Annotated in this window: 54 protein-coding genes and 1 tRNA gene (1 of these 55 cut by a window edge); 30 read left to right on the forward strand and 25 right to left on the reverse strand. The window is 67.1% G+C overall.

The window, feature by feature from the left end:
- Positions 1-161 precede the first annotated feature (161 nt).
- Positions 162-575, forward strand: a complete 414-nt coding sequence (locus FHD67_RS10690) for a VOC family protein (protein WP_139598691.1) — start codon at positions 162-164, stop codon at positions 573-575.
- 3 nt (positions 576-578) lie between these two features.
- Here FHD67_RS10690 and FHD67_RS10695 read toward each other — a convergent pair whose 3' ends face one another.
- From FHD67_RS10695 to FHD67_RS10705, 3 genes are read right to left on the reverse strand one after another with little or no spacing between them, the layout of a single operon-like run.
- On the reverse strand, positions 579-1,922 hold the full coding sequence (locus FHD67_RS10695) for a sensor histidine kinase (RefSeq protein WP_139598692.1): 1,344 nt from the start codon (positions 1,920-1,922) through the stop codon (positions 579-581).
- Complete coding sequence (locus tag FHD67_RS10700; protein ID WP_045981723.1) at positions 1,919-2,581, reverse strand: response regulator; 663 nt, start codon at positions 2,579-2,581, stop codon at positions 1,919-1,921. The genes FHD67_RS10695 and FHD67_RS10700 overlap by 4 nt, the downstream gene beginning before the upstream one ends.
- Positions 2,581-2,886 carry a PepSY domain-containing protein gene (locus FHD67_RS10705; RefSeq protein ID WP_052715076.1) on the reverse strand — a complete coding sequence of 102 codons (306 nt, stop codon included), beginning with the start codon at positions 2,884-2,886 and terminating at the stop codon, positions 2,581-2,583. Before FHD67_RS10705 ends, FHD67_RS10700 begins: the two co-directional genes overlap by 1 nt.
- A gap of 132 nt (positions 2,887-3,018) precedes the next feature.
- Between FHD67_RS10705 and FHD67_RS10710 the strand changes: the two genes are divergently transcribed.
- Positions 3,019-3,735 carry a calcium-binding protein gene (locus tag FHD67_RS10710; protein ID WP_084693635.1) on the forward strand — a complete coding sequence of 239 codons (717 nt, stop codon included), beginning with the start codon at positions 3,019-3,021 and terminating at the stop codon, positions 3,733-3,735.
- A 30-nt stretch (positions 3,736-3,765) separates the two neighbouring features.
- On the opposite strand, the gene thyX is transcribed toward FHD67_RS10710, so the two are convergent.
- Entirely contained in the window at positions 3,766-4,671 is a 906-nt protein-coding gene (gene thyX, locus FHD67_RS10715) for an FAD-dependent thymidylate synthase (RefSeq protein WP_045999591.1), read from the reverse strand.
- Positions 4,672-4,806: 135 nt separating this feature from the next.
- Here thyX and FHD67_RS10720 point away from each other — a divergent pair, with 135 nt between their 5' ends.
- On the forward strand, positions 4,807-5,235 hold the full coding sequence (locus FHD67_RS10720) for a VOC family protein (RefSeq protein WP_045998986.1): 429 nt from the start codon (positions 4,807-4,809) through the stop codon (positions 5,233-5,235).
- A gap of 45 nt (positions 5,236-5,280) precedes the next feature.
- On the opposite strand, the gene FHD67_RS10725 is transcribed toward FHD67_RS10720, so the two are convergent.
- From FHD67_RS10725 to FHD67_RS10735, 3 genes are all read right to left on the reverse strand, one after another.
- On the reverse strand, positions 5,281-5,736 hold the full coding sequence (locus tag FHD67_RS10725; RefSeq protein ID WP_127899388.1) for a MarR family winged helix-turn-helix transcriptional regulator: 456 nt from the start codon (positions 5,734-5,736) through the stop codon (positions 5,281-5,283).
- Positions 5,737-5,912: 176 nt separating this feature from the next.
- Positions 5,913-6,215, reverse strand: a complete 303-nt coding sequence (locus tag FHD67_RS10730; protein ID WP_246071279.1) for a succinate dehydrogenase assembly factor 2 — start codon at positions 6,213-6,215, stop codon at positions 5,913-5,915.
- Positions 6,208-6,555 carry a helix-turn-helix domain-containing protein gene (locus FHD67_RS10735; protein ID WP_042249702.1) on the reverse strand — a complete coding sequence of 116 codons (348 nt, stop codon included), beginning with the start codon at positions 6,553-6,555 and terminating at the stop codon, positions 6,208-6,210. The genes FHD67_RS10730 and FHD67_RS10735 overlap by 8 nt, the downstream gene beginning before the upstream one ends.
- An 81-nt stretch (positions 6,556-6,636) precedes the next feature.
- On the opposite strand from FHD67_RS10735, the gene FHD67_RS10740 reads away from it, so the two are divergent.
- Both FHD67_RS10740 and FHD67_RS10745 read left to right on the forward strand, forming a co-directional pair.
- Positions 6,637-7,839 (forward strand): pyridoxal phosphate-dependent aminotransferase, encoded by a 1,203-nt coding sequence (locus tag FHD67_RS10740; RefSeq protein ID WP_139598693.1) that lies wholly within the window; start codon positions 6,637-6,639, stop codon positions 7,837-7,839.
- Positions 7,840-7,892: 53 nt separating this feature from the next.
- A complete protein-coding gene (locus FHD67_RS10745; protein WP_139598694.1) occupies positions 7,893-8,270 on the forward strand; it encodes a host attachment family protein in 378 nt (125 codons plus the stop codon).
- Between the two features lie 185 nt (positions 8,271-8,455).
- Here the strand turns inward: FHD67_RS10745 and FHD67_RS10750 are convergent, their stop codons facing one another.
- Entirely contained in the window at positions 8,456-9,238 is a 783-nt protein-coding gene (locus FHD67_RS10750) for a 3-hydroxybutyrate dehydrogenase (RefSeq protein ID WP_139598695.1), read from the reverse strand.
- Between the two features lie 244 nt (positions 9,239-9,482).
- On the opposite strand from FHD67_RS10750, the gene FHD67_RS10755 reads away from it, so the two are divergent.
- A complete protein-coding gene (locus tag FHD67_RS10755; protein ID WP_139598696.1) occupies positions 9,483-11,339 on the forward strand; it encodes an extracellular solute-binding protein in 1,857 nt (618 codons plus the stop codon).
- A gap of 130 nt (positions 11,340-11,469) precedes the next feature.
- The gene (locus tag FHD67_RS10760; protein ID WP_045981713.1) at positions 11,470-11,802 is read left to right on the forward strand and encodes a hypothetical protein; all 333 of its coding nucleotides are present in this window, start codon (positions 11,470-11,472) and stop codon (positions 11,800-11,802) included.
- A 15-nt stretch (positions 11,803-11,817) separates the two neighbouring features.
- Here FHD67_RS10760 and FHD67_RS10765 read toward each other — a convergent pair whose 3' ends face one another.
- Positions 11,818-12,975, reverse strand: coding sequence for a choline transporter (locus tag FHD67_RS10765; protein ID WP_045998981.1), 1,158 nt, complete (start codon positions 12,973-12,975; stop codon positions 11,818-11,820).
- A gap of 285 nt (positions 12,976-13,260) precedes the next feature.
- Here FHD67_RS10765 and FHD67_RS10770 point away from each other — a divergent pair, with 285 nt between their 5' ends.
- Positions 13,261-14,148 carry a cation diffusion facilitator family transporter gene (locus FHD67_RS10770; protein ID WP_045981711.1) on the forward strand — a complete coding sequence of 296 codons (888 nt, stop codon included), beginning with the start codon at positions 13,261-13,263 and terminating at the stop codon, positions 14,146-14,148.
- Between the two features lie 17 nt (positions 14,149-14,165).
- Here the strand turns inward: FHD67_RS10770 and xth are convergent, their stop codons facing one another.
- Positions 14,166-14,951 carry an exodeoxyribonuclease III gene (xth, locus tag FHD67_RS10775; protein WP_045981710.1) on the reverse strand — a complete coding sequence of 262 codons (786 nt, stop codon included), beginning with the start codon at positions 14,949-14,951 and terminating at the stop codon, positions 14,166-14,168.
- On the opposite strand from xth, the gene FHD67_RS21065 reads away from it, so the two are divergent.
- Together FHD67_RS21065 and FHD67_RS10780 are read left to right on the forward strand one after the other, a co-directional pair.
- Complete coding sequence (locus FHD67_RS21065) at positions 14,950-15,084, forward strand: hypothetical protein (RefSeq protein ID WP_281282452.1); 135 nt, start codon at positions 14,950-14,952, stop codon at positions 15,082-15,084. The genes xth and FHD67_RS21065 overlap by 2 nt on opposite strands.
- A gap of 54 nt (positions 15,085-15,138) precedes the next feature.
- Positions 15,139-15,543 carry a hypothetical protein gene (locus FHD67_RS10780; RefSeq protein ID WP_139598697.1) on the forward strand — a complete coding sequence of 135 codons (405 nt, stop codon included), beginning with the start codon at positions 15,139-15,141 and terminating at the stop codon, positions 15,541-15,543.
- On the opposite strand, the gene FHD67_RS10785 is transcribed toward FHD67_RS10780, so the two are convergent.
- Positions 15,540-15,863 carry a HesB/IscA family protein gene (locus tag FHD67_RS10785; protein WP_045981709.1) on the reverse strand — a complete coding sequence of 108 codons (324 nt, stop codon included), beginning with the start codon at positions 15,861-15,863 and terminating at the stop codon, positions 15,540-15,542. The genes FHD67_RS10780 and FHD67_RS10785 overlap by 4 nt on opposite strands.
- A 74-nt stretch (positions 15,864-15,937) precedes the next feature.
- Between FHD67_RS10785 and FHD67_RS10790 the strand changes: the two genes are divergently transcribed.
- Genes FHD67_RS10790 through FHD67_RS10800 form a run of 3 tightly spaced genes read left to right on the forward strand, consistent with a single transcriptional unit; the run spans position 15,938 to position 18,444 of the window.
- The gene (locus FHD67_RS10790) at positions 15,938-17,104 is read left to right on the forward strand and encodes a deoxyguanosinetriphosphate triphosphohydrolase (RefSeq protein WP_045981708.1); all 1,167 of its coding nucleotides are present in this window, start codon (positions 15,938-15,940) and stop codon (positions 17,102-17,104) included.
- Positions 17,105-17,164: 60 nt separating this feature from the next.
- Positions 17,165-17,587, forward strand: coding sequence for an OsmC family protein (locus FHD67_RS10795; RefSeq protein WP_045999588.1), 423 nt, complete (start codon positions 17,165-17,167; stop codon positions 17,585-17,587).
- On the forward strand, positions 17,587-18,444 hold the full coding sequence (locus FHD67_RS10800; protein ID WP_139598698.1) for a transglutaminase-like domain-containing protein: 858 nt from the start codon (positions 17,587-17,589) through the stop codon (positions 18,442-18,444). The genes FHD67_RS10795 and FHD67_RS10800 overlap by 1 nt, the downstream gene beginning before the upstream one ends.
- Here the strand turns inward: FHD67_RS10800 and FHD67_RS10805 are convergent.
- The gene (locus tag FHD67_RS10805; protein ID WP_045998977.1) at positions 18,441-20,036 is read right to left on the reverse strand and encodes a peptide chain release factor 3; all 1,596 of its coding nucleotides are present in this window, start codon (positions 20,034-20,036) and stop codon (positions 18,441-18,443) included. The two genes, FHD67_RS10800 and FHD67_RS10805, sit on opposite strands and share 4 nt — an antisense overlap.
- A 160-nt stretch (positions 20,037-20,196) precedes the next feature.
- Between FHD67_RS10805 and FHD67_RS10810 the strand changes: the two genes are divergently transcribed.
- The gene (locus tag FHD67_RS10810) at positions 20,197-21,588 is read left to right on the forward strand and encodes a hypothetical protein (protein ID WP_139598699.1); all 1,392 of its coding nucleotides are present in this window, start codon (positions 20,197-20,199) and stop codon (positions 21,586-21,588) included.
- A 5-nt stretch (positions 21,589-21,593) separates the two neighbouring features.
- On the opposite strand, the gene FHD67_RS10815 is transcribed toward FHD67_RS10810, so the two are convergent.
- The 5 genes from FHD67_RS10815 to FHD67_RS10835 form a co-directional block, all read right to left on the reverse strand.
- Positions 21,594-23,258 carry a formate--tetrahydrofolate ligase gene (locus tag FHD67_RS10815; RefSeq protein ID WP_139598700.1) on the reverse strand — a complete coding sequence of 555 codons (1,665 nt, stop codon included), beginning with the start codon at positions 23,256-23,258 and terminating at the stop codon, positions 21,594-21,596.
- Between the two features lie 3 nt (positions 23,259-23,261).
- Positions 23,262-23,687: a universal stress protein gene (locus FHD67_RS10820; protein WP_139598701.1), complete on the reverse strand. Its 426-nt coding sequence runs from the start codon at positions 23,685-23,687 to the stop codon at positions 23,262-23,264.
- Positions 23,680-26,484: a TRAP transporter permease gene (locus tag FHD67_RS10825; protein WP_127898720.1), complete on the reverse strand. Its 2,805-nt coding sequence runs from the start codon at positions 26,482-26,484 to the stop codon at positions 23,680-23,682. The genes FHD67_RS10820 and FHD67_RS10825 overlap by 8 nt, the downstream gene beginning before the upstream one ends.
- 83 nt (positions 26,485-26,567) lie before the next feature.
- Positions 26,568-27,533 carry a TAXI family TRAP transporter solute-binding subunit gene (locus FHD67_RS10830; RefSeq protein WP_139598702.1) on the reverse strand — a complete coding sequence of 322 codons (966 nt, stop codon included), beginning with the start codon at positions 27,531-27,533 and terminating at the stop codon, positions 26,568-26,570.
- 138 nt (positions 27,534-27,671) lie between these two features.
- On the reverse strand, positions 27,672-28,262 hold the full coding sequence (locus FHD67_RS10835; protein WP_139598753.1) for a uracil-DNA glycosylase family protein: 591 nt from the start codon (positions 28,260-28,262) through the stop codon (positions 27,672-27,674).
- Between the two features lie 169 nt (positions 28,263-28,431).
- On the opposite strand from FHD67_RS10835, the gene FHD67_RS10840 reads away from it, so the two are divergent.
- From FHD67_RS10840 to FHD67_RS10855, 4 genes are read left to right on the forward strand one after another with little or no spacing between them, the layout of a single operon-like run.
- On the forward strand, positions 28,432-29,085 hold the full coding sequence (locus FHD67_RS10840; protein ID WP_045981699.1) for an ABC transporter ATP-binding protein: 654 nt from the start codon (positions 28,432-28,434) through the stop codon (positions 29,083-29,085).
- Entirely contained in the window at positions 29,069-30,841 is a 1,773-nt protein-coding gene (locus FHD67_RS10845; RefSeq protein WP_176695104.1) for a capsule biosynthesis protein, read from the forward strand. Before FHD67_RS10840 ends, FHD67_RS10845 begins: the two co-directional genes overlap by 17 nt.
- A complete protein-coding gene (gene kdsA / locus FHD67_RS10850; protein ID WP_139598704.1) occupies positions 30,838-31,680 on the forward strand; it encodes a 3-deoxy-8-phosphooctulonate synthase in 843 nt (280 codons plus the stop codon). The genes FHD67_RS10845 and kdsA overlap by 4 nt, the downstream gene beginning before the upstream one ends.
- Positions 31,677-32,984, forward strand: coding sequence for a mechanosensitive ion channel family protein (locus tag FHD67_RS10855; RefSeq protein WP_139598705.1), 1,308 nt, complete (start codon positions 31,677-31,679; stop codon positions 32,982-32,984). Before kdsA ends, FHD67_RS10855 begins: the two co-directional genes overlap by 4 nt.
- On the opposite strand, the gene FHD67_RS10860 is transcribed toward FHD67_RS10855, so the two are convergent.
- Positions 32,981-34,150 (reverse strand): BaiN/RdsA family NAD(P)/FAD-dependent oxidoreductase, encoded by a 1,170-nt coding sequence (locus tag FHD67_RS10860; RefSeq protein WP_045998969.1) that lies wholly within the window; start codon positions 34,148-34,150, stop codon positions 32,981-32,983. The two genes, FHD67_RS10855 and FHD67_RS10860, sit on opposite strands and share 4 nt — an antisense overlap.
- Positions 34,151-34,244: 94 nt before the next feature.
- Here FHD67_RS10860 and FHD67_RS10865 point away from each other — a divergent pair.
- A tRNA-Gln gene (locus FHD67_RS10865) sits at positions 34,245-34,319 on the forward strand.
- Between the two features lie 53 nt (positions 34,320-34,372).
- Here FHD67_RS10865 and FHD67_RS10870 read toward each other — a convergent pair.
- Positions 34,373-35,164 carry an IclR family transcriptional regulator gene (locus FHD67_RS10870; protein ID WP_139598706.1) on the reverse strand — a complete coding sequence of 264 codons (792 nt, stop codon included), beginning with the start codon at positions 35,162-35,164 and terminating at the stop codon, positions 34,373-34,375.
- A 78-nt stretch (positions 35,165-35,242) separates the two neighbouring features.
- Here FHD67_RS10870 and FHD67_RS10875 point away from each other — a divergent pair, with 78 nt between their 5' ends.
- From FHD67_RS10875 to FHD67_RS10910, 8 genes are read left to right on the forward strand one after another with little or no spacing between them, the layout of a single operon-like run.
- Positions 35,243-36,766 carry a M81 family metallopeptidase gene (locus tag FHD67_RS10875; protein ID WP_246071280.1) on the forward strand — a complete coding sequence of 508 codons (1,524 nt, stop codon included), beginning with the start codon at positions 35,243-35,245 and terminating at the stop codon, positions 36,764-36,766.
- A 42-nt stretch (positions 36,767-36,808) separates the two neighbouring features.
- Positions 36,809-38,374: an ABC transporter substrate-binding protein gene (locus FHD67_RS10880; protein WP_139598707.1), complete on the forward strand. Its 1,566-nt coding sequence runs from the start codon at positions 36,809-36,811 to the stop codon at positions 38,372-38,374.
- A 54-nt stretch (positions 38,375-38,428) separates the two neighbouring features.
- Complete coding sequence (locus FHD67_RS10885) at positions 38,429-39,370, forward strand: ABC transporter permease (RefSeq protein WP_045981692.1); 942 nt, start codon at positions 38,429-38,431, stop codon at positions 39,368-39,370.
- Positions 39,370-40,245: an ABC transporter permease gene (locus FHD67_RS10890; protein ID WP_045998965.1), complete on the forward strand. Its 876-nt coding sequence runs from the start codon at positions 39,370-39,372 to the stop codon at positions 40,243-40,245. The genes FHD67_RS10885 and FHD67_RS10890 overlap by 1 nt, the downstream gene beginning before the upstream one ends.
- A complete protein-coding gene (locus FHD67_RS10895) occupies positions 40,245-41,918 on the forward strand; it encodes an ABC transporter ATP-binding protein (RefSeq protein ID WP_139598708.1) in 1,674 nt (557 codons plus the stop codon). Before FHD67_RS10890 ends, FHD67_RS10895 begins: the two co-directional genes overlap by 1 nt.
- On the forward strand, positions 41,902-43,071 hold the full coding sequence (locus FHD67_RS10900) for a M20 aminoacylase family protein (RefSeq protein ID WP_139598709.1): 1,170 nt from the start codon (positions 41,902-41,904) through the stop codon (positions 43,069-43,071). Before FHD67_RS10895 ends, FHD67_RS10900 begins: the two co-directional genes overlap by 17 nt.
- Positions 43,068-44,198, forward strand: a complete 1,131-nt coding sequence (locus tag FHD67_RS10905; protein WP_139598710.1) for a M20/M25/M40 family metallo-hydrolase — start codon at positions 43,068-43,070, stop codon at positions 44,196-44,198. Before FHD67_RS10900 ends, FHD67_RS10905 begins: the two co-directional genes overlap by 4 nt.
- Positions 44,199-44,205: 7 nt before the next feature.
- Positions 44,206-45,612, forward strand: coding sequence for an amidase (locus FHD67_RS10910; protein ID WP_139598711.1), 1,407 nt, complete (start codon positions 44,206-44,208; stop codon positions 45,610-45,612).
- Here the strand turns inward: FHD67_RS10910 and FHD67_RS10915 are convergent.
- On the reverse strand, positions 45,609-46,589 hold the full coding sequence (locus FHD67_RS10915) for an NAD(P)-dependent oxidoreductase (RefSeq protein ID WP_342775301.1): 981 nt from the start codon (positions 46,587-46,589) through the stop codon (positions 45,609-45,611). The genes FHD67_RS10910 and FHD67_RS10915 overlap by 4 nt on opposite strands.
- Positions 46,590-46,600: 11 nt before the next feature.
- Here FHD67_RS10915 and FHD67_RS10920 point away from each other — a divergent pair, with 11 nt between their 5' ends.
- Complete coding sequence (locus tag FHD67_RS10920) at positions 46,601-48,058, forward strand: aldehyde dehydrogenase family protein (protein ID WP_139598713.1); 1,458 nt, start codon at positions 46,601-46,603, stop codon at positions 48,056-48,058.
- Positions 48,059-48,090: 32 nt separating this feature from the next.
- On the opposite strand, the gene FHD67_RS10925 is transcribed toward FHD67_RS10920, so the two are convergent.
- From FHD67_RS10925 to FHD67_RS10935, 3 genes are all read right to left on the reverse strand, one after another.
- A complete protein-coding gene (locus FHD67_RS10925) occupies positions 48,091-48,663 on the reverse strand; it encodes a L,D-transpeptidase (RefSeq protein WP_045981684.1) in 573 nt (190 codons plus the stop codon).
- Between the two features lie 130 nt (positions 48,664-48,793).
- The gene (locus FHD67_RS10930) at positions 48,794-51,019 is read right to left on the reverse strand and encodes a hybrid sensor histidine kinase/response regulator (RefSeq protein WP_139598714.1); all 2,226 of its coding nucleotides are present in this window, start codon (positions 51,017-51,019) and stop codon (positions 48,794-48,796) included.
- Positions 51,016-51,474: a putative pterin-binding protein gene (locus FHD67_RS10935; RefSeq protein WP_045998958.1), complete on the reverse strand. Its 459-nt coding sequence runs from the start codon at positions 51,472-51,474 to the stop codon at positions 51,016-51,018. The genes FHD67_RS10930 and FHD67_RS10935 overlap by 4 nt, the downstream gene beginning before the upstream one ends.
- Positions 51,475-51,633: 159 nt before the next feature.
- On the opposite strand from FHD67_RS10935, the gene FHD67_RS10940 reads away from it, so the two are divergent.
- Positions 51,634-52,296, forward strand: a complete 663-nt coding sequence (locus FHD67_RS10940; RefSeq protein WP_045998957.1) for a GntR family transcriptional regulator — start codon at positions 51,634-51,636, stop codon at positions 52,294-52,296.
- Between the two features lie 13 nt (positions 52,297-52,309).
- Positions 52,310-53,242 (forward strand): sugar kinase, encoded by a 933-nt coding sequence (locus FHD67_RS10945; RefSeq protein WP_139598715.1) that lies wholly within the window; start codon positions 52,310-52,312, stop codon positions 53,240-53,242.
- Here FHD67_RS10945 and FHD67_RS10950 read toward each other — a convergent pair whose 3' ends face one another.
- A complete protein-coding gene (locus FHD67_RS10950) occupies positions 53,243-54,718 on the reverse strand; it encodes a UxaA family hydrolase (protein WP_246071281.1) in 1,476 nt (491 codons plus the stop codon).
- Positions 54,711-55,945 carry the 3' portion of a mannitol dehydrogenase family protein gene (locus tag FHD67_RS10955; RefSeq protein WP_139598717.1) on the reverse strand. 190 nt of this gene lie beyond the right edge of the window, so the window shows 1,235 of its 1,425 coding nt (coding positions 191-1,425); its start codon lies off the right edge, out of view; it ends in the stop codon at positions 54,711-54,713. The genes FHD67_RS10950 and FHD67_RS10955 overlap by 8 nt, the downstream gene beginning before the upstream one ends.

Genomic DNA, 55,945 nt, shown 5'->3' on the forward strand with positions numbered 1-55,945 from the left:
CCGAGCGAGCCGCACGGGCGGCCGCCGCCGCACGGGCGGGGGCGGCGCTGCCGGGCTGGTCGGACACCGCGCGCGTGGCGGGCGGCGTTCTGGACGCGCTGGACTGACTTGCGGGGCGCGGCCCGCGCGTGCATCACTGCCCCGCAACCACGGAGGCCGCGATGAAATCCCTGTTCCACCTTGCCATCCATGTCACCGACCTGGACGCGGCCCGTCGCTTTTATGGCGACATCCTGGGCTGTGCCGAGGGTCGGTCCACCGACACCTGGGTCGATTTCGACTTTTTTGGCCACCAGCTGTCGCTGCATCTGGGCACGCCCTTTCCCACCACCCGCACCGGTCGGGTGGGCGATCACATGGTGATGATGCCGCATCTGGGGGTCGTGCTGCCGCTGGCGGATTGGCTGGCCTTGGCCGACCGCCTGGCCGCGGCGGGCGTGTCCTTCGACATCCCGCCCCAGATCCGCTTCGAGGGCCAGCCGGGAGAGCAGCGGACGATGTTCTTCTTCGACCCCTCGGGCAACCCGATCGAGGTCAAGGGCTTTGCCGATTTCGACGGTCTGTTCGCGTCCTGACCGTCAGTCCGGGTGGCGCGGCAGGTGCAGTTCCGCCGCAAGGCCCGGCAGCATGTTGATCAGCTCCAGGCGCCCACCCGCGGCCTCGGCGATGTCGGTGACGATGGCCAGACCGATCCCCTGACCGTCCCCGCCCTGGTCCAGCCGCACGCCGCGCTGCGCCAACCGCGCCAGCTCGGCATCGGGCACGCCCGGCCCGTCGTCGCGGATGATGACGGCCGTCCGATCGTCATCCGCACGCATCCCGACCCACACCCGCGACTGCGCATGGCGGGCCGCGTTTTCCAGCAGCGCACCCAGGGCCTCGGTCAGGTCGTCAGGGTCTATGCGCAGCGCCACCGCCTGCGGCAGGTCGACCTGCCAGTCCAGCCCGGCACCCGCGGGTGTGCGCCGCAGCACCTGCACCAGCCGGGCGACGATCGGGGCGGGATGCGCGCGGGCCTGCGCGGCGTCGGTGCGGATGCGGGCGCGCGCCAGTTCCCGGTCGACATGGCGGCGCATCACGGTGACGACATGTTCGATGCTGTCGGCCTGTTCGGTCCGTCCCAGATCGCGCAACGCCTCGGCATCGCCCAGCAGCGCTTGCAGCGGCGTCTTGAACCCGTGCGCCAGATCGCCGGCGCGGTGGCGCGCACGATCCAGCTCTCGGTCGCGGTCGTCCAGCAGATGGTCCAGCTGGCGGGCCAGGGGCGCGACCTCGGAGGGCAGATCGTCGCCCAGGCGCCGCCTGCGCCCCTGCGCCAGCCCGCGCAGATGCGCGCCGACCTGGGCCAGCGGGCGCAGGCCAAGCGTGACCTGGACGAAGGATGCCGCCAGCAACAGCGCTGCCAATCCCGCCAGCCAGGGGACAAGGTCGCGCAGAAAGGCCGCGCGGGCCTGCGCGGAATCCTCCATGTCCTCGGCCACGATCAGGCGGATGGGGGACGCGGTCGCGCCCTGCCCGATCAGCACCTGCTGATCCAGCGCCAGCAGGCGCTGGTCGCCCGGCCCGTCCAGCTGCAGCACCCGCCCCTCGCCCGGCGGCGGCGCATCCGCGGGCACAGGCAGCGTCACGTCCCACAGCGACCGCGACCGCAGGGGCTGGTCCCCCAGCCACACCTGCCAGTAATGTCCCGAGAATGGCAGCTGCCACGACGGGTTGCGGGGCTGATCGCGCATCTGCGGCGGCGTGCCGGGTTCGATCACCGACAGCAGAACAAGCGCCCGATCGCGCAGGTCCGACACGGCGACGCGCTGGACATGGCGGTCGAACAACACCGCCAGCATCGTCACCGACAGCGCCATGACCAGCAGGATGGTCGCCCCGCCCAGCAGCATCAGCCGCAGGCGCAGCGACAAAGGCCTCATGCACCGCCCTCCAGCAGATAGCCGAAGCCGCGCCGCGTCGCGACGATGCCCGGACCCAGCTTGCGGCGCATGCGGGTCACGACCGCCTCCAGCGCGTTGGCCTCGCGCGCGTCATCGTCGCCGTAAAGGTGCTCCAGCAGTTCCGTGGGCGAGACGACGCGGTCGCGGTGAACGGCCAGATGCGCGATCAGGCGGAACTCCAGCGGGGTCAGCGGGACCGGCACGCCATCGACCAGCGCCGTCATGCGGTTCAGATCGACGGTCAGGCGGCCCGCCTCGATCCGCGGTTCGGCCCGGCCGCCTGCCCGGCGCACCAGGGCGCGGGCCCGTGCCACCAGCTCCTCCATGCGGAACGGCTTTGGCAGATAATCGTCGGCACCGGCCTCGATCCCCTCGACCCGCTCGGTCCAGGCGCCCCGTGCGGTCAGGATCAGCACGGGCGAATCGCACCCCTCGGCCCGCCAGCGTTTCAGCACGGTCAGACCGTCCAGGTCGGGCAGCCCCAGGTCCAGCACGATCAGGTCGTACCCCTCGGTCCCGCCCCGGAACCAGGCGTCCTGGCCCGATGCGGTGCCGTCCACGCGGAACCCGGCCGCCGTCAGCGCCCGGCCCAGATCGGCGGCGATCCGGCTGTCATCCTCGACCACAAGGGCGCGCATCAGTCGTCGTCTTCCTCGTATCCCAGAATCGCCCCCGTGCGGGCGTCCAGCTCTATCTCGATCAGGCGGCCCTCGGGGGTCAGCACCTCGATCTCATAGAGCCACAGGCCGTCCTCGTCTTCCAGCTCGACCTCGACGATGCGGCCGGGATGGCGCGCCTCGATCCGCGCCAGGATCTGTTCCAGCGGCAGCATGTCGCCGCGGTCCACCGCCTGGCGGGCGGTCTCGTAATCGGGGGCGATCGGCTGCGCCGCAAGGGTCAGCGGCAGCAGGATCAGCATCAGGCTGGACAGGGATCGTTTCATTCCCGCGTCCTAGCACGGCCAAGCTGACAGCCCGCTGACAGCCCCCGTCAGCCGGCTGTCAGCGGGCCCGTGATATGGCGATTCGCACAGGGCCGCCGCATGGGAGGCCGACAACATGAAAGGATCGCTTGAATGGCACGCTATAACGGAACCTCGGGTGCGGACCGGATCAACGGCAGCGCGTTGGCCGACCTGATCTATGGGCGCGACGGCAACGACGTGCTGAATGGCAACCGCGGCTTCGACCGCATCTGGGGCGAGAACGGCAACGACGTGCTGAACGGCGGCGCGGGCAATGACAGCCTGGCAGGCGGTGCGGGCAACGACCTGCTGCGCGGCGATGACGGAAACGACGATCTGTGGGGCGGCTTCGGCTTCGACACCCTGTTCGGCGGCCGGGGCGACGACGAGTTGGAGGGCAATCAGGGCAACGACCTGCTCTATGGCGGTCAGGGCCGGGATGACCTAGAGGGCGACGGCGGCAATGACCGGCTGTTCGGCAACGAGGGCAATGACGAGATCGAGGGCGACGACGGCGCCGACATCCTGCACGGAAACCAGGGCAACGACACGCTGGACGGCGGTCGGGGCAACGACATCCTGGCCGGGGGGATCGGCGCCGACCGGTTCGAATTCGACCTGGGCGACGGGCGCGACCGTATCGTCGACTTCCAGAACGGCCTGGACCGGATCGAGATCGACGACCTGGATCGCGGCCAGGTCCAGCGCGCCATCAACGGCGCCGTGCAGCAGGGCGGCGACACGATCCTGACAGTGAACGCGTCCACCGTGATCGTGCTGGAGGATTTCAACCGGGCCAACCTGGACCTGAACGACTTCACGTTCTGATCCGGACGGGGGCGCGTGGTGCGCCCCCGTTTAGCCCCAGACGGCTTGGAACTCGCGCCATTCACGCGCGCCCATGCCGGCATTTTCCTGCGTGACGACCTCTCCGGCCAGGCGCCGCCGCAGCGCATCGGCGGCTTGCGCGGACAGGTTCACGGCATTCATCCGGTAATCCTGGAATGCACCAAAGGCGGCGGGCACCCAGTCGCGGGTGATGTCGCACATGATGTCTGCATAGGCCCGGATCTCGTACTGGGCATGGCTGTCGGCGCGCAGGCGCAGGAAATGCAGCAGGTTGTGCAGATCCACCTTCCAGTACCACTGGGTATAGATGTTGGCGGGCAGGTTCATGCGCGCCAGTTCCCGTGCCAGACCCTGCTGCCCCTCCTGGCTCAGCATCGCCTCATAGCTGTCATAGCTGCGCATTGCGTCCTCGCGCAGCAGGTCCAGCACGCGCTGCGCCTCGGCGCCCTGCAGCACCTCGCCCCGGCCCTGGTGGTTCTGCGACGACTGCGCGGCCAGATGCTCGGGCGCGGGGATATAGAATTCCCGGTCCAGGATCGAATAGCGGCCGGAATACTCGTTCACGTTGGCGGTGCGGTGACGGATCCACTGGCGGGCCACGAAGACCGGCAGCTTGACGTGGAACTTGACCTCGCACATCTCGAAGGGCGTCGAATGCCAGTGCCGCATCAGATAGCGGATCAGGCCCTCGTCGTTCTGCACCGACTTGGTCCCTTTGCCATAGCTGACGCGCGCCGCCTGACAGATTGCCGCGTCGTCGCCCATGTAGTCGATGACCCGCACCAGCCCGTGATCCAGAACCTGATGCGCCACGTACAGGTGGTTCTCCATCCCCTCGGACACGGCGCGCAGCGTCTGGCGAGGCGTGGCGCGCTGGCTGTCGATCTCGGCCTGCTGTTCTGGTGTCAGGGGCATGGTCATCCTTCCGGGCGGTTCCGGCCTCCTTTGACACGCGGCGCGCTGTCGATCAACCGTTCTGGAACCACATCGCAAGCTTGCAGATTGTCCCGCTGCATGACAGCTTGCCCGCCCATCCGAACAGGAGACCCCATGAATATCCGCTATCTGCACACGATGGTCCGCGTGAAGGACCTGGACAAGACGATGGACTTCTTCCGCCTGCTGGGGCTGGAGGAAATGCGCCGCATCGACAACGACAAGGGCCGCTTCAGCCTGGTGTTCATGGCGCCTCCGGGCCAGCCGGAATGCCCGGTGGAACTGACCTACAACTGGGACGGCGATGACGGCCTGCCCTCGGACAGCCGCCATTTCGGCCATCTGGCTTACCGCGTCGGCAACATCTACGAGATGTGCCAGAAGCTGCAGGACGCCGGCGTCACGATCAACCGCCCCCCGCGCGACGGCCACATGGCCTTCGTGCGCAGCCCGGACAACGTGTCGGTCGAGCTGCTGCAGGAAGGCGATCACCTGCCCCCGCAGGAGCCGTGGTCCAGCATGGAGAACACCGGCACCTGGTAAGGCGCCAGGAAAAGGCACACCCGGCCCCGCAGGGCCGGGTTCAATTCAGTAGATATAGCGGATCTGCTCGGTCCAGAACCGCTCGATGCGGCGGCATTGCAGGTTCACCTGATCCAACGGCGGATCCTCCAGCACGCCCGACATGGCCAGCCCTTCGGCGTGGCGGATGAACAGGCGCTGCACTAGGTCGCGCACCGCTTGGCCCTCGGCCGTCAGACGCACCCGGACCGAGCGTCGGTCCATGTCGCAGCGTTCGTGATGGACATAGCCCATCGCGACCAGCTTCTTCAGATTGTAGCTGACGTTCGATCCCTGATACATGCCGCGCGACCGCAGCTCTCCGGCAGAGACCTCGGCCTCGCCCAAGTTATACAGGATCATGGCCTGGACCGGGGTCAGGTCGCCCCGGTGCAGTCGTTCGAATTCGTCCTTGACCAGATCCAGCATCAGGCGGTGCATCCGCTCCAGCAGCTGCAGGGATTCCAGATAGGCGTCGGTCATGTCCGACAGGGGCACGTCCAGGGCCGTGGGATCGACTGTCGGATGCTGTTCGCGGGGTGCAGGTGCAAGCATGGCTTCGGGATGTCCTGTCCTGTTCGTCATGACCCCTCAATGACAGAGAAAAGACAATCTTCGGTTAATTGCCGCCTCTTCCTGCGCCAGGAATGCCGAAATTTTTAGCGATCGGCCGCAAAGCGGGTCGCGGCATGTCGCGCGATCCGATCCAGAATCGGGGTCAGCATCTGCGGTGCCTCGCGGGTGGGACCGTCGCCGATCCGCGCGGTGACCCACAGGTACAGATCCTGATCGTTCTCGGCCAGCATGCGTTCGTACAGGTCTAGATCGGGGCCGGACAGCCCGGACAGGCAATCATCGGCGAAGCGGCCCAGAATCAGGTCCATCTCCTTCATGCCGCGTCGCCAGCTGCGCATGTGCAGACGTTTCAGGCGGTTCTCGGGGGTTTCCAGCGTATCAGCCATGCGACAGTGCTTCCTCCAGACGGTCCACGCGAGCGGCGGCCTCGGCCAGCAGGCGGCGCAGATCGGCCAGCTCGGCACGCAGGGCCGCCCCCGCGCTTGCGTCTTGCGGTCCCGCGCCCTGCCCCGTCAACAGCCAAACCGGCGAGACGCCGGTGACCGTGGCGATCCGTCCCATCAGGCTGGCCGTCGGTTCGGCCTGATCGACCTCCCACCCCTCCAGCGTCTCGGGGCGCAGGCCAAGCGCATCGGCCATGGCGGCAATGTCCAGGCCCGCGCCTTCGCGCGCGGCGGTCAGGCGGTCGCCAAGGGTCGCCACCGGTTCGGCATAGCTGTCGATCATGTCTCTCGTCCTTGTGAGGGCGTGCGGCGCAGCGTATGCCATGCGGGCCGACAGTTCAAACCGACAGCAGCAAGGTGTCTCATGGCGTTCATCTCGGACCGGCTGGCCCGCATCAAACCCTCGCCCACCATCGCGATGACCACCCGCGCGGCGGACCTGCGCGCACAGGGACGCGACATCATCAGCCTGTCCGCCGGAGAGCCCGATTTCGACACCCCGGAAAACATCCGTGACGCGGCAAAGGCCGCGATCGACGCGGGCCACACTCGTTACACCGCCGTGGACGGCACGCCGTCCCTGAAACGCGCCATCGCCGACAAGTTCGCGCGTGAGAACGGGCTGGACTATGCGCCTGCCCAGATCACCGTCGGCACCGGCGGCAAGCAGATCCTCTACAATGCGCTGATGGCCACGCTGGACGACGGCGACGAGGTGATCGTGCCGGCCCCCTATTGGGTCAGCTATCCCGACATGGTCTTGCTGGCGGGCGGCACGCCGGTCGTCGTGGAATGCGACCAGGCATCCGGGTTCCGCCTGACCCCCGACGCGCTGGAGGCCGCGATCACCCCGCGGACCAAGTGGCTGATCCTCAACTCGCCCTCCAACCCGTCGGGTGCGGGCTATGACCGGGCGCAGATGGCGGCGCTGTGCGATGTGCTTCTGCGTCATCCGCAGGTGTGGGTGCTGGCCGACGACATCTATGAGCACCTGGTCTTCGACGGCTTCGCGTTCTGCACCCCCGCACAGGTCGAACCCCGGCTGAAGGACCGCGTCCTGACCATGAACGGGGTCAGCAAGTCCTATGCCATGACCGGCTGGCGGATCGGCTATGGAGCGGGCCCCGAGGCGCTGATCAAGGCGATGGCCAAGCTGCAGTCGCAATCGACCTCGAACCCCTGCTCGATCAGCCAGTACGCCGCAGAGGCCGCGCTGACCGGGCCGCAGGATTACATCACCGACAGCCGCGCGGTGTTCCAGCGGCGGCGTGATCTGGTCGTGGCCGGGCTGAACGCCTGTCCGGGAGTGGACTGCCCGGTGCCGCAGGGGGCGTTCTACGTCTATCCGTCGATCGCCGGGCTGATCGGCCTGACCAGCGCCGGGGGCACCCCGATCGACAGCGACGAAGCCTTTGCGAACGCGCTTCTGGACGAAACCGGGGTCGCGGTCGTCTTCGGCGCGGCATTCGGCCTGTCGCCGCATTTCCGTATCTCCTACGCCACCAGCGACGCCGTGCTTCAGGACGCGATGGCACGCATCCGCCGCTTTTGCGAAGGCTGCAACTGACCGGTCCCGGCTTGCGTTGAACCCATGAAAGCGAATGCAAGAAGGAGCTGACCATGCTGCCCCACAATGCCCTGGTCGTCGTTGCCGACGGCCACTCTGCTACCCTGTTCCGCAATACGGCCAAGTCCGGGCTGGAACTGTCGGAAACGACCAAGGTGACGCAGGAGAGCCTGTCGGGTGACGGCGCGCAGATCGACGAGGGGTCGCCCCGGGATGACGAGGAGGCGACCTTTGCGGCCCAGTTGTCGCGTCACCTGAACGCGATGGTGCTGAAGAACAAGTTCGAGGATATCGCGATCATCGCGGACCCGTCGACCCTGGGCGTCATGCGCAAGCACTATCACAAAGAACTGCAGCTTCGCCTGCGCAAGGAAGTCGCCAAGACGCTGACGAACTCCGACATCCAGACCATCCAGAACAGCCTGTCCTGAAGACCCCGGACAGACCAAGGGCGCCCCGCATCACGGGGCGCCCTTTCGCATCAAAATATGCCCAGAACGTACAGGATCACGATCACGACGACCGGAACCCCCAGAAACCACGCAACAAGACCCTTCATCACCATCTCCTCACATTGTGTTGATGTGGAACGGCAAAGAACGCGGCGCGGTTCCCGTCACAGGGCGGTCCAGCCCCCGTCGACGCTGATCGTGGTCCCGGTGATCTGGGCCGCGGCGTCGCTGCACAGGAAGACCGCCGTGTCGCCCAGCTGATCGGTCGTCGCGAACTCCTTGGACGGCTGGCGTTCCAACAGGACCTTTTCGATCACCTCATCCCGGCCCATGCCGTATTTCTCCATCGTGTCCGGGATCTGGCTTTCCACCAGCGGCGTCAGCACATAGCCCGGACAGATGGCATTGGCGGTGATCGCCTCGCGCGCGGTTTCCAAACCCGTGACCTTGGTCAGACCGACGATACCGTGCTTGGCCGCGACATAGGCCGACTTGTAGGGGCTGGCCGTCAGTCCGTGGGCCGAGGCGATGTTGATCACCCTGCCCCATCCCGCCGCACGCATCAGCGGCAGGGCCGCCGCGGTGGTGTGGAAGGCGGACGACAGGTTGATCGCGATGATCGCGTCCCATTTCACGGCCGGGAAATCGGGGATCGCCGCGACGTGCTGGATGCCGGCATTGTTGACCAGGATATCGCAGGCGCCGGCCTTTTCGATCAGCGCGCGGCAGTCGTCGCCCTTGGACATGTCGGCCCGGATATAACGGACCTTGACCCCGTGTTCGCCGGACATGCCTTCGGCCAGCGCGTGATCCTCGTCCGTGTCGCTGAAGCTGTTCAGGACCACGTCCGCGCCGGCGCGCGCCAGCCTGCGGGCCACGCCCAGCCCGATGCCAGAGTTGGATCCGGTGACGACGGCGGTCTTGCCCTTGAGGAATTTCTCGAACATCGGCTGCTCCTTGACGGCCCCGAAAGGCGGTTTGCAGGTGCAGCATGGGCAAAAAAAAACGCCCGCACAAGGCGGGCGCAAGTTATGAGGCAGGTTTCATACAGGCAAGAAACCTATCGAGCAGTGCCCTATTTATACGCGAGGAACCGCGCGAGTCCAACAGCGATCTTGCCACCTTGGTTGACGCCCCCCGGTCAAGCCTGTTGATAATGCGGCCAAACAAGAAACGACCGGGCGGCAGGCAATGCGAATCTTCGAAAACCTTAACAAATCCGCGATCAGGGGGGCTACCTTGGGTCTGCTGACCCTGACGGGCGGTGTTGCATCTATGCCGCTGGCAACCCTTGCCGAACCTGTCCATGGCATTGCAATCTATGGAGAACCTGCCCTGCAACAGGGCTTTGCACATTTGCCCTATGCTAACCCGGACGCGCCCAAGGGCGGTACGATTCGGCTGGCGGAACCGGGCGGGTTCGACAGTCTGAAACCTTGGGTGCTGAAGGGCAATGCCGCATGGGGCGTGGGCGTTCACGTGACAGAGTCCCTGATGATGCGGTCGATCGACGAGCCGTTCACCCTTTACGGCCTGCTGGCCGAGACGATCGAGGTCGCGCCCGACCGGCACTGGGTCGAGTTCACCCTGCGCGAGGAGGCGCGGTTTTCCGACGGCAGCCCGGTCACCGTCGACGACGTGATCTGGTCCTATGAGACGCTCGGGACACAGGGCCATCCCCGCTATCTGGCGGCCTGGTCGCGCGTCGACAGGATCGAGGCTACGGGCCCCCGCAGCGTACGCCTGACCTTCACCGAACCCGACCGAGAACTGCCCCTGCTGATGGGGTTGCGTCCGATCCTGAAGAAGGCCCAGTGGGAGGGGCAGGATTTCGCCGCCTCCTCGCTCGAGGCCCCGATCGGCAGCGGCGCCTATGTCGTCGATCAAGTCGAGCCGGGGCGGTCGATCAGCTTTCGCCGCAACCCCGACTATTGGGGCCGCGATCTGCCCCTGATGGCGGGGGTGAACAATTTCGACGTCATCCGCTATGACTATTTCGCCGATGCCAACGCGATGTTCGAGGCGTTCAAGGCCGGTGCCGTCACCGTCTGGCGCGAGTTGTCGGCGCAGAAATGGGCCAGCGAATACGGCTTTCCGCTGATGACGGACGGACGCGCGGTCCAGGCAGAGATCCCGAACGAACGCCCGTCGGGCATCGTCGGCCTGGTGATGAACACGCGCAACCCGGCCTTCGCCGATTGGCGCGTGCGGCAGGCGCTGATCGAGATGTTCAATTTCCGTTTCATCAACCAGACCCTAAACGGCGGTGCCGATCCCCGGATCACGTCCTATTTCTCGAACTCGGTCCTGGCGATGCAGGACGGGCCGGCGACGGGGCGCGTGGCGGAACTGCTGGCGCCCTTCGCGGCCGACCTGCCGCCCGGCACGCTGGACGGCTATACCCTGCCCGAAGGATCGGACCGCGCGATGGACCGCGCGGGTGTCCGCCGCGCGATGGCGCTGATGGCCGAGGCCGGCTGGACGGTTCAAGACGGACAGCTGAAGAACGCGCAGGGCCAGCCCTTCGCCTTCGAGATCCTGCTGAACCAGAACGGCACCGCGATGCGCAGCGGGTCCGAGGTTCAGCAGATCGTGAACATCTATGTCGAGGCGCTGCGCCCCCTGGGGATCACCCCGCGCATCACCCTGCTGGATTCCGCGCAGTACATCGAGCGCACGAACAACTATCAGTTCGACATGACATGGTACGAACGCGGCCTGTCGCTGTCGCCGGGCAGCGAACAGCGCCTGTACTGGGGCCGCGACGGCGTATCCACGCCCGGCAGCCGCAACTGGATGGGCATCGACAGCCCCGCGGCCGAGGCGATGATCGACGCCATGACGGCCGCCGACACGGCCGAGGATTTCACCGCCGCGGTCCGGGCGCTGGACCGCGTGCTGACGGCGGGGCGCTATGTGATCCCGGTCAGCTTTTCGCCGATCTCGCGGCTGGCCCATGCCGCGGATCTGAAATACCCAGAGGAAATACCCATGTACGGGGACTGGCCGGGCTTTTTGCCCGAAGTCTGGTGGCAGGAGACGAACTGATGCGAATGTTTTGGGTTACTGTAGCGGCTTGCACGATGCTGGCCGGTTGCAACACCGTCGCCGGTGTCGGCGAGGACATTACAGGGACGGCGCGCTGGTTCCAGGGCAGCCTTCCGACAGGAGGTTATTGATGAAGTGGCACCATGTTCAGGAAAACTGGGCGGCCTTCTATGAGGCGATCATCGACAAGTGGCCCGAGGCCGAGGACACCGAGCTGGACGAGATCGACGGCGACCAGCGCGCCTTCATCGCCTATCTGGTCGAGGTGACCGGCCAGGAGCCCGCCGAGATCCGCGAAGAACTGCGCGAATGGCTGGTCGGAGAGATCCCGTCGGACGTCGTGATGGACCCCGTCCATGACAACCACTCGATCGCGCTGTCGTCCAAGTTCGTCAACGAGGGCGAGGACGAGTTCTCTGACGATTCGCGCTTTGGCGACGACGACAGCGACAAGGACGACTGAGAGGGCGTCCGCCCCCTATCCCGCGGCGGGGCGGCCGATGCCGCCCAGCTTGCCCATGTGCCGCGCCAGCAGCACATAGATCACCCCGTACAGCGCCGCGACGATCAGGCCGACCCACTGGATCTCGAACGGGGTGAAGACATAGGCGCCGACCAGCCCCAGCTGCAGCAGGAAATGCAGCGGATAATAGCGCCGGTCCCCCAACGTCTCGCGCGACCAGTTCAGGTTCGTCGAATACAGCCGGATCAGGCTGTCCAGAGAGTTCACGACGAAGACCACACCGACAGCGATCATGAACCAGTTCAGCCAGCCGGGGATCACGATCCCGCCCTGGTGATAGACGAACAGCACGCTGAACCACAGCCCCAGGGGGATCGCCGGCAGGGCCACCATCGCCAGTGCCAGCTGCCAGACCCTCAGCCCGCCCACGAAGCGCGCGACGAACTGGCCGATCATGATCGACCAGGCGAACCACCAGAACAGATAGAATTCGTGGTAATCCGAAATGGGCGTGGCAAAGCGCGGCAGATGCGCGAAGTACCCGCCCAGCAGGCCGACGCTGTCGAAGAAATCGCCCAGACCCACGCGGCTGTAGACGAAGGCGATCATCGCCAGTGCGGTGAAGGCCAACATGCCGAACCCATAGCTGGAGATGATGGCCAGCCACTTCATCACCGCCATGTTGCCGCTGGACAGGACGGCGGTGGCGATCACCACCACGACCAGCGCCCAGACCGCGCCCTGCGGCAGGTCCGGGGCATAGGTCGGCAGGTTCGACATGAACAGATAGCAGGTGAACGAACAGGTCGCGATGACCGTCAGGTTGTAGACCCACTTGACCGCCGGGATCTGGAACAGCTGCAGGCGCGGCTCCAGCGCGATGAAATAGAAGGTGGCCACGAAATACATCAGCCAGACCAGCGGCCCCCACATGCCGAATTCCACGGCCAGGGCATTGGTGAACCCGAAGGCGGGGTCCTCCTCATAGATCGGGAATTCCGCAAGGGGCAGCATGACCAGGCCCATGTCCAGTCCGGCGGTGAACAGCAGGGCGATCAGGGTGAACAGGCCGACGGGCTCTTCGCCCTGCAGCCGCAGGCGGGGCCAGCGGATCAGGACGAACAGCGCGCAGGCCAGCACACTGAGATAGGCGACGGTGATGATTGGCGTCATGGGCGCAATCCTCCTTAGACAGATGAACGATCAGCGCCACAGTGCAGCCGGGCATGTGGCCCGCTGTACGCGCATGATCGCAGCCAAGCGGCTGCACGTTTCTTTGATACTCTAAGGATGCTTTATATTGAGTGACGGGTCAATCAACAAATGCAATGCGTGTCTATCCGGCACCCGAACGCCTATTGTGCGCAAATGGCTGCAACCGTGGCTTGAGATTTCACAAAGCATCTGCGACATGCTGCGCCTCATACCCATCCCGTCCATGGCCAAGGGGACGATCTGATGTCCAGCAGCCTGAAAATCGCCGTCGGCAGCATCTTTGTCGGCTTGATCGTGCTTGGGCTGAAGACCCTGGCCTGGTACCTGACCGGGTCGGTGGCGCTGCTGTCGGACGCGCTGGAAAGCATCGTGAACGTGGCGACCGCGGTCGCGGCGCTGGTCGCGATCTCGGTGGCGCAACGACCGGCGGATCAGTCGCATCCCTATGGCCATCACAAGGCCGAATTCCTCAGCGCCGTGCTGGAAGGGGTGCTGATCATCGTGGCCGCCTTGCTGATCCTACGCGAGGCGTGGCACGCCTTCCAGAACCCGCGCGAGATTCAAGCCGTCGGCATGGGCATGGCCATCAACGCCAGCGCGGGCGTGCTGAACGCGATCTGGTGTAGCATCCTGATCCGTCAGGGGCGGCGGCTGCGCTCTCCGGCGCTGGTCGCGGACGGCAAGCACCTGCTGACGGACGTGGTGTCGTCGGGGGGCGTCCTGCTGGGCGTGGGGCTGGCGGTGGCGACCGGCTGGTCGATCCTGGACCCGGCGCTGGCGATGCTGGTGGGGGTGAACATCCTGTGGTCGGGATGGAAGGTCATGGCGTCGTCCGTCTCCGGCCTGCTGGACGAGGCCGTGCCCGAAAAGACGCTGGTGACCATCCGCGACATCATCTCGGACAAGGCCAGCGGCGCGCTGGAGGCGCATGACCTGCGCACGCGTCATGCGGGCGCCGTCACCTTCATCGACTTTCACCTGGTCGTGGACGGCCAGACCACCGTGTCCGACGCCCATGACATCTGCGATCGGGTCGAGGCCAGCCTGAAGGCCAAGCTGCCCGACGCCCAGATCACCATCCATGTCGAACCGGAACACAAGGCCAAGCATTCCGGCGTTCTGGTGATCTGACCCGCCGCCGGGCGCCGTCAGGCGGCCAGGCGCACCCAGACCGGGACGTGGTCGCTTGGCTTTTCACCGGCCCGCGCATCGCGGTCGACGCCCGTTTCGATCATCAGGTCGGCCGCTTGGGGCGACAGCAGCAGATGGTCAATGCGGATGCCGTTGTCACGCTCCCACGCGCTGCCCTGATAGTCCCAGAAGGTGAACGGCCCACGCGTGGCCCAAGGGTCGCGGATGCGCACCGCATCGGTCCAGCCCTGGTTCACGATGGCCCGGAACGCCGCCCTGCTTTGCGGCAGGAACAGCGCATCCTCGGTCCAGCGGTCGGGATGGGCGGCGTCGCGCGGCTCGGGAATGATGTTGTAGTCGCCCAGCATCACCACCGGCAACTCCGACGCCAGCAATTCCGCCGCGCGCAGGCGCAGGCGTTCCATCCATGCCAGCTTGTAGTCGTATTTCGGCCCCGGCGCGGGGTTGCCGTTGGGCAGGTACAGCCCGGCGATGCGTACCGCGTGGGTGCCTACCACGGTCGCCTCGATATAGCGGGCCTGCTCATCGGCATCGTCGCCGGGCAGGCCGCGGGTCACGTCCTCCAACGGCAGCCGCGACAGGATCGCCACGCCGTTGAAGCCCTTCTGGCCGTGGGTTTCCACCTGCCATCCCAAGTCCTGGAAATGCTCGCGCGGGAACCCCTCGTCCACGGATTTGATTTCCTGCAGCACGACCAGATCGGCATCGGTCGAGGCCAGCCAGTCGGTCAGGGCCTGCACGCGGGCCTTGACGCCATTGATGTTGAAGCTTGCGATTTTCATGGGCGGCATCTTTAGCGCCGCCTGCGCGTTTGGCAACACGAACCGGAAAGGGGCCGCGATGATCCGACTGCTGATCCTGCTGATGGTCCTGCCCGTGGCGGCCGCCGCGCGCCCGGTCACCGGGCTGCTGTAAAAGGCCAGTTCCCTGCCCGCGACGATCCCCCTGCAGGTCCGCGCCCCGGCCGACATGGATCATGCGATCATCCTGACGGATGACCAAGGCGCGCCCGTCATCAGCGGCTATCTGCGCGGCGGCGCGGTCCTGCGGCTGCTGGTGCCGCCGGGAGATCACCGCCTGAGGGTGGCCAGCGGGCCCGCGCAGGACTGGCAGGGTCTGCCCGACATGTTCGGCGCGCCTGCCATCGCGTTGCCGCAGCCCCTGCCCTTTTTCATCGATGGCACGCGGCGCGAGGGGCAATCCATCATGCTGTCGAAAGACGGTGACGGCCTGCGGATCACCGACCGGCAGAACCGTGTCATTTGTCAGAACGCCGGATGGGACAGCACGCGCGTCGTCAAGACGCTGCCCTCGGGAACGCAGTTCCGTTATGTGGAACAGCGGCTGGACCCGCGCAGCATCCCCTGCGACTAGATCGAGAAGCTGGTCCCGCAGCCGCAGCTTGCCGTGGCGTTCGGGTTCTCGATCACGAAGCGCGCGCCGATCAGCTCGTCGGTGAAGTCGATGACCGCCCCCGCCAGATAGGGCAGCGACACCGGATCGACGACGACCTTCTGTCCCGATTTCTCCAGGATCAGATCGTCGGTCTCGGGCGCGTCCAGGCGGATGTCGTACTGGAACCCGGAACATCCCCCGCCCAGCACCGCAATGCGCAGCGGCACCGGGTCCTTGCCCGCATTGATCTGGGACAGGCGGTCAAAGGCGCGGTCGGTCACTTTGGGCGGCAGGTTCATGGGGCGTTCCCGTTTTCGTCTGGTCGCATCAAATATAGGGTCCGCCGGGTGAACCCGCAAGGAAGGCTGACCCCGTGACCGCACTCGCGCCCTACGCCTGCCATCCGCAAGACAGCCGCGGGCGATTGCAGGACGAAAGCCTGTCCACCTTCCGGTCGCCCTGGCAACGCGACCGCGACCGCATCATCCATTCCAGCGCTTTCCGTCGGCTGAAACACAAGACCCAGGTCTTTGTCGAACATGATGGCGAAGGCTATCGCGGCGATTATTTCCGCACCCGCCTGACCCACACGATCGAGGTCGCGCAGGTCGCGCGCACCATCGCCGGGGCGCTGAACCTGAACACCGACCTGGCCGAGACCGTGGCCCTGGCCCATGATCTGGGCCACCCACCCTTTGGTCATACCGGAGAGGACGCGCTGTCCGCGCTGATGGCGCCCTATGGCGGCTTCGACCACAACGCGCAGGCGCTGCGCATCGTCACCAAGCTGGAACGCCACTATGCCGATTTCGACGGGCTGAACCTGACCTGGGAAAGCCTGGAAGGCATCGCCAAGCACAACGGCCCGGTGACCGGCCCCCTGCCCTATGCCCTGGCCGAGGTGAACGCGCTGTGGGATCTGGAACTGCACACCAATGCCAGCGCCGAGGCGCAGGTGGCGGCGGTGGCCGACGACGTGGCCTACAATCACCACGACCTGCATGACGGGCTGCGCGCGGGCCTGTTCACCGAGGACGATCTGGCGGAACTGCCCGTGATCGGCCCGGCCTTTGCCGAGGTCGACCGCCTGTATCCCGGCCTGGACCCCACGCGGCGCCGCTACGAGGCGCTGCGCCGCGTCTTCGGCGTCATGGTCGAGGACGTGATCGCCGTTGCCCAGAACCGGCTTGCCGGGCTGCAGCCGCGATCGGCGGACGACATCCGCGCAATGGACGGGGCGATCATCCGCTTTTCCAAGCCGCTGTACCAGAACATCAAGGCGATCAAGTCCTTCCTGTTCCAGCGCATGTATCGCGCGCCCTCGGTGGTCGTCGAACGCACCCATGTCACGCAGATGCTGAACGACCTGTTTCCGCTGTACCTGGATCATCCCGACCGCCTGCCCGACCAGTGGCGCGACGCGGCCATGCGCCTGAACGATCCGACCGAACGCGCGCGTCTTGTGCTGGATTACGTCGCAGGGATGACCGACCGCTATGCGATTGCGGAACATCAACGTCTGATTCAGCCACAGTCCTGAACCTTGGATGGTGTTGCTGCGTTGGGCGGGCAACACTGACCAAGGAAAAGGATGGATCACATGATTACCCGCACCGGATCGGCTGAATGGACTGGCGGCCTGAAAGAGGGCAAGGGCCAGGTTTCGACCAAGTCGGGCGCGCTGTCGGCGCAGCCCTACGGCTTCAACACCCGCTTCGAGGACAAGCCCGGCACCAACCCCGAGGAACTGATCGGTGCCGCGCATGCGTCGTGCTTCTCGATGGCGCTGGCGATGATGCTGGAGCAGGAAGGCATTTCGGGCGTGTCGATCAAGACCAAGTCCGACATCTCGATGGACAAGGAAGGCGACGGTTTTGCTGTCAAGAAGGCCCACCTGACCACGACCATCACCGCTGATGCGGACCAGGCGAAGATCCTCGAGGTCGCCGAAAAGGCCAAGGAAGGCTGCCCGATCAGCAAGCTGCTGAATGCCGAAATCACGATGGACGCATCGGTTTCCTGATGCGCGTCCGGGTCGGTCACGAGTTCCGTATCAAGGTCGAGCAGCCGACCCCCCTCATCTGCCTTGTCGCCCCCGAGGCGGCACGGCACGACGATTTCACAGCCCCCGAACAGGTCACGACCAATCCTCATGTCGACGTGCATGAGTATCGCGATCTGTTCGGAAACATCTGCCGCCGCATGGTCGCCCCTGCGGGCGAATTTGTCCTTCGCGGGGATGTGACCCTGAATGACGACGAAATGTGGGACGATGTCGATTTCGCGGCCCAGGAAACGCGGGTCGAGGATCTGCCCGACGATGCGCTGATCTACCTAATGGCGTCCCGCTATGTCGAAAGCGACGTTCTGTCCCAGCAGGCCTGGGACCTGTTCGGTCATCTGCAACCGGGCTGGGGCCGTGTCCAAGCGGTGCTGGACCACGGTCACAAGGTGCTGACATTCGACTATGGCACGGCGTCGGTCTTTCGCACTGCCCATGATGCCAGCAAGGGCGGCATGGCCGTCTGCCGCGATTTCGCGCACCTGGCACTGGCCTATCTGCGGGCGCTGAACATCCCGGCCCGCTATGTGAACGGCTATGTCGGCGATATCGGCGTGCCCAAGGTCGATGCGCCGATGGATTTCGCCGCCTGGATCGAGGTCTACCTATCTGGCCGCTGGTGGACGTTCGACCCGCGCAACAACGAACGCCGCCTTGGCCGCGTCGTCGTCGCACGGGGTCGCGATGCCGCCGATGTGGCGATGCTGGCCAGCTTTGGCCCGCATCAGCTGTTAGACTTCACCGTCTGGTGCCACCCGGTCGACGAGACCGGGCAGGAGTTGGACGGTATGGCCTTCGGTCAGGAGACGCGGCGCTAGACCATCATCTCCTTGGTCGCGGTCAGCCTCAGGTCCGGGTGATCGCGACCGATCCGGTCGATGTCCCATTGCAGGCGGGTCAGATAGACCAGATCGCCGTCATGGTCATGGGCCAGATGCGCCTTGTTCGTTTCGGCAAAGGCATCGACCACCGATTTGGCGCCACTGACCCAACGGGCGCTGGTGAACTGGCTACCCTCGAACCGCACCGGGATGCCGTATTCCAGCTCGATCCGGCTGGCCAGCACCTCGAATTGCAGCGCGCCCACGACGCCCACGATGAAGCCCGATCCGATCGCGGGCTTGAAGACCTTGGCGGCCCCCTCCTCGGCGAACTGCATCAGCGCCTTTTCCAGATGCTTGGCCTTCATCGGGTCCGTCGCGCGCACCGTCTGCAGCAGTTCGGGCGCGAATGACGGGATGCCCGTAAAACGCAGCGTCTCTCCCTCGGTCAGGGCGTCGCCGATGCGCAGCTGGCCATGGTTCGGAATGCCGATGATGTCGCCGGCCCAAGCCTCCTCGGCCAGTTCGCGGTCAGCGGCCAGGAACAGGACCGGGTTCGACACCGCCATCGGTTTCTTCGTGCGGACGTGGACCATCTTCATGCCACGTTCGAAATGCCCCGATGCCAGCCGAACGAAAGCCACGCGGTCGCGGTGCTTGGGATCCATGTTGGCCTGAACCTTGAACACGAAGCCGGTCACGGTGTTCTCGTCCGGGGAAATCTCGCGCTCGGCACTATTCTGGGGCTGCGGCGGCGGGCCATAGGTGCTGATGCCCTGCATCAACTCCTGCACGCCAAAGCTGTTGATCGCGCTGCCGAACCAGATGGGCGTCATGTGCCCCTCCAGGAACGACCGATGGTCGAAGGTCGGCAGCAGCTCGCGGGCCATCTCGACCTCCTCGCGCAGCTTGGCCAACAGGTCGGCGGGAACATGATCGGCCAACCGCGGGTCGTCCAGCCCTTTCATCGAGATCGACTGCGCCACCTTGTTGCGGTCGGCCCGGTCCATCAGTTCCAGCCGGTCGCCCAGCATGTCATAGCAGCCGATGAATTCTCGCCCCACGCCGATCGGCCAGGATGCCGGTGCCACGTCGATGGCCAGGTTCTCCTGGATCTCGTCGATGATCTCGAACGTATCGCGGGATTCGCGGTCCATCTTGTTGCAGAAGGTCAGGATCGGCAGATCGCGCAGGCGGCAGACCTCGAACAGCTTGCGGGTCTGCGATTCGACACCCTTGGCCCCGTCGATGACCATGATCGCCGCATCCACCGCGGTCAGCGTGCGATAGGTATCCTCGGAAAAGTCGCTGTGGCCCGGCGTATCCACCAGGTTGAAGCGATGTCCGTCAAAATCGAACGACATCGCCGACGCGGACACCGAGATGCCGCGATCCTGCTCCATCTTCATGAAATCCGACCGCGTGCGCCTCGCCTCGCCCTTTGCGCGCACCTGCCCGGCCATCTGGATGGCGCCACCGTACAGCAGGAACTTCTCTGTCAGCGTTGTCTTGCCGGCATCGGGATGCGAGATGATCGCAAAGGTCCGGCGGCGGGCGATTTCGGGTGGAAGCTGGGGGCGGTTTGTCATGCCGACGCTTTATCCTGCGCGCGCGTCCGACGCAATTCCCGGCATCATGCCGCCAATGGCGCGAATTGTCTGCATCCGGTTCTTGAACCCGCGCGTCCTTGTCGCATGATCAACCGCGAAACGGACGAGGGCGCAGATGGACGGATCATGGGACCAATTGATGCGGCTGCTGTCCAACCGCGGCCTTGAATGGCTGCGCCAGCGTATCATGGCCCTGCCCGATCCCTGCCCGCTGGATCATTCCGACATCGGCGCGCTGGCGCTGGTGGGACAGATCGCGCCGGTGCTGTCGGGCCTGCGCGGGCGCATCTCTCCGATCGAGGTGATCGTGCTGCGTCGCTTGACGCCCGATCTGGTTCGCCAGGGCGCCTTGCGCGTTCTTGACGGCGCGCGGGACGATGCGCTAGTCCGCCTGACGCTGGCGGGCGGTCTGGTCGCCCAGACCGACCCCCTGTGGCAGCTGGCCTGCGAGGCGCTGGCCGACGACCCCGCCCTGCCCCTGCCGCACAGGTTGGCGCTGTCCGACGACCCCGTCCTGTTGGCAGAGGCCGAGGCCGCGCTGACGACGCCCCCGACCTCGATCACCCCCGATCACGTGGCACAGGTGGCGCAGCTGCTGATGCAGCTATATCATCATGGCGCGCGGCGTCCCCGTCTGTCCCATCCGCGCGCCTATACGCTGATCTTCGACCACCTGAAAATGCTGGCAACCTGGGCGCAGGGCGCGGGATGCACGGGGTCGGTTGCCCGGATCGCGTTCTGCCTGAGGCTGCTGGACGACGACCACCCGGTGGCGGACATGCTGTCCGACCTGATCCAGGTCCAGCGGCCCGACGGATCATTTCCCGTCAGGCTGGGTTTTGCGACCGCGGACCAGGCATTCGCGGATGCGGTCCAGCCGACGGTCCATGTGGCGATGGCGCTGCACATGGCAGCGTGGAAACGCTGGCGCGGTCCCGCGCCCGTCTGGCTGCAGCCCCATCCCGTCCAGGCCACCGCCCGCCAACTGGCCGACCGGATCGCCGCGATGGACATTCCCAAGGCGCAGGCCCTGCACGCGGCTACCAGCCTGACCCGCGCGACCGGAGAGAACTGGTTCGCCCGCCTGTCCCCCGCGCGCCAGGCGGTGTCCGATGACCTGACCCGATTGGGGCGCATCTGCTTTCGCGACGCAGTCGCGGCCCGGCATCTGCGCGCATGGCTGGGCCTGACACGTCACGGTGACCGCCCGTCCGGCCTGGACGGACCCGAGGCCGCCTGGCTGACCGGGCGCATCGTTGCCATCGCGACCCCCCTGCCGGATGCCGTGATGCGGCTGTGGGACCGCGCCGCGCTGGCCGGTGACGTCGCGGCCTTCACCGACTGCGCCCGCATCGCGCAGCATCACGCGGACGGCCCGGCCAGCCCCGCAGTCCGCGCCATGACCCGCCGCCTGTGCGTCGAGGCGCTGACGCAGGATGCGCCCCTGCCCCGGATGCTGGACAGCCTGGATCGCCTGACTCTGCTGTCCCGCCTGTTCGAACCGGAAGCCAAGGCCGCGGCCGCCGCCTGATCGCGTCAGAACAATCCCTCGACCTGTCCCAGATCGTCCAGCCGGATGACCTCGGCTGCGGGATGGCGCGGCAGGCCCGGCATGGTCATGATCTGCCCGCAGATCGCCACGACAAAGCCCGCGCCCGCGTTCAGCCGCACCTCTCGCACGGGGATGACATGCCCGGTGGGCGCGCCGCGTAGGTCCGGATCGGTTGAAAAGCTGTACTGCGTCTTGGCGATGCAGACCGGCATATGCCCATGGCCCGCCGCCTGCCACGCGGCCAGCTGATCCAGGACGCCGGGACCGGGTTCGACCCGCGCGGCGCGGTGGATATGGGTACAGACCGTCTGGATCTTGTCCCACAGCGGCATCGCGTCGGGGTAAAGCGGCGCGAATGCCGCAGGCTGTTCCGCCAGGGCGACGACCGCCCGGGCCAGATCTTCGGCTCCGGCGCCACCCATGGCCCAGTGCCGCGCCAGAATGGCCTGCACCCCCTGTTCGGCGCAATAGTCCTGCAGGGCTGCGATCTCGGCCGGGGTGTCGCCGTCGAAATGGTTCAACGCCACGACGACCGGCAGGCCAAAGCTGCGGATGTTCTCGATGTGCCGGCCCAGATTGGCGCAGCCCGCGGTGACCGCCGCGACGTCTTCCGCCGCCAGATCGGCCTTGGCTACGCCGCCGTTCATCTTCAACGCCCGCACCGTGGCCACCAGCACGACGGCCGCCGGCGCAAGCCCCGCAAGGCGGCACTTGATGTTCAGGAACTTCTCGGCCCCCAGATCGGCGCCGAAGCCCGCCTCGGTCACCACGTAATCGGACAGGCGCAGGGCGGCGCGGGTCGCGATGACGCTGTTGCAGCCATGGGCGATATTGGCGAAGGGGCCGCCATGAACCAGCGCCGGGTTGTTCTCCAGCGTCTGGACCAGGTTCGGCTGCAACGCGTCCTTCAGCAGAACGGTCATTGCGCCGTCCGCCTGCAGATCGCGCGCGGTGACGGGTTGGCGGTCGCGGGTATAGCCCACGACGATCCGGCCAAGCCGATCCTGCAGATCGGCCAGATCACGCGACAGGCACAGGATCGCCATCACCTCGGACGCGACGGTGATGTCGAAACCGGTCTGGCGCGAAAACCCGTTCGCCGGACCGCCCAGCCCCACGACCACATCGCGCAGCGCGCGGTCGTTCATGTCCATGACCCGCCGCCAGGTGATGCGGCGCGTGTCCAGGTCAAGCGCATTGCCCCAGTGGATGTGGTTGTCGATCATCGCGGCCAGCAGATTGTGGGCCGAGGTGATGGCATGGAAATCGCCGGTGAAATGAAGGTTCATCTCCTCCATCGGCACGATTTGCGCGCGCCCGCCCCCGGCCGCCCCGCCCTTCATGCCGAAGTTCGGGCCCAGGCTGGCCTCGCGGATGCAAATGGTGGCACGGTGGCCGATCCGGTTCAGCGCATCGCCCAAGCCCACGGTCGTGGTGGTCTTGCCCTCTCCCGCAGGGGTCGGGTTGATGGCGGTGACCAGGATCAGGCGTCCTTCGGGCCCGCTTAGACCGGCCAGTGCTTCATGGGTGATCTTGGCCTTGTCATGACCATAGGGCAGGATCTGATCCGGCGTCAGGCCAAGACGGGCGGCGATGTCGTTGATCGGCCGCTTGGTCGCGGCGCGCGCGATCTGAAGGTCGGTCTTCATGTCCTAGCGCACCACCATGACCGAGACCGGCGAATGGCGCACGACCGCGTTGGCATCGCGGCTGACCAGGATGCTGCGCAGCTCGTCCGGCTTGTCGCTGGCCATCACGATCAGATCCGCCTTGTGCCGGGCCGCGGCCTTGAGGATCGTCTCGGCCACATGCCCGTGGCCGACATGCACCTGCACGCGCGACTGGTCGGGGAAATGCTCGCTGGCGAAATCGTCCAGTGCGCCCTTCATCTTCTGCAGGGCCTTCTGTTCGTACCCCTTGGGCAGGAAGGTCGCCACCATCGAGCTGCCGAAATCATGCACGATCCCCAGCAGGTGGATCACGCCCCGGTCCCCCGCCAGCCGCATCGCGGCCGGCAGGGCCTTTTCCCAGCTTTCGGGATGCTGAAGGTCGATCGGCAACAGCACGACGTCATGCATGGCGCGGTCCTTTCACGGGCTGGGGGCGCGTCTCGCGCCGACGCTGCGACCAGATCACCAGCCCCATCAGCAGGAAGGCCGGGATATAGATCCAGTACCGCGACGGCGCCGCCGCCGGGGCGTTCACGGCAAGCACGGTCTGATCCCAGTCCAGCCCCGCAGCCTGCGCCGGGCTGTCGAAGGCCACGTTGTCGATCAGCGTGCGATCACCGTCCTGGATCAGGGTGATGCCCGCGGCCTCCAGCCGTTCCTCGCCGGTGGCGCCTTCGGGGACGGGCAGAAGGGCCGTGAACTCGACAGGGTTGCCGATGTCGTTCAATCCCGCGATGCGCAGGCGCAGGCCGTCGCCGACCTCGCTGTCCTCCAGCGCCTGGACCAGTTCCGCGCCCGAACGCTCCTCGAACGGCGGGAAGACGTAGCCCCAGAAGAAGCCGGGCCGGAAGATGGTAAAGGCGATCACCAGCAGCAGGACCGTCTCCCACAGCTTGCTGCGGACCAGGAACCAGCCCTGGGTCGCGGCCGCGAACAGCAGCATCGCAATGGTCGCCGTGATGAAGACGAAGATCCCCTGCCCCCAGCCCACGTCGATCAGCAGCAGATCGGTGTTGAAGATGAACAGGAACGGCAGGACCGCCGTGCGCATGCTGTAGCCGAAGGCGACGACCCCGGTCTTGATCGGATCGCCCCCCGACACGGCCGCCGCGGCAAAGGATGCAAGGCCCACGGGCGGGGTCACGTCGGCCATGATGCCGAAGTAGAACACGAACAGGTGCACCGCGATCAGCGGCACGATCAGCCCGTTCTGCTGCCCAAGCGTCACGATGACCGGCGCCAGCAGCGCCGAGACGACGATATAGTTCGCCGTCGTGGGCAGACCCATCCCCAGGATCAGCGACAGGACCGCGGTCAGGCCAAGGATGGCCAGCAGATGGCCGCCCGACAGGACCTCGACCACCTCGGCCAGGGCCGATCCGACGCCGGTCTGGCTGACCGCGCCCACGATGATGCCCGCGGTCGCCGTGGCGATGCCGATGCCGATCATGTTGCGTGCGCCCGAGATCAGCCCGTCCACCAGATCGTCGAACCCGGCCCGCAATGCGCGCCCGGTGCGGGCGTTTCCGGTGCGGTCGGACCCGCGCAGCAGCACCATCAGCGGCCGCTGCGTCAGCAGGATGAAGATCATGTAGGCCGTGGCCCAGAAGGCCGACAGGCCCGGCGACAGGCGGTCGACCATCAGCGCCCAGACCAGCACAACCACCGGCAGGATGAAGTGCAGACCCGACCGGACCGTCGGCCCCGGCAGCGGCAGTTCCGTCACCGGCGCGTTGGGATCGTCGATCTGCAGCGGCTCCTCGCGCGAGGCGACCCACAGCAGGCCGACATAGGCCGCCGTCAGGACGGCAAAGACCACGTATGGGGCGGCCGCACCGAATGCGGGCCGGATCCAGCCCATCAGATAATAGACCGCCAGCGACAGCGCGCAGATGCCCGCGATCAGGAAGGCCGCGAACATCAGCCGGCGCAGCAGCGGCGGCGGCGTATAGGCGCGCGGCAGGCCCTGCATCCCGGCCTTCATGGCCTCCAGATGCACGATGTAGACCAGCGCGATATAGCTGATCGTGGCGGGCAGGAAGGCGTGCTTGACCACGTCGAAATAGGGAATGCCCACATATTCGACCATCAGGAAGGCTGCGGCGCCCATGACGGGCGGCATGATCTGGCCGTTGACCGACGACGCGGTTTCGACCGCCCCGGCCTTTTCGCTGGAAAAGCCCACCTTCTTCATCAGCGGGATGGTGAAGGTGCCGGTGGTGACCACGTTGGCGATGGACGAGCCCGAGATCAGGCCGGTCATGGCGCTGCTGACGACGGCGGCCTTGGCGGGCCCGCCGCGAAGGTGACCCATCAGCGAAAAGGCGACCTGGATGAAATAGTTGCCCGCGCCCGCCTTGTCCAACAGCGCGCCGAACAGCACGAACAGGAACACGAAGCTGGTCGACACCCCAAGGGCGATGCCGAACACGCCTTCGGTCGTCACCCACTGGTGGTTGGCGACCTCGGCCAGCGAATTGCCGCGATGCGCGATGATCGACGGCATGTAGGGGCCCAGGAAGGTATAGGCCAGAAACACCGTGGCCACGATCATCAGGGCCGGCCCAAGGCTGCGGCGCGTGGCCTCCAGCAGCAGGAGGATGCCCACGACCGCCACGATCAGGTCAGTGGTGATCGGCGCGCCGACCCGGCGGCCAAGGGCGTCGCTGTTGATAAAGACGTACATGGTGACGACCACGCCGGCCAGCGCCAGCAGCCATTCCCATGGCGGAACGCGGGTCTTGGGGCTGCCCAGCAGCACGGCCGCAACGACGCCCGCCCCGGCCAGTGCCAGCCACCACAGCGGCATCGCGGCGGGCGCGCCATAGATGAACAGCCCCGACAGGATCACCGGAACCGACACACCAAGGGCCAGCTGGAAAGGCGACTTTTCAGCAGGATAGGCCATGAAAGCCAGAAACAGCGCGAAGGCCAGATGGACCGCGCGGGCATCCGTGGCGCTGATGATGGCAAAGTTCAGCATGAAGGGCAGCGGCGAGGCGATCCACAGCTGGAACAGCGACCAGCACAGGGCCACCCCCAGGATCAGCTTGCCCACGAAACCCGGCGGAGTGCGCGCGCCCGTGTCCGACGAGGCGACCAGTTCGTCCAGTTCCTCCTGGGTCAGGGCGCCGTGGCCCGACGCCTGCATCTCGACCGCGCTGGCCTGCTGCTGGCGTTCCCTGGTCTTGTCGTCGTCGCTCATCACGGCACCCCCTGCGATGCATCTTGTTGTTCGTTGGTCATGATGAAGGGCGGCCCGATTGGGCCGCCCCGGTCAGGCCTGGATTACTGGATCCAGCCCTGTTCGCGATAGTAGCGCTCGGCACCGGGGTGCAGGGGCGCGCTGTTGCCGTCGGCGATCATCTCCTCGGGGGTCAGCGAGGCGAAGGCCGGGTGCAGACCCTTGAAGCGATCGAAGTTGTCGAAGACCGCCTTGACGACCTGGTACACCGTCTCTTCCGGGATCGCGGCCGAGGTCACGAAAGTCGCCTTGACGCCGAAGGTCTCGGTGTCGTCGTCGTTGCCGGCATACATGCCGCCGGGGATCACAACCTTGGAGTAGAACGGATTGTCCGCGATCAGCTTGTCGATCGCCTCGCCGGACACGTCGACTAGGGTCGCGTCCACGGTCGAGGTCGCTTCCTGGATCGAACCGTTGGGATGGCCAACGGTATAGCTGATGGCATCGACCTGGTTGTCGCCCAGGGCAGCCGACTGTTCGGCGGGGCGCAGTTCCGACGACAGCGCAAAGTCGTCCATGCTCATGCCCATGGCTTCCAGGACGACCTCGAACGTGCCGCGCGATCCGGAACCGGGGTTGCCGACGTTCACGCGCTTGCCCGCCAGGTCGGTGAAGGTCTCGACGCCGCTGTCGGCGCGGGCAACGACGGTGAAGGGCTCGGGGTGGACGGCGAACACGGCGCGCAGGTCGGTGAAGGCATCGCCCTCATAGTCCGAGCTGCCGTTATAGGCGTGGAACTGCCAGTCGGACTGGGCCACGCCCATCGTCATGCCGCCGGACCGGATCTGGTTGATGTTGTCGATGGACCCGCCGGTCGCGGGCGCGGTGCAGCGCAGGCCGGTGGTCGCGGTGTCACGGTTCACCAGGCGGCAGATCGACTGACCCACGACGTAATAGACGCCCGTCTGGCCGCCGGTGCCGATGGTGATGAACTGTTCTTCCTGCGCCATCAGCGGCGTGGCACCCAGTGCCATGGCGGTGCTCAGCAGGATCGGTTTCAATTTACCCATGTCGGCGTCTCCCTAACGATGATTGGCGGGAAGGCATGACAGGCGCGTTCCCGCTGGATGGTCTTATCGTCACGGATGCGTGTGCGAAACACAAGCCCGCACGGCCACAAAGCGTCCCGGGCGTGGACCTGGCCTTGATCAGCCCAGCAGGGTCGCCACCCGGTCCCGCAGCACGGGCAGCAGGTCGGTCGCGAACCACGGATTGGCGCGCAGCCATCCGGTGTTGCGCCAGCTGGGATGGGGCAGCGGAAACACCGCCGGCGCATGGGTGCGCCAGTCTCGTACGGTCTGCGTCACGTTGCGCGCGCCCAGATGCCACCGCATCGCGTACCCGCCGACCAGCAGGGTCAGCTGCGGGTTCAGCTGGTCCATCACCTGCCGCCGCCACGTCGCCGCGCAGATGGGCGGGGGCGACAGGTCCGACCCCTTGGCGTCGTAACCCGGAAAGCAGAAGGCCATCGGCACGATCGAGATCCGGTCGCGGTCATAGAAGGTGTCGGGCTCCACCCCCATCCAGTCGCGCAGCCTGTCGCCGGAACGGTCGGTGAAGGGCCGCCCGCTGTCATGGACCCGCGCCCCCGGCGCCTGCCCCACGATCAGGATCCGCGTTCCCGGCCGGAACCAGACCACCGGTCGGGGCGCATGGCGCGTGGCGGTCACGGCAAAGCGGTCCGCGCACAGCCTGCAGGCACGGATACGGTCGGCCAATGGGGCGTCGTGATCATACATGCGTCGCATTTATGGCGAAATTGCGGCGATATAAGGCTGGTCAGATCACAAATTATCGGGCCCGATGGCAAGACTGGACACCCCGTCCGCCCCACCCTAATGTCGCCTTGGCAGTCGAGGCACCCGGCATGGCACGCCTCGTGCCGAAACGCGTTGGTATAACAAGGCCATGCTTGAATTCGACAATGTGTCCAAATCGTTCTGGACCGGCAAGCAGCACAAGATCATCCTCGAGCAGGCCTCGTTCAGGGTCGAGCTGGGTCAATCGCTTGGCATCCTGGCCCCCAACGGCACCGGCAAGACCACCCTGGTGAACATGATGTGCGGGCTGGAAAAGCCCGACGAAGGCAAGATCCGCCGCGAATGCCGTATCTCGTTTCCCCTGGGGTTCATGGGCGGCCTGGTCACGCGCCACACCGGCAACGAGAACGCGCGTTACATCGCGCGCATCTATGGGCTGGACCCCGATTACGTCGCGGCCTTCACGCGGTGGCTGTGCGACATCCACGAATATTTCGACATGCCGGTCGGCACCTATTCCACGGGCATGCGGCAACGGTTCAACTTCTCGCTGCTGCTGGCGCTGGATTTCGACATCTACCTGATCGACGAGGGCATGCCCCAGACCACGGATGTGGAATTCAATCGCAAGGCCGGTCGCGTCCTGTTCGAGCGGCTGCAGACCGCGACCACGGTGATCGTGTCCCACCAGCCCAGCACGATCGAGAAGTTCTGCAACCGCGCCGCGATCCTGCGTGATGGCAGGCTGTATCTGTTCGAGACCCTCGACGAGGCCAAGCAATATTATGACTACACCTCCTAAAGCGCGCCGGTACAACACGCAGGCGATGGCCTCGATCACGCCCCAGACGCCCCCGCCGGCGGAAGCGACCGCATCGGACAGCCCCGCGCCGCCCCGGTTGGAGGTCGCGCGCCGCAGCGATGCCCCCGCCTCTGACGCGTCCGAACGCCAGGCGCGGCTGGAACGGTTCCTGGCCACCGAACCGATCGACGACGGCCTGGGTGATTTTCGCCTGAACAAGCCCGCAGCGCCGTCCCCCGAAAAGGACACGCCGGCCGCACCCCCCGCGGATTCTGGCGACATGGAGGCGCGACTGGCCGCCATCCGCGCAGAGAAGCTGACCGAACGCCAGCTGCGCATCGCCAAGCGCATCGCCGCCCTGCACCAGATCGAGGTTTCCTCGGCCGAGGAGGCCGTGCTGCGTCTGCGCGAGCGGGGGATCGATCCGTCCCACCGCACCGCCGTCGGCAGCATCCTGTCGTCGGAGGGCACGCGCGCGCAGGCCGCCCCCTCGCCCAACGCGCCCGCCGTGCGGCAGGCCCCCGTGCCGTCGATCCTGCCCGACCGCAGCCCGGCGCCCCCCGGCCGCCCCGCCCTGCCGTCCCGCGAGGAACTGACCGAGGAAAAGCGCGCCGCCGAAATCTATCGCATCCAGCGCGACCTGGCCCGCCGCCGCCGGCGCCGCATGGCAATGCTGGCGATGCGGCTGGCGCTGTTCGTGTTCCTGCCGACCGCACTGGTCGGCATCTATTACGGCCGCTATGCCTCTCCGCTTTACGCAACGGTGTCACAGTTTCAGATCCAGTCGGCCGAAAGCGGATCCGGTGCCAGCGGGCTCAGCGGGATGCTGGGCGGGTCGGGCCTGGGCACGAACCAGGACGCGGTCGCGGTGCAAAGCTATCTGACATCGCGCGACGCGATGCTGCGCCTGGACGAGGATCTGGGCTTCCGGCGCGCCTTCCAGGACCCGTCGGTCGATGCGATCAAGCGGCTGCCAGCGGATGCCACGAACGAGGCGACGTTCAGCCTGTACAAGGATTCCGTCAAGATCGGCTATGACCCGACCGAAGGCGTGCTGAACATGGAGGTCATCGCGCCCGACCCGCAGCTGAGCGAACAGTTCTCGCGCGCGCTGATTTCCTATGCGGAACAGCTTGTTGACGCCCTGACCTCACGCATGCGCTCCGACCAGATGGACGGCGCGCGCGAGACCTATCAGGACGCCGAGGAGAAGATGCTGGCCGCCCAGCTTCGCGTTCAGGAGTTGCAGGAGAGGCTGGGCGTGCTGGACCCCGTCGCGGAAAGCGGCGTGGTCATGGCGCAGGTCAGCATGCTGGAAGGCCAACTGGCCGAAAAGCAGCTGGAACTGGGCCAGTTGCAGTCGAATGCCCGCCCCCTGCAAAGCCGCGTCGATGCGGTGGAGGGCGACATCGCCCGCCTGCGGGACCTGATCACGCAGACCCGCCAGCAGCTGACGCAGGGCAACGACACCCGCAACTCTTTGGCCGCCATCGGCGGAGAGCTGCGCGTCGCCGAGGCCGAGATGCTGACGCGCCAGGAAATGCTGGCCGCCGCCGCCGCCCAGATGGAGACCGCGCGCATCGAGGCGAACAAGCAGGTCCGCTATCTGTCGCTGTCCATCGCGCCCATCCCGCCGGATGAGGCGACCTATCCGCGCGCGTTCCAGAACACCCTGGTGGCATTCCTGGTGTTTTCGGGTATCTATCTGATGCTGTCGCTGACGGCCTCCATCCTACGCGAACAGGTATCGACATGACGACTGCCAAGCATATCCCCATCGGTTCGATCACCTGCGGCAACGACCTGCCGCTGACGGTGATCGCCGGACCCTGCCAGCTGGAAAGCCTGGACCACGCGCTGATGATCGCCGAAGTGATGGCCAAGGCCTGTGCCGATGCCGGGGCGTCCTTTGTCTTTAAGGCCAGCTATGACAAGGCGAACCGCACCTCTTTGTCGGGTCGCCGCGGCTTAGGCATCGACGAGGGGCTGGAGATCCTGGCCGCGGTCCGCGAAAGGTTCGGCTGCCCCGTGCTGACCGACATCCATGACGCGGACCAGGCGGTGCGCGCCGCGCGGGTGGTCGACGTGATCCAGATCCCCGCCTTTCTGTGCCGCCAGACTGATCTGCTGCTGACCGCGGGCCGCACCGGCGCGGTGGTCAACATCAAGAAGGGTCAGTTCCTGGCCCCCTGGGACATGCCCAACGTCGCGGACAAGGTGGCCTCGACCGGGAACGGGAACATCCTGCTGACTGAACGCGGGGCCAGCTTCGGCTATAACACCTTGGTGGCCGACATGCGGTCGCTGCCGATCATGGCGCGCACGGGCTATCCGGTGATCATGGACGCGACCCATTCGGTCCAGCAGCCGGGCGGTCAGGGCGGCAGTTCTGGCGGACAACGTGAATTCGCCCCGGTCATGGCACGGGCCGCTGTGGCCCTGGGCGTGGCCGGCGTCTTCATCGAAACGCACGAAGCCCCAGACACCGCGCCGTCCGACGGGCCGAACATGATCCCGCTGGACCGTATGCCCGCGTTGATCGCATCGCTGATGGCCTTCGACCGGCTGGCAAAGGCCGACCCGCTCCCGGCATGATCCGCGTTCTGCTGATCCTGTTGGCGCTGGCGGCCCCCGTGGCCGCCCAGGTCGCCGATCCGTCAGCACCGTCGACGCCAAGCGGCGCGATCTCGACGCAGGACAACCGGGCGACGGATCTGGCAATCCTGTCGCGGATTTCCAGCATCCTAGCGCAAGTCCCTGAATTCGATGGCGTCCGTGCCAGCGTCGATGCGGGGATCGTGACGCTGGTCGGCGAGGTGACCGAACAGCAGACCATTTCGCGCCTTGAATCGCTGCTGGCGCGCGTCGAGGGGGTCGTCGCGATCGAGGATCAGGTTACCCTGTCTACAGACCTGGGCACGCGGCTGGTCTCGGTACGCGACAGGTTTCAGTCTCGCCTGACCGCGGTCATCGCGGGCCTGCCCTTCATGGCACTGGGCCTGGCGGTGGGGGCGATAATCGTGCTGGCCGGCGGCTGGTTGTCGCGGCGGGAACGAACCCTGTCGGGGATCGCACCGAACCCCTTCATCGCCGGATTTCTGGCGCAGACGATCCGGCTGACCGCATGGATCGTGGCGCTTGTCGTGGCGCTGGACCTGATGGGCGCGCGGGCGCTGTTGGGGACATTGCTGGGTGCGGCGGGCATCTTCGGCCTGTCGCTGTCCTTTGCGGCCCGCGACACGATCGAAGGATTCGTGGCCACGATGCTGCTGTCGCTGCGCCAGCCCTTCAACCCGAACGACCTGATCGAGGTGAACGGTCTGCGCGGTCGGGTGATCCGCCTGACCAGCCGCGGCACCACCCTGCTGACGCTGGACGGCAATCACATCCGCATCCCGAACCAGATCATCTACAAGGCCGTCCTGACCAATTACACGCGCAACCCCGAACGCCGGTTCATGGTCGACCTGACCATCGACCCCGGCGCCGATCTGGGCCGCGCGCGCGATCTGGTGCTCAGGGCGCTGGCGGGGATGGATTTCGTGCTGAAGCGTCCCGAACCCGTTGCCTGGCTGGATGCCCAGGGACCGGATCACGTGGTCATCCGCGCCGGGGGTTGGGTCTCGCAGGACGGCACCGATTTCGACCTGGCGCGCGGAGAGGCGTTTCGCCTGCTGCGCCATGCGCTGGACAGCAAGGGCTATCTGGTGCCGGAACCCGTCCACCGCATCCGCCTGGAACAGCCCGAAGCGGAGGCGCGTCCAAGCCCTGCCCGCCCCTCACGCCCCGCCGATGCGCGCCTGTCCGACCTGAACCCCGACGCCGCGTTCGAGGAGATGGTCGAACGGGGTCGCATCGATGACGGGCGCGACCTGCTCAGCCCGACGCCACGGACCTAGGCGGCGCGCCCGGCGGCATCCGCCGACGCCCAGGCCCACTGAAAATTATAGCCGCCCAGCCACCCCGTCACGTCGACGCATTCACCGATGAACGCCAGTCCGGGCACCTGGCGCGCCTGCATGGTCCGCGCGTCCAGATCGCGCGTATCCACGCCGCCCAGGGTCACTTCGGCGGTGCGATAGCCTTCGGTCCCCACGGGTCGGACCTGCCACCGGTTCACACGCGCGCCCAGCGCGTCCAGCCGGGCGTTCGGCTGATCGGCCAGCCGCGCCTGTGCCAAGCCCGCGTCCGCCGCCACGGATTGCGCAAGGCGTTCCGGCAGCATCTGGGCCAGTACGGTCGCAACCTGCGCCTTGCCACCGCGTGCGGCCTTCAGGTCGGCGGCGATGTCGCGGTCGGGCGCAAGATCGATCGTCAGCACCTCGCCCGCCTGCCAGAAGCTTGAGATCTGCAGGATCACCGGGCCGCTCAGCCCGCGATGCGTGAACAGCAGCGCATCGCGAAAGCTGCCCTTGCCATGCGTGATCCGCGCCTCTACCGACAGCCCGGCCAGCGGACGGCACAGCGCCAGATCCTGTTCCGCAAAGGTCAGCGGTACCAGCGCGGGCCGCGTTTCGACAAGCCGCAACCCGAACTGGCGCGCCAGATCATAGCCTAGCCCCGTCGCCCCGATCTTGGGAATCGACTTGCCGCCCGTCGCGACGACGACCCGACCCGTGCTGATCGACCCGCCGGAGGTCGCGACCACGAACCGATCACCATCCTTGCTGACGCCGTCGATGCGCGTGCCAAGGCGCAGGTCCGCCCCGGCCATGCGGTCCAGCAGCATGTCGGTGATCTGCGTGGCCTTGCCGTCACAGAACAGCTGCCCCTGGGTCTTTTCATGCCAAGCGATTCCCGCCCGGTCGACCAGATCGACAAAGGCCTGCGGACGATACCGCGCCAAGGCACTGGCTGCGAAGCGCTGGTTGTCCGACAGGAAACGGTCCGGCCCGGTCGCGAAGTTGGTGAAATTGCACCGCCCGCCGCCGGAAATGCGGATCTTTTCGGCGGGCGTCGGCGCATGATCCAGCACCACGACCCGCCTGCCCTGCGCGACGGCAGAGCCTGCGCAGAATAATCCGGCCGCCCCGGCCCCCAGAATGACGATATCGGCGTGTTCCATGGCGCGTCGATACCGGGGCTTTGGGATGGGGGCAAGATTTCTGCATTTTTCGTCTTGCACCCATCTGCGGGCTTGGGTAATCACCCTCCACAGTTGGGGCGTGGCCAAGTGGTAAGGCATCGGTTTTTGGTACCGTGTACCGTAGGTTCGAATCCTACCGCCCCAGCCAATATCCAGAAAGTTAAATGATCAGCCGCACTTGGCGGCCATACATGATGTCGCCTACGCTGACATGATGCTGCGCACGGCCTCTGCGGCCAGGGGTGCATTGCGGCGGCGGAACTCCTCCGGATCCCACTCCGAGAGCGATCCGGCGATGTGGATCGCGGCGATCGGGCGGCCCGATGCGTCCGGGATCGCCACGCCAAGGGCCACCTCTCCCATCAGGATCTGCTCCAGCGCCAGCGCGTGGCCGGCCTCTCGCGCCAGCGCGACCTGGTCGCGGATCGCCTGGGGATCGGTCAGGGTCCGGGGCGTCAGCGGCCGAAGACTGGCCTCGTCCAGGATCTGGTCGACCTCGGTCGGGGGCAGCATCGCCATGACGGCCCAACCACCCGACGTGCAGGTCGTGGGCACGCTGTTGCCCACCAAGGTCGCAAAGAACGTCTCGCGCTTGCTTTGCATCCGGGCGGCATAGACCATGCGCTGACCATCGAACAGTGACAAGTCGACCCGTTCGCGGACGTTGCGACGTAGGTCCAGCAGGATCGGACTGGCGCGACGCACCAGCGGGTTCAGGCGCAGATAGTCGTGCGTCAGGTCCAGGATCGGCAGGTCCAGACGAAAGCCGCGACCATCCTCGGCCAACGTCAGATAGCCCAGTGTGCGAAAGGTGTGCACCAGACGCTGCGCCGCGCTGCGTGTCAGCCCGGTCCGCGTGGCGATCTGGCCAAGCGACAGTGCCCCGTCGGCATCGTGAAACGCCTCCAGAACGCTCATTCCGCGGGCAAGGGATTGGACGAACAAGGCATTCTCGGCCTGCGGACCGTCCGGATCGTGATTCTTGCGCTGCATGCAATCTCCGACATTGACATGATCAATTTTGGGTTAATACACTCATGATACAATGCAACTGTATCGGATTACAATACATTGCTGACCCAGACGATTCCTGCCCGTCCATTGCGGATCGCCCTTGCGGGCTTCGTTCATGAGAGCAATTCCTTTGCCCCAAGCCCCGCCGACATGGCGGCCTTTGAACAGGGCGGCGGCTATCTGCCTCTGTGCCGCGGGGCGCAGATCATCGATCGTGCGCGGGACGTGAACCTGCCGATCGCCGGTGTCATCTCGCATGGCGAAAGGCAGGGTTGGCAGATGGTGCCTGTCGTCTGGGCCGGCGCGGTGCCATCGGCCCCGGTGACCGCCGATTGCTACGCCGCCCTGACCAAGGAGATCGTCCAGGGCCTGCGCGATGCGGGGCCGCTGGACGGGGTCTTTCTGGACCTGCACGGCGCGATGGTGGCCGATGGGGCGCCGGACGGCGAAGGCCTGCTGCTGGAGCATGTGCGCCAGGCAGTCGGGCCGAACACGCCTGTCGTCGCGGCGCTGGACCTGCACGGCAACATCACGGCGCGTATGGTGGACAATGCCGACCTGATGGTGGGGTTTCGCACCTATCCGCATGTCGACATGGCCCTGACCGGGCATCGTGCGGCGCAGCAACTGGACCGCCTGATGAGCGGCGCGCCCAACGCCAAGGCGTTCCGGCAGCTGGATTTTCTGATCCCGATCGCCTGGCAGGCGACCGATGCACAGCCCGCAGCCGGGCTTTATGACCGGGTTGCCGCCTGCGACGGTCAGGGCTGTGCGTCGCTGTTCATGGGGTTTCCCGCGGCCGATTTCGCCGACTGCCGCCCCTCGGTCATCGCCTATGCCCAAACGCAGGCACAGGCCGATGCGATGGCCGACGGCCTGGCACAGGCCCTGCGCGAGGCCGAACCCGCGTTCCGCGGCGAATGCCTTAGCCCCGCGGGCGGGGTGGCAGAGGCGATGCGCCGCGCAACAGATCGGCCGGTGATCCTGGTCGACACGCAGGACAATCCCGGCGCAGGCGGCAATTCCGACACGACCGGCATGCTGCGCGCCCTGGTCGAGGCCGATGCCCGGGACGCGGCCATCGGCCTGATCATCGATCCGGAGGCGGCGGCGGCGGCCCATGCCGCGGGGGTGGGTGCGACCATTGATCTGGCCCTGGGCGGTCGGTCCGGCATTCCGGGCGATGCGCCATTTCAGGGCCGGTTCACGGTGGACGCTCTGTCCGACGGGGCCTGCCATGCCACGGGCCCGTTCTATGGCGGCGCGCATCTGGCGCTTGGGCCGTCGGCCTGCCTCAGCATCGGGGGCGTGCGGGTGGCCGTCGCGTCGGAAAAGGCGCAGATGGCCGATCGTCAGATGTTCCGCTTCCTTGGGATCGTCCCCGAGGAGCAGGCCATCCTGGTCGTGAAAAGCTCGAACCATTTTCGTGCCGATTTCGCCCCCATCGCGGCGGCGATCCTGACCTGCGCCGCGCCCGGACCCATGCCCGTCAGCCCGGCCAGCCTGCCCTTTCGCAACCTTGCCCCGGGCATCCGGCTGGAGCCGGGCGGCGCACCCTTCACACCCCCCGCGCAAGGCTGACGCCAAGATCACCCCGCGGACCCGTTCAACAGAGAGGACACCATGCTCAAGAAATTGACTGCCACGCTTCTGGCCTCGACCATGCTAACAGGCGCGGCTTGGGCCGAGACCACCGTCAAGGCCGTGATGCATTCCGGCCTGCGCGTGCTGGACCCCGTGATCACCACCGCCCACATCACGCGCAATCATGCCTACATGATCTACGACGTGCTGATCGCGCAGGATTCCGAATTCCAGCCGCAGCCGCAGATGGCCGACTGGACCATCTCGGACGATCAGCTGACCTATACCTTCACGCTGCGCGACGGGCTGACCTTCCATGACGGCGCGCCGGTGACGGCGGCCGATGCCGTGGCCTCGCTGCAGCGGTGGGGGCAGAAGGACGCGGGCGGACAGGTCATCATGGACCGCACCGCCAGCCTTGAGGCGACCGACGACAAGACGATCACCTGGACGCTGACCGAGCCCTTCGTGCCGATGCTGGACGTGCTGTCCAAGCAGTCGGCCCTGCCCCCCTTCATCATGCCCGCCCGCGTGGCCCAGACCTCGGCCGACGAGGCGATCACCGAATATGTGGGTTCGGGGCCGTTCCGCTTTGTCGAGGCGGAGTTCCAGCCGGGGCTGATGGTCGTCTATGAGAAGTTCGACGAATACGTGCCGCGCGACGAACCCGCCGACTGGATGGCCGGTGGCAAGGTCGTCAATGTCGACCGCGTCGAATGGGTCAACATGCCCGACGTCCAGACCGCCGTGAACGCGCTATCGGGCGGAGAGATCGACTATATCGAGGCGATGCAGGTCGACCTGATCCCGCTGCTGGAGGGTGATCCGAACATCGTCGTCGAGACGCGCGAGCCGACCGGCATGCAGACGATGACGCGGATGAACTTCCTGCACCCGCCCTTCGACAACGTCCAGGTCCGCCAGGCGGCCATCAAGGCGATCACCCAGGAACCGGTCCTGGCCGCGATGGTCGGCAACCCCGAATATTATTCGGTCTGCGGCGCCATCCTGGGCTGCGGGACGCCGCTGGAGAACGCCACTGGCACCGACACCCTGACCCAGGGCGGCGGCGCCGAGGAGGCGCGGGCGCTGCTGGAACAGGCGGGCTATGACGGCACGCCGGTCGTGCTGATGGCACCCACCGACATGGTGGCGCTGGCCACCCAGCCCGTCGTCGTGTCGCAGATGCTGCGCGAGGCCGGGTTCCAGGTCGAGCTGCAGCCGATGGACTGGCAAACGCTGGTCACCCGCCGTGCCAGCCAGGCAGCCCCGGCCGAAGGGGGCTGGAACGTGTTCATCACAAACTGGATGGTGCCGGAGATCTCGAACCCGATCTCGAACCCGATGCTGAACGGACGCGGCGACGACGCCTGGTTCGGCTGGCCGACCGACGAGACCATCGAGGGTCTCAAGGAGGAGTTCATCGACGCCCCCGACGCAGCAGCCCAGGCCGCGGTCGCCGAGAAGATCCAGGCCCATGCCCTTGAGAACGGCCTGCTGATCCCTCTGGGTCAGTACACCCTGCCGCAGGCCCGTCGCACCACGATCACCGAGATGATCAACTCGCCCGTGCCGGTCTTCTGGGGCCTGCAGAAGTCCGAGTGATCGAAAGCAGGGGGCGGTCCTGCCGCCCCCCACCCACCTGATCGGAGAAACCTGATGCTGGGGTACATCCTGCGGCGCATTCTGGCCGTCATTCCGGTGATGCTGCTGGTCGCCGTCTTCGTCTTCCTGCTGCTGCGCCTGACGCCGGGCGACCCGGCCGCGATCATCGCGGGCGACATGGCGACCCCCGCCCAGCTGGAGCGCATTCGCGAGGCCATGGGCCTGAACGATCCGCTGCACATCCAGTTCGTGACCTGGGTCGGACAGCTGCTGCGGGGCGATCTGGGCGTGTCGCTGATCTCGAACACGCCGGTGGCCACGATGGTCGCCGACCGCATCGCGCCGACCCTGTCCATTGCGGTGCTGACCATCGTGATGTCGGTCGCGATCGCCGTGCCGATGGGCGTCCTGGCCGCGTGGAAGCATCGCAGCATGGCCGATTACGCGGTGATGACCTTCTCGGTCCTGGGGTTTTCGGTGCCGGTCTTCGTGATCGGATACCTGTTCATCCTGGTCTTCTCGCTGCAGCTGGGCTGGTTCCCGGTGCAGGGATACACGCCCCTGTCGTCGGGCCTGGGCGGGTTTCTGTCAAATGCCTTCCTGCCCGCGCTGACGCTGTCCACCATCTATGTCGCGCTGATCGCGCGCATGACGCGGGCCAACATGCTGGAGGTGCTGGGCGAGGACTATATCCGCACCGCCCGCGCCAAGGGGGCCCCGGAACGCACCGTCCTGTTCCGCCACGCACTGAAGAACGCGGCCGTCCCGATCCTGACCGTGATCGGCACCGGCTTTGCCCTGCTGATCGGAGGCGTGGTGGTGACCGAGACCGTCTTCAACATCCCCGGCGTGGGCCGCCTGACGGTCGATGCGATCTTGGCGCGCGACTATCCGGTCATCCAGGCGATGATCCTGCTGACCAGCTTCCTCTATGTGCTGGTGAACCTGCTGATCGACCTCAGCTACAGCCTCTTTGACCCAAGGATCCGTTACTGATGGCACAGGTACCGCAACCGACCTCGGCGATGCAGCCGGTCCTGCGCGCGCTGCGCCTGCCGCATCTGGGCGCAGGCAGCAAGATCGCGGCGCTGGTGCTGGCCGTCATCGTCGTCCTGACGCTGCTGGCGGGCTGGATCGCGCCGCATGACCCGCTGGCGATGAACCCCATGGCCCGCTTGCAGGGCCCGATCGAGGGCCATCCCCTTGGCACCGACAATTTCGGTCGCGACATCTTCAGCCGCGTGCTGATCGGGGGACAGCTGTCGCTGATCATCGGAATCGCCACGGCGGTGGTGTCGGTCCTGCTGGGCCTGATCATCGGCATGATCGCGGGCTTCTTCCGCACGGCGGACGCGATCATCATGCGGGCGATGGATGCGCTGATGGCGATCCCGTCGATCCTGCTGGCCATCGCGCTGGTGGCGCTGAACGGCCCGTCGGTCGGATCGGTCATCGCCGCGATCACCATCCCCGAGATCCCCCGCGTCGTGCGTCTGGTCCGCGCCGTTGTCCTTTCCGCGCGCGAGGAGCCCTATGTCGAGGCCGCGATCGCGCTTGGCACGCCGATGCGCAAGATCCTGGTGCGCCACCTGGTGCCGAACACCACCGCACCCCTGATCGTGCAGGGCACCTACATCCTGGCCAGCGCCATCCTGACTGAGGCGATCCTGTCCTTCCTGGGCGCAGGCGTCAGCACCGAGACCCCCACCTGGGGCAACATCATGGCCGAGGGTCGGCTGTTCTTCCGCATCAAGCCGGAGCTGATCCTTTATCCCGGCATCGCGCTGTCGCTGTGCATCCTGTCGATCAACCTTCTGGGCGATGCGGCACGCGACATGCTGGACCCGCGGCTGAAGAAAAGGGCAGGCTGATGCAGTTCAAGACACGCAACTTCGACGCGGCCGACGTGGTGCTGCAGGCCCGCGACCTGACCGTGACCCTGCCCGAGACGCCGGGAAACCCCGCAGTCCTGAAGGGCATCGACGTGACCATCCGCGCGGGCGAGACCGTCTGCCTGGTGGGCGAATCCGGGTCGGGGAAATCCGTCACCTCGCTGGCGATCATGGGGCTGCTGCCCGACGCGCTGCGCGTCGCGGGGGGCACGATCCGGCTGCAGGGCCGCGACCTGCTGCCCCTGACACAGGCCGAGATGCGCGACCTGCGCGCGGCCCGCGTCGCGATGATCTTCCAGGAGCCGATGACCGCGCTGAACCCGGTGCTGCGCGTGGGCGACCAGATCATGGAGGTGATGGAGCTGCACACCGACCTGCCCGCCGCGGAACGCCGCCGTCGCGCCGTGGCGATCATGGAGCAGGTCCATCTGCCCGATGTCGAGCGCATCTTCCGCAGCTATCCGCACCAGCTGTCGGGCGGCCAACGCCAGCGGATCATGATCGCGATGGCGCTGGTGCTGGAGCCGGTGCTGCTGATCGCGGACGAACCCACGACCGCGCTGGACGTGACCACGCAAAAGCAGATCCTGGCGCTGATCGACGAATTGCAGAAGGGCCACGGCACGGCGGTGCTGTTCATCACCCATGACATGGGCGTCGTCGCCGAGATCGCCGACACCGTCTATGTCATGAAGCAGGGCGAGATCGTCGAACATGGCGCGGTCGAGACGCTGCTGCGCGACCCGCAGGCGGACTATACCCGCAAGCTGCTGAAAGCCGTGCCCAGCCTGTCGCCCCGCGAGGCGCGGCCCGTGACGGAGGACGCCGTCCTGCGGGTCGAGCGGCTGAACAAGGTCTATGGCGGCGGCGGCATCCTGCGGAAGCTGCCGCAAGCGCATGCCGCCAAGGATGTGACCTTCGCCCTGTCGCGCGGCCGCACCCTGGGGATCGTGGGCGAGAGCGGGTCCGGCAAGTCCACCGTCGCGCGCTGCATCATGCGGCTGATCGACCCCAGTTCGGGGCGCATCCTGCTGGATGATGCCGACATCGCGAACCTTTCGCGCGGCGCGTTGCGCCCGCACCGCAAGAAGCTGCAGGTGGTGTTCCAGGACCCGATGCGGTCGCTGAACCCCCGCTGGACCATCGGCGAGAGTCTTATCGAGGGGCCATTGAACTATGGCACCAGCCGCGCCGACGCGATGGCCGAGGCCGCGCGCCTGATGGGCGTCGTGGGCCTGCCCGCCGACGCGCTGGCCCGCTATCCGCACCAGTTCTCGGGCGGGCAGCGGCAGCGCATCGCCATCGCCCGCGCGGTGATGATGCGCCCCGACGTGCTGGTCGCGGACGAGGCCGTGTCGGCGCTGGACGTGTCGGTGCAGGCGCAGGTGCTGGACCTGCTGGACCAGCTTCAGCGCGACCTGGGCATCGCGATCGTCTTCATCACCCACGATCTGCGCGTCGCCGCCCAGATCTGCGACGAGGTGATCGTCATGCAGCGCGGCGCCGTCGTGGAACACGGCCCCGCGGGCGAGGTCCTGGCCGCGCCCGCCCATCCCTATACCCGCGCCCTGATCGAGGCCGCCCCCGGCCGGTCATGGGACTTCCAGAATTTCCGTGCCATGCCAGAGGTGAGACATGCCGAACCTGCTTGAGATCGATGCCGCCGTCCCGGAACTGACCGAGATCTTCCGCGACCTGCACGCGCACCCGGAGATCGGCATGGAGGAGGTCCGCACCAGCGCGGTCGTCGCGGCCAAGTTGCGCGAATGGGGCGTGGACGAGGTCCACGAGGGCGTGGGCAAGACCGGCGTCGTTGGAATCGTGCATGGCCGGGGTCAGGGCAACCGCCGCATCGGCCTGCGCGCCGACATGGACGCGCTGCCGATCCAGGAGGCGACGGGGCTGCCCCATGCCTCGACCCAGGCCGGCAAGATGCATGCCTGCGGCCATGACGGGCACACGACCATGCTGTTGGGTGCCGCGCAGTATCTGGCGCGCACGCGCAACTTCGACGGCACCGCGGTCCTGATCTTCCAACCCGCCGAGGAGGGTCTGGGCGGCGCCCGCGCCATGATCGCCGACGGGCTGTTCCAGCGGTTCCCGGTCGACGAGGTCTATGGCATGCACAACCAGCCGACCGGCCAGCCGGGCCGCGCGACCCTGTGCAAGGGGCCGGCCATGGCGGGGGCGTCCTTCTTCGACATCACCGTGACGGGCAAGGGCAGCCATGCCGCCATGCCGCAGCAGTCGCGCGACGCGCTGGTCGCGGCATCAGGGCTGGTGGGGCAGTTCCAGACGATCCTGGGCCGCAACGTCGCGCCGCTGGATCAGGCCGTGCTGTCGGTGACCCAGATCCATGCAGGCAGCGCCTACAACGTGGTGCCCGAGACCGCGACCCTGGCCGGCACGATCCGCTTCTTCCGCCCCGAGGTCCGCGACCTGATGCAGGCGCGGATGCGCGCGATCTGCGAGGGTGCCGCGCAGGCCTTCGACCTGCGGATCACCTGCGACTTCCGCGAGATCTTCGACGTACTGGTGAACGATGCCGACCTGTCGGACGCCTGGACCCAGGCCGCCGCCGACGTGCTGGGGGCAGACAATGTGCGCGACGATTCCCAGCCCTTCACCGGGTCCGAGGATTTCGCCGACATGCTGCAGCAGGTCCCCGGCGCCTATGGCAACCTGGGCCATGCGGGGACGGTGCCGCTGCACAATCCGGGCTTCGTGCTGGACGAGGGCATCCTGCCCGTCGGCGCGTCGATCTATGCGCGGCTGATCGAACGCCGCCTGCCGGTGGCGGCATGAGCGCGGTCGACCTGCCCTTCGACGCGGAGGAGATGCTGACGGGCCTGCGCCCCTGGATCGAATGCGAAAGCCCGACCTGGGACGCGGCCGCCGTCAGCCGGATGATGGACCTGGCCGCGCGCGATCTGTCCGCAATCGGCGCCACGGTCGAGACGGTGCCGGGCACCAAGGGCTTCGGCACCTCGATCCGCGCGACCTTTCCGCATGCCGATCAGGGCAAGCCGGGCATCCTGGTGTCGGGGCACATGGACACGGTCCATCCCGTCGGCACGCTGGAGAAGCTGCCTTTCCGGGTGCAGGACGGCAAGGCCTGGGGGCCGGGCATCATGGACATGAAGGGCGGCAACTACGTCTTTCTGGAAGCGATGCGCCAGATCGCGCGGGCGGGGCTGACCACGCCCTTGCCAGTCACGTTCCTGTTCACCCCCGACGAGGAGGTCGGCACCCCCGCCACCCGCGGCCTGATCGAGGATGCCGCCCGCGTCCAGCGCGCCGTGCTGCTGCCCGAACCCGCGCTGCCCGACGGGGGCGCGGTGATCGGGCGATACGCCATCGCGCGCTTCGACCTGCTGACCCATGGCCGGCCCAGCCATGCGGGCTGGGCGCTGAAGGACGGGCGGTCCGCCATCGCCGCCATGGCCCGCCGCATTTTGGAGATCGAGGCGATGACCACCGAGGACTGCACCTTCTCGGTGGGCGTGATCCATGCCGGGCAATGGGTGAACTGCGTGGCCTCGGAATGCCGGGCCGAGGTCCTGTCCATGGCCAAGACCCAAGCCGACCTGGACCGCGGCGTCGCGGCCATGCTGGCGCTGCAGGGCGAACGGGACGGGGTCGAATTCACCGTCACCCGCGGCGTCACCCGCCCTGTCTGGGAGCCGCAGCCAGGCACGATGGCGCTTTACGATCTGGCGCGCGACCTGTCGGCGCAGATCGGGTTCGAGCTGTCGTCGGACCGGTCGGGCGGCGGGTCGGACGGCAACTTCACCGGCGCGATGCGCGTGCCCACGCTGGACAGCATCGGAGTGCGCGGCCGCGGCCTGCACACGCTGGACGAACATATCGAGATCGACAGCCTGCCCGAGCGTGCGCGCCTGGCCGCGGGCCTGCTGACCCGGATCACCTGAGGACCCCATGACCGCATTTGCCGACCTGACCGCCGCCGCGATGACCGCGGGCTTTGCCGACCGCAGCCTGTCCCCGGTCGAGGTGACCCGCGCCGTCCTGGACCGTATCGACGCCTGCGAGCCGGTACTGAACGCGATGTGGACCGTCGATCACGACGTGGCGCTGGAGGCCGCCCGCGCGTCCGAGGACCGCTGGCGGCGGGGCGATCCGCTGACGGTAAACGGCGTATCGCTGGACGGCGTGCCCATCACCGTCAAGGAGAACATCGCCACCCGCGGCGTGGCGATGCCCCTGGGCACCGCGGTCAGCGACATGACGCCGCGCACCGAGGATGCACCCCCCGCCGCCCGCATGCGCGAGGCGGGGGCGGTCTTTCTGGGCCGCACGACCATGCCCGATTTCGGGATGCTGTCCTCGGGCCTGTCCAGCTTTCACCGGCTGGCGCGCAATCCGTGGAACACCGCAATGAACCCCGGCGGCTCCAGCGCGGGGGCGGGAGCGGCAGGGGCTGCGGGCTATGGGCCGCTCCATCTGGGGACCGACATCGGCGGATCGATCCGGCTGCCCGCCGCGTGGTGCGGGCTGGTGGGGCTGAAGCCCAGCTTGGGGCGCGTGCCGATCGACCCGCCTTTCATGGGGCGCGCGGCGGGACCGATGACGCGGACCGTCACCGATGCCGCGATGGCCATGGCGGTGCTGTCCCGGCCCGACGGGCGCGACCACATGTCCCTGCCACCCGCGACGATCGACTGGATGAACCTGGACCGCGACCTGAAAGGGCTGCGCGTCGGCCTGCTGATGGACGCCGGCTGCGGCATGGCGGTCGACCCGCAGGTCAGCGCCGCCGTGACCGCTGCGGCGGCGCTGTTCGAACAGGCTGGCGCCGTCATCCGGCCCATCGATCCTTGGATGACTCCCGACCTGCTGCAGGGCCTGGATGATTTCTGGCGCACGCGGGCCGGGCTGGACGTGCTGGCGCTGGCGCCGGAACAGCGGGCCCGGATCCTGCCGCTGGTGCGTGAATGGGCCGAATCGGGTCTGGGCCGGTCCGGAGAGGACGTCTGGCGCAGCTATGGCGCCACGGTCGAGATCCGTCGTCGCACCACGCAGGCCATGGCTGATCTGGACCTGATCCTGTCGCCCATCTCTCCGAATGTCAGCTTTCCGGCGGATTGGGCCTATCCGGCCGACAACGACGTGACCCGCGCGATGCAGCATATCGGCTTTACCGCGCCCTTCAACATCGGCGAACAACCGGCGATCAGCGTGCCCTGCGGCCATGACCGGAACGGCGTGCCCATCGGGTTGCAGATCGCGGGCCGCCGGTTCGACGACCTGGGCGTGCTGCGCGCCGCGCGGGCGTGGGAACGGATCGCCCCGCCCGCACGCCCCTGGCCCGTGGTCACGGGCTAGTCGTGCGAGGGCTTGTCCTGCGGGGAAAACAGGGCCGCGGCTTCCGACAGATAGCTTTCGGCAAAACCGCCTTGGGCCAGCCCGTCCAGGGCCGCCCCGACGCCGTCTGCCGCGTCATGCGCGGCGCCCACGTCCCGCGACAGCTGCCGGTAATAGGACAGGTCCTTGGCCGCATTCGCGACCGAAAAGCGCATTCCCGACGTGTCCCCCGACAGCAGGAAGGGCGCGATCCGGTCCAGCGCGGCACCGTGCCCGCCGCCCTTGGACAGCACGTCGACAAAGGTCGCGTCACGGATGCCCGCCTGCCGCGCACAGGCCGCGGCCTCGCTGATCAGGGTCGCGCAGCCGATCGAGACGAAGTTGTGCAGCAGCTTCAGCGTATGGCCCGCGCCGACGTCGCCCGCGTGAAAGATGTTCTCGGCGAACGTGCCCAGCAGGGGGCGCATGCGGTTGAACAGATCACCGTCCGCGCCCACCAGCAGGTTCAGGCGGCCTTCCTCGGCCTCCTTTGGGGTGCGGGTCATGGCCGCGTCCATGAATTCCCCGCCCGCCTCGCGCGTCAGCCCCGCCAGGCGCAGGGTCGATGCCGGGATCGCGGTCGAACAGTCGACGATTACGGTTCCCGGACGGATCGCGGCCAGCAGACCGCCCGCGCCCAGCAGCACCTCCTCGACCTGGGGGGTGCCCGACAGGCACAGGATGACCGCGCGGCATTCCGCCAGGGCCTCCAGCCTATCGACGCGGCGCGCGCCAAGCGCCGTCAGGTCACCGACCGGCTGGTTGCCGGGATGATCCAGAAACAGCAGCGGCCACCCCTTGGCCGCAATGTTTCGCGCGATGCCGTGGCCCATCAGACCCACGCCCACCATGCCGACCGTCATCTTGTCCATCGTCTCCTCCTGTCCTGCCGGGGGGCCAGCTTGGGCGCTGGCCGCCCGGGCCACAAGGTGACCGGACGCAATTTTTCCACCGACCACAGGACCGCAGCATGATCATCGACGATCTGACCCGCATCGACACCAGCCTGATCTTCGTGGATGGCCACTGGACCCGCCCCCAAGGCGGCACCCTGCCGGTCGAGGATCCGTCGACCGGCGATGCCATCGGGGTGATCGGTCGCGGCACCCCGGCCGATGTCGACGCCGCCGTCGCCGCCGCCCGCGCCGCCCTGGACGGCCCCTGGGGGGCGCTGACCGCCACCGACCGCGGGCGCATCCTGACGCGGATGTCCGCCCTGGTCCTGGACCGGGCCGAGGACCTTGCGATGATCGAGACGCTGGACGTGGGCAAGCCGCTGGACCAGTCGCGCCGCGATTCGGTGGCCCTGGCCCGCTATCTGGAATTCTACGGCGGTGCGGCGGACAAGCTGATGGGCAGCACGATTCCCTATCAACAGGGCTATACCGCCTATACACTGCGCGAGCCGCATGGCGTTTGCGGGATCATCATCCCGTGGAACTATCCCATGCAGATCCTGGGCCGCGCCGTCGCGGCGGCGCTTGCCGCGGGCAATGCCGTGGTGCTGAAGCCGGCCGAGGATGCGTCGCTCTCGGCCCTGGTCTTTGCGCAGATCGCCCATCAGGCGGGTTTGCCCCCCGGCGCGTTGAACGTCGTGACCGGCCTGGGGGCCGAGGTGGGCGCGGCGCTGTCCGCACATCCGGGCGTGCATCATCTGTCCTTCACCGGCTCGGTCGGGACCGGGGCCGGCATTCAGCGCGCCGCGGCGGCCAACGCCGTGCCCGTGACGCTAGAACTGGGAGGCAAGTCGCCTCAGATCGTCTTTGACGACGCCGACCTGGACCGGGCGATCCCGGTTCTGGTCGGGGCCTGCATGCAGAATGCCGGGCAGACCTGTTCGGCCGCGTCGCGCGTTTTGGTACAGGCCGGTGTCTATGACGAGGTGCGTCGCCGCATGTCCGACATCTTCAACGGGCTGGTGGCAGGACCGGCGCCCGACAGCCACGACCTGGGTCCGCTGGTGTCGTCGCGCCAGAGGCGACTGGTGCAGGATTTCATCGATCTTGGCACCCGCGAACTGACCCTGGCGGCACAGGGGCGCCTGCATCCTGACGCGGCGGCCGGCGGCCATTTCGTGCGACCCACGCTGTTTGCGGACGTACCCTCCGATCACGCCTTGGCGCAGCAGGAGATTTTTGGCCCGGTGCAGGTCATGATGCCCTTTGCCGATGAGGCGGAGGCCCTTCGCATTGCCAACGGCACCGAATACGGACTGGTCGCTGGCATCTGGACCCGCGACGGGGCGCGACAGCTGCGCCTGGCGGGCCGGCTGAACTGCGGCCAGGTCTTCGTCAACAACTATGGCGCGGGGGGCGGGGTCGAGCTGCCCTTCGGCGGCATCGGCAAGTCGGGGCATGGTCGCGAAAAGGGGTTCGAGGCGCTGTACGGCTTCACCCGCACCAAGACCATCGCGATCCACCACGGTTGAAAGGCAGGGCGCCATGCGCCCCGCCCTGGCGATCAGAACACCGTCACCTGTGTGCCGATCTCTGCGACCGCATACAGCTTTTCGACATGCTCGTTATAGAGGCCATAGCAGCCCGACGACGACCGCCGCCCGATCTTGCGCGTGTCATGGGTGCCGTGGACCAGATAGGCCGGCCAGCCCAGGTACAGGCCGAACTTGCCCAACGGGTTTTCGGGCGCGCCCCCCTCGACCCGCTGCGGCAGGGTCGGATCCTTGACGCGCATGCTGGGCGTGGGCGTCCAGGGCGGGTTGGCGACCTTACGCACGATCTCGGTCTGGCCGCGGCGGGTCAGTTCGTCTGTCATCGGGATCGCGCAGGGAAAGACGAAATGCACGCTTTCGTCACCCGACCAGAAATGCACCGCACGCGAGGTCACGTCGGCCAACAGAACCCCCTTGCCCAAGGACGGATAGAAATCCTGCCAATGCCGCGCGCGGAACGACGACTGGTTGCGCTGCGGTCCCGGGTTTTCCTGGCCATAGGCCATGGCGGGGATCAGGACGCCCGTCGCCGCAAGACCTTGAAGGAAAGTTCTTCGGTCGCCGAAGGGACGATTCGTGGACATGCTGCTGCCTCGTGCTTGTATTGGCCTTTTCAGCGACAATAGCCCCGCGCGTGCCTTCCCCCAAGCCCCCGCCGCAAGGTTGGCGGCCCACCCCGGAGATTCTGCAACAGATGCAGGGGCACGCGGCCGATCACGCCTGCGGCAACGGACCCGCGGGACGCACCGCCTGCAACAGCGCGTTGAGCGCCGCCCGGCTGAGCGGCTTGACCAGCGATCGGTCCATCCCGGCCTGACGAAAGCTTGCCAGATCCTCTGGCATGGCATGGGCCGTCAGGGCCACGATGGGGCAGTCGCGGTTGGGGCCGTCACCCGCGCGAATGCGCCGGGCCGCGTCGATGCCGTTCATGCGGGGCATGCTGATATCCATCAGGATCAGGTCGAACCGGCGCTGTTGGGCGGCGGCGACGCCGGCAAGGCCATCCTCGGCCTCGGTCACGTCGCATCCTTGGCGGCGCAGCATCTCGCGGGCAACCAGACGGTTGATGGCGTTGTCCTCGACCATCAGAATGCTGAGGCCGGGACAGTCCGGACTGGCCACCGCCTGCTGGGGCACCGTGTCGGGCGCAACGGGCGCAGGCTCCAGGGGCAGCGTGATCCGGAACGCGGTCCCCCTGCCCGGCTGGCTTGAGACCGTGATCTTTCCGCCCATGGCATCGACCAGGCCCTTGACGATGCTGAGACCAAGTCCCGTCCCCTCGACCTTGCGGTCGAAGGTCGAACCCAACGTGACGAACGCATCGAAGATCCTGTCCAGATCGGCTGCGGGGATGCCAATACCCGTATCGGTCACGCGCAACGTGACGTGTCCCGGTGGCCCCGACGTATCGACCAGCACGGTGATATGTCCGTTTTCAGTGAACTTGATGGCGTTGCCGACCAGGTTCACGACGATCTGTTCCAGCCGCGCCGCATCGCCCAGGACCGGCGCCATATCGTCGCCGGAATATACAGCCATCAATTGGTTGCCCGCCGCCTGTGCCTGCGTCTGCAGGCCCAGGATCGCCGAATCGACCAAGCTGCGCAGGTCGACCGGGTTCCGGGCCAGAACCAACTGACCGCTGCGCGCCCGCGAGGTGTCCAGCACATCGTTGACATGGCCCAGCAGCATGCGGCCGGAATGCTCCATCGCGGCGACGTACTGTCGCTGGCGTTCGTCCAGTTCGGTCAGGCTCAGCAGGTCCAGCAAGCCCAGAATGCCGTTCAGGGGGGTCCGCATCTCATGGCTCATCACGGCGATCATGCGCGTCTTGGCCTGTTCGCCCGCGACGGCGCGGTCACGGGCCTCGATCAGTTCGGCCTCCTCGGCCGCACGTCGGGACACGTCGCGCACGAAGGCGACCACCAGCGGTCCGTCCTCTCCTCGGGCGACCGACATGGACAGTTCGACGGGGATGATCCGGCCCGACTTGTGCCGGGCGGCGGTCTGCATGATATCGGGCCCGCCGGCGCGCGGGCGGGTGGTGCCGTCACGGACCCGGGCCAGAACCTCGCGCACCTTGGCACGCCGGTCGTGCGGGGTCAGCAGGTCGACGACGTCGGCGCCCACGGCCTCGGCCCGGTCATATCCGTAGATGCGCTGTGCTGCGGCGTTGAAGCCCAGGATCCGCCCATCGGGGCGCGCCACCAGGATTGCGTCGATCGACGCCTCGAACAGCGAATTCAGGCGATTGCTGACCGCGGCGATGCGGCGGTTTCGTTCGCCTGCGCTGCGCACCATCGCGGCCAGGACCACGACGCTGCCCGCCAGCACCATGAACAGCGGAACGACCAGCAGCGACAGGGTCGTCAATGCGCGGGCCACACCTTCGCGGCGCAGCGCGGATTTCTCGGCGAACAGCCGCACCCCCTCCAGCGACACCTGCCTGACCAGGGGCACGGCGGCGTCGACGATGGGCATGATCCGGGGCAGCCCAGCGATCAGTCCCGCGTCATCGCCGTCGATCACCGGCACGGCGGCGTCCAGCCCGGACTGGATCTCCTGCAGCGCGGTCGAGATGCCGGGTTCCGCGCGCAGGTGATCATAGGTCCGCCCCTGCTGCAGCGTCTGTATGCGCGAGTAGAAGATGTCGAACCGCTGCCGCAGATCTTGCGCTTGATCCGCGCCGGCACCGGGCGCGGCCAGCAGCAACGCGGCACGCTGCAGGGCCAGAACCTCGACCTCGGACTGGGCCAGGAACCATTGGGTGTTGTCCGTGGCCGCGGTCCCCATCTCGTCGATCTGACGGCGCGCATCGACCTGCAGCAGCCAGACGACCAGCCCCAGGGCCAGGATTACGCAACCGAAGAAGGCGGGCATCATCCTGACCGCCCGCGCGATGCGCGGGGGATGCAGGTCGGTGCCCACCGCGTTGATCACCGCACGGCCTCGATCCGGACCAGCTGCCAGATGCTGCGGGCATAGGTCACCTCGGACTGCAGCGCAGGATCGGAATCATAGGGATAGATGACCCAGAGCGGCCCCTTGTCGCGCACGGACATCGCCTGCCCGTCCTGCTGGAACGCGACGATGGGATAATCCGCCGTCACCTCGTCCACGGGAATCTGCACGGCGTAGTCATTGATCGCCACGGCCGAGACCGTGCCCTCATCGATGCCCGCATCGGTCAGGATCGTCTGCAGCGGGACCCCGGTGAAGGTCGGCTGCCCCTCCGTCCAGATGGTCGAGGTGGCAAAGCTGACCGGCCCAAACGCCTGAAGCGCCGCCTGGTCATAGGTCTGCGTGCCGTCCGGGCCGACCACGGTCAGCAACGGATCGTCGGCCAGCGCCGGACCCGCCAGCGCAAGCAAAAGGGAGAGGGCTGCGATCTTCATGGGACTGCCTTCGACAGGGTTGGTCGGGGTTGCGGTGTCGCGTCATCTTGACGCCCGCCGCGCCATTCTGGCAGCGAATCCTTTCTAAAATGCTATCGATTGACCGATGCCCTTTACTGGTATGGAAGTATGGTATAAATTTGGGGAAAAGGGCTCGACATGATTCCGATCCGCGCTGCCACGACCGCCCAGCAGGTCCATGACTGGTTGTACCGCTGCGTCCTGCGCGGCGACCTGCTGCCGGGCACGCGCCTGTCGGAGACGGAGATCGCGGCGCAGGTCAACCTGTCGCGCCAACCCGTGCGCGAGGCCTTCATCCGGCTTGCCGCCGATGGCTTGGCCGAGGTGCTGCCCCAACGGGGCACCTATATCGGGCGCATCTCGATGCGGGCGGTCCTGTCGGCGCGCTTCATCCGCGAGGCGGTGGAAAGCGACCTGGCCCGCCATGTGGCCGCCACCCGCCCCGACCTGACCGCGATGGCCGCCGAATTGACCGTGCAGGAAAGGTGCGATGTCGAAGGCGACGTGCCGGGGTTCATCGAATCGGACGACCGGTTCCACCGCGCCATGGCCTTGGCGGCGGATCAGGGCGCCGTCTGGCAGGATCTGGAACGGCTCAAGGCCCAGATGAACCGCCTGCGGCACCTGTCGATGCGCGTCTTCGACCGCAGCCAGACCATCGCCCAGCACCGTGCCGTCCTGACCGCGCTGCAGGCCGGCGACGCCGATGGCGCCGAAGATGCCATCCGCACGCATCTGCGCCAGATGCTGACCGAACTGCCGCAGATGGCCGCGGCGCATCCCGACTATTTCACCGACTGAAAGATCCCAAAACATGCCGCAAGCCGACCCCATCCGCATCCTGTCCATCGGCGAGGCCATGGTCGAGATGTCGCGCGCCCCAGATCCGGACCTGTGGCGGATGGGCTTTGCCGGCGACACGCTGAACACGGCCTGGTATCTGCGCCGCCTGTTGGACGACGCCTGGCAGGTCGACTATCTGACGCGGGTCGGCACGGGCGACTTTTCGACCCGGATGGTCGAGTTCCTGCGGGCCGAAGGGCTGGGCACCGCCCATGTCAGCCGTCAGCCCGATGCCGAGATCGGCCTCTATGCGATCAGCCTGACGAACGGGGAACGCAGCTTCTCCTACTGGCGCGACACGTCCGCGGCGCGGCGGCTGGCCGACGACCCGACCCTGCTGCACGCCGCCCTTCAGGGCTGCGCAATGGCCTATCTGTCGGGGATCACGCTGGCGATCCTGCCCCCGCAGGGGCGCATCGGCCTGATGCACGCGCTGGACCGGGCGCGGCAGGCCGGCACCACGGTCGTCTTCGACACCAACCTGCGGTCGCGCCTGTGGGCCGACGTGGACACCATGCGTGCGGTCACGCAGGACGCTGCCGGCCGCGCGGACCTGGTCCTGCCCAGCTTCGACGACGAGGCCGCGCTGTTCGGCGATGCCGATCCGCAGGCGACGCTGGACCGCTATCTGGCCCTGGGCGCGGGCCAGGTGGTGGTCAAGAATGGCGGTGGGCCGATCCGGTTCGGCGGGCGCGATGGTGCGGGCCACATCGACGATCTCAGCGTCGAGACCCCGGTCGACAGCACCGCCGCGGGCGACAGCTTCAATGCGGGCTATCTGGCGGCACGGCTGACGGGGGCCGATTGCGCCGGTGCCATCCGGGCCGGGCACGCGCTTGGGCGACAGGTGATCCGCCATCCGGGCGCGTTGATCCGGCAGGCGGTCGAGGACGCGCGGCGCTGACTACAGCACCGCGCCGATCTGCCAGGGCAGAAACTCCTGGTCGCCCAGGCCCAGGGCCTCGCTGCGGGTGACCTGGCCCGAGGCGGTGCGCAGGATCAGATCGACGATCTGGCGGCCCTTGTCGTCAAGGCTGACACCGGACAGCACGTCGCCGCAGTTCAGATCCATGTCGTCGCGCATTGCGGCGAACAGGGCATCGTTCGTCGCCAGCTTGAGGGTCGGCGCGGGTTTCGACCCGAAGGCTGATCCGCGCCCGGTGGTGAACACGATCAGCTGCGCCCCCCCGGCGATCTGACCCGTGGCCGAGACCGGGTCGTAACCCGGCGTGTCCATGAAGTTCAGGCCCGGCGCGGTGATGGGTTCGGCATAATCCAGCACGGCGTTCAGCGGCGTGGCGCCCGCCTTGGCCACCGCGCCTAGAGATTTTTCAAGGATCGTAGTCAGCCCGCCCGCCTTGTTGCCTGGGCTGGGATTGTTGTCCAGCGAGGCACCGTTCATCGCGGCATACCCCTCCCACCAGCGCAGGCGGGCCAGCAGCCGGTCGGCCAATGCGGGGTCGGCGGCGCGGTCCAGCAGCAGGCGTTCCGCGCCGTGGATCTCGGGCGTCTCAGACAGCACGACCGATGCGCCCTGCGCGGCCAGGATATCGCAGGCCACCCCAAGTGCCGGGTTGGCCGTGATGCCCGAAAATCCGTCCGACCCGCCGCATTGCAGCCCGATCCGCAGGGCCGATGCCGGGGCGGGTGCGCGCGTCACCGCATTAACCTGCGGCAGCATCTGGCGGACGCGGGCCTTGATGGCGTCGATGGTCGCGCGGGTGCCACCGTTGTCCTGGATCGTCAGCCCATGAAAGCGCGCGGCCTGGCCCAACTCCTGCTTCATGCGGGCGATCTGCATGACCTCGCAGCCCAGCCCTACGAACAGCGCGGCCCCGACGTTCGGGTGCCCGGCATGCCCGGTCAGCACCCGCTGCAGCGCGATCCACCCCGGACCGCTGTCGGCCATCCCGCAGCCCGATCCGTGGGCAAAGGCCACCACCCCGTCAACATTCGGATAATCGGCCAGCGCGCCCTCGGCCTGCAATTCGTCGGCGGCGCGGCGGATGACCGTCGCCGAACAGTTGACCGTCGCCACCAGCGCCACGAAGTTGCGCGTGCCGACCTGTCTGCCGTCGCGGTGATAGCCCTGAAACTGCAACTCCGGCCCGCGATGCCGGTCAAGAGCCGCCCGCGCGGCCGCAAGCCCGGCGCCGGGGGACTGGTCGCGGTCGTGATCACCAAAGGCCAGGTTGTGGCTGTGAACGTGATCGCCCGCCGCGATGTCGCAGGTGGCATAGCCGATCACCTGCCCGTACTTCACCACCGCCGCCCCCCGCGCGATGTCCGCGCGGGCGATCTTGTGTCCGGCAGGCGCCACGCCGCGCGTGGTCAGGATGGCGACGGTGTCCGACGGGTTCAGGACCAGCGGTTCAGCCACTTGCGGCGACCCGCGCGCCATCACGCACCAGCTTCGTCAGCGCATCGGTCAGCTCCGCGCGGAACCCCGTGTCGTCGCGCAGCACGGCGGGAAAGACCTGCGACAGGGCCAGGAACCCGTCGACCGTCGCCGCCGGATCGTCGCGCCACAGCGCGGCCATCTGCGGGGCCAGCGGGTCTTTGACCTCGATCGTTCCACCCGTCTCGTCGCGCCCCGAGGCATAGCGCATCCAGGCCGCCACGGCCAAGGTCAGCCCCGGTACGGGCCGCCAGGCGGCGCGGCCTTCGGCGATGGTGCCAAGGATGCGCTGCGGCATTTTCTGGCTGCCGTCCATGGCGATCTGCCAGGTCCGGTGACGGATTGCCGGATTGGCATAGCGCGCCGCCAGCGCGTCGGCATAGGCCGCAAGGTCGGTGCCCGGCGGCGGCGTCAGCGCCGGGATGATCTCGGACCGCCACAGACGGTCGACGAACTGCGCCATCACCGGGTCGGCCATCGTGTCGGCGATGGTCTGGTGCCCGGCCAGATAGCCCAGATAGGCCAGGCTGGAATGGGTGCCGTTCAGCATCCGCAGCTTCATGTGCTCGAACGGCGTCACGTCGTCGACCAGTTGCACGCCGACCGCACCCAGGTCCGGGCGACCGTTGCAGAACCGGTCCTCGACCACCCATTGGCGGAAGGGTTCGTGCATCACCGGGGCCTCGTCACGCCGGCCCGTCAGGGTCTCGACCCGGTCCAGATCGGCGGGCGTGGTGGCCGGAACGATGCGGTCGACCATGGTCGAGGGGAAGGCCCCTTGCGCCTCGATCCAGGCGGCGAGATCGGGGTCGATCAGCCGCGCCAGGTCCAGCACGACGCCACGCACGACATGGCCGTTTTCCGGCAGGTTGTCGCAGCACAGCACGGTAAAGGGCGGGATGCCCGCCGCGCGGCGCGCCTGCAGGGCCCGGACCAGAAAACCCGGCGCCGATCTGGGCAGCGGATTGTCCAGATCGTAGCGGATGTCAGGGTGATCGGCGTTCAGCCGCCCCGTGGAAGGCTTATGGCAATAGCCCTTTTCTGTGACCGTCAGGCTGACGATCCGCACCGCGGGTGCGGTCATCGCGTCCAGCACGGCCTGGGGGTTTTCCGGCGCGACCAGAACGTCGCGCAGCACGGTGACGACCTGCGCGGTCTCTCCCTCCGGGCCCAGCTGCAGCGCGGTATAGGCCCAGCCCTGCGGGGCCA

The organism is Paracoccus haeundaensis, assembly GCF_006239215.1.
GTDB classification, from domain to species: Bacteria; Pseudomonadota; Alphaproteobacteria; order Rhodobacterales; family Rhodobacteraceae; genus Paracoccus; species Paracoccus marcusii.

Bases quoted from the DNA above. Each gene is read 5' to 3' on its own strand.
- FHD67_RS10690 (WP_139598691.1), top strand. From the start codon at position 162: ATGAAATCCCTGTTCCACCTTGCCATCCATGTCACCGACCTGGACGCG.
- FHD67_RS10695 (WP_139598692.1), bottom strand. From the start codon at position 1,922: ATGAGGCCTTTGTCGCTGCGCCTGCGGCTGATGCTGCTGGGCGGGGCG.
- FHD67_RS10700 (WP_045981723.1), bottom strand. From the start codon at position 2,581: ATGCGCGCCCTTGTGGTCGAGGATGACAGCCGGATCGCCGCCGATCTG.
- FHD67_RS10705 (WP_052715076.1), bottom strand. From the start codon at position 2,886: ATGAAACGATCCCTGTCCAGCCTGATGCTGATCCTGCTGCCGCTGACC.
- FHD67_RS10710 (WP_084693635.1), top strand. From the start codon at position 3,019: ATGGCACGCTATAACGGAACCTCGGGTGCGGACCGGATCAACGGCAGC.
- thyX (WP_045999591.1), bottom strand. From the start codon at position 4,671: ATGCCCCTGACACCAGAACAGCAGGCCGAGATCGACAGCCAGCGCGCC.
- FHD67_RS10720 (WP_045998986.1), top strand. From the start codon at position 4,807: ATGAATATCCGCTATCTGCACACGATGGTCCGCGTGAAGGACCTGGAC.
- FHD67_RS10725 (WP_127899388.1), bottom strand. From the start codon at position 5,736: ATGACCGACGCCTATCTGGAATCCCTGCAGCTGCTGGAGCGGATGCAC.
- FHD67_RS10730 (WP_246071279.1), bottom strand. From the start codon at position 6,215: ATGGCTGATACGCTGGAAACCCCCGAGAACCGCCTGAAACGTCTGCAC.
- FHD67_RS10735 (WP_042249702.1), bottom strand. From the start codon at position 6,555: ATGATCGACAGCTATGCCGAACCGGTGGCGACCCTTGGCGACCGCCTG.
- FHD67_RS10740 (WP_139598693.1), top strand. From the start codon at position 6,637: ATGGCGTTCATCTCGGACCGGCTGGCCCGCATCAAACCCTCGCCCACC.
- FHD67_RS10745 (WP_139598694.1), top strand. From the start codon at position 7,893: ATGCTGCCCCACAATGCCCTGGTCGTCGTTGCCGACGGCCACTCTGCT.
- FHD67_RS10750 (WP_139598695.1), bottom strand. From the start codon at position 9,238: ATGTTCGAGAAATTCCTCAAGGGCAAGACCGCCGTCGTCACCGGATCC.
- FHD67_RS10755 (WP_139598696.1), top strand. From the start codon at position 9,483: ATGCGAATCTTCGAAAACCTTAACAAATCCGCGATCAGGGGGGCTACC.
- FHD67_RS10760 (WP_045981713.1), top strand. From the start codon at position 11,470: ATGAAGTGGCACCATGTTCAGGAAAACTGGGCGGCCTTCTATGAGGCG.
- FHD67_RS10765 (WP_045998981.1), bottom strand. From the start codon at position 12,975: ATGACGCCAATCATCACCGTCGCCTATCTCAGTGTGCTGGCCTGCGCG.
- FHD67_RS10770 (WP_045981711.1), top strand. From the start codon at position 13,261: ATGTCCAGCAGCCTGAAAATCGCCGTCGGCAGCATCTTTGTCGGCTTG.
- FHD67_RS21065 (WP_281282452.1), top strand. From the start codon at position 14,950: ATGGGCGGCATCTTTAGCGCCGCCTGCGCGTTTGGCAACACGAACCGG.
- xth (WP_045981710.1), bottom strand. From the start codon at position 14,951: ATGAAAATCGCAAGCTTCAACATCAATGGCGTCAAGGCCCGCGTGCAG.
- FHD67_RS10780 (WP_139598697.1), top strand. From the start codon at position 15,139: ATGGATCATGCGATCATCCTGACGGATGACCAAGGCGCGCCCGTCATC.
- FHD67_RS10785 (WP_045981709.1), bottom strand. From the start codon at position 15,863: ATGAACCTGCCGCCCAAAGTGACCGACCGCGCCTTTGACCGCCTGTCC.
- FHD67_RS10795 (WP_045999588.1), top strand. From the start codon at position 17,165: ATGATTACCCGCACCGGATCGGCTGAATGGACTGGCGGCCTGAAAGAG.
- FHD67_RS10800 (WP_139598698.1), top strand. From the start codon at position 17,587: ATGCGCGTCCGGGTCGGTCACGAGTTCCGTATCAAGGTCGAGCAGCCG.
- FHD67_RS10805 (WP_045998977.1), bottom strand. From the start codon at position 20,036: ATGACAAACCGCCCCCAGCTTCCACCCGAAATCGCCCGCCGCCGGACC.
- FHD67_RS10810 (WP_139598699.1), top strand. From the start codon at position 20,197: ATGCGGCTGCTGTCCAACCGCGGCCTTGAATGGCTGCGCCAGCGTATC.
- FHD67_RS10815 (WP_139598700.1), bottom strand. From the start codon at position 23,258: ATGAAGACCGACCTTCAGATCGCGCGCGCCGCGACCAAGCGGCCGATC.
- FHD67_RS10820 (WP_139598701.1), bottom strand. From the start codon at position 23,687: ATGCATGACGTCGTGCTGTTGCCGATCGACCTTCAGCATCCCGAAAGC.
- FHD67_RS10825 (WP_127898720.1), bottom strand. From the start codon at position 26,484: ATGAGCGACGACGACAAGACCAGGGAACGCCAGCAGCAGGCCAGCGCG.
- FHD67_RS10830 (WP_139598702.1), bottom strand. From the start codon at position 27,533: ATGGGTAAATTGAAACCGATCCTGCTGAGCACCGCCATGGCACTGGGT.
- FHD67_RS10835 (WP_139598753.1), bottom strand. From the start codon at position 28,262: ATGTATGATCACGACGCCCCATTGGCCGACCGTATCCGTGCCTGCAGG.
- FHD67_RS10840 (WP_045981699.1), top strand. From the start codon at position 28,432: ATGCTTGAATTCGACAATGTGTCCAAATCGTTCTGGACCGGCAAGCAG.
- FHD67_RS10845 (WP_176695104.1), top strand. From the start codon at position 29,069: ATGACTACACCTCCTAAAGCGCGCCGGTACAACACGCAGGCGATGGCC.
- kdsA (WP_139598704.1), top strand. From the start codon at position 30,838: ATGACGACTGCCAAGCATATCCCCATCGGTTCGATCACCTGCGGCAAC.
- FHD67_RS10855 (WP_139598705.1), top strand. From the start codon at position 31,677: ATGATCCGCGTTCTGCTGATCCTGTTGGCGCTGGCGGCCCCCGTGGCC.
- FHD67_RS10860 (WP_045998969.1), bottom strand. From the start codon at position 34,150: ATGGAACACGCCGATATCGTCATTCTGGGGGCCGGGGCGGCCGGATTA.
- FHD67_RS10870 (WP_139598706.1), bottom strand. From the start codon at position 35,164: ATGCAGCGCAAGAATCACGATCCGGACGGTCCGCAGGCCGAGAATGCC.
- FHD67_RS10880 (WP_139598707.1), top strand. From the start codon at position 36,809: ATGCTCAAGAAATTGACTGCCACGCTTCTGGCCTCGACCATGCTAACA.
- FHD67_RS10885 (WP_045981692.1), top strand. From the start codon at position 38,429: ATGCTGGGGTACATCCTGCGGCGCATTCTGGCCGTCATTCCGGTGATG.
- FHD67_RS10890 (WP_045998965.1), top strand. From the start codon at position 39,370: ATGGCACAGGTACCGCAACCGACCTCGGCGATGCAGCCGGTCCTGCGC.
- FHD67_RS10895 (WP_139598708.1), top strand. From the start codon at position 40,245: ATGCAGTTCAAGACACGCAACTTCGACGCGGCCGACGTGGTGCTGCAG.
- FHD67_RS10900 (WP_139598709.1), top strand. From the start codon at position 41,902: ATGCCGAACCTGCTTGAGATCGATGCCGCCGTCCCGGAACTGACCGAG.
- FHD67_RS10905 (WP_139598710.1), top strand. From the start codon at position 43,068: ATGAGCGCGGTCGACCTGCCCTTCGACGCGGAGGAGATGCTGACGGGC.
- FHD67_RS10910 (WP_139598711.1), top strand. From the start codon at position 44,206: ATGACCGCATTTGCCGACCTGACCGCCGCCGCGATGACCGCGGGCTTT.
- FHD67_RS10920 (WP_139598713.1), top strand. From the start codon at position 46,601: ATGATCATCGACGATCTGACCCGCATCGACACCAGCCTGATCTTCGTG.
- FHD67_RS10925 (WP_045981684.1), bottom strand. From the start codon at position 48,663: ATGTCCACGAATCGTCCCTTCGGCGACCGAAGAACTTTCCTTCAAGGT.
- FHD67_RS10935 (WP_045998958.1), bottom strand. From the start codon at position 51,474: ATGAAGATCGCAGCCCTCTCCCTTTTGCTTGCGCTGGCGGGTCCGGCG.
- FHD67_RS10940 (WP_045998957.1), top strand. From the start codon at position 51,634: ATGATTCCGATCCGCGCTGCCACGACCGCCCAGCAGGTCCATGACTGG.
- FHD67_RS10945 (WP_139598715.1), top strand. From the start codon at position 52,310: ATGCCGCAAGCCGACCCCATCCGCATCCTGTCCATCGGCGAGGCCATG.